This is a genomic window from Pseudomonas fuscovaginae SE-1 (assembly GCF_000364705.1).
Lineage (GTDB): Bacteria > Pseudomonadota > Gammaproteobacteria > Pseudomonadales > Pseudomonadaceae > Aquipseudomonas > Aquipseudomonas fuscovaginae_A.
The window spans coordinates 1-56,581 of record NZ_AQOH01000008.1; the positions used below are offsets into that span (position 1 = coordinate 1).

Genomic DNA, 56,581 nt, shown 5'->3' on the forward strand with positions numbered 1-56,581 from the left:
CTGCGCGAACTGTGGCGGCTGGGCCTGCCGATTGGCGGGACCTATGCCGTGGAAGTCGGCCTGTTCGCCTTCGCCGCCCTGTGCATGGGCACGATGGGCAGCACGCAATTGGCCGCGCACCAGATCGCCCTGCAGATCGTTTCGGTGGCGTTCATGATTCCTGCAGGGATTTCCTATGCCATCACCCTGCGCATCGGCCAGCACTACGGGGCCGGCCAACTGCTGGACGCGCGGCGCGCCGGACGGGTGGGGATCGCCTTCGGCGCGGCGACCATGCTGGCCTTCGCCATGCTGTTCTGGCTGGCGCCGAATCAACTGATCGGGCTGTTCCTGGACCACAACGACCCGGCGTTCCGGCCGGTGATCGAGTTGGCGGTCAGCCTGCTGGCGGTGGCGGCCTGGTTCGAGCTGTTCGATGGCACCCAGACCATTGCGATGGGCGCGATTCGTGGGCTCAAGGATGCCAAGACCACCTTCCTGGTCGGGTTGGGTTGCTACTGGCTGATCGGCGCACCATCGGCCTGGCTGCTGGCGTTCAACCTTGGCTGGGGGCCGACCGGGGTCTGGTGGGGGCTGGCGTTGGGACTGGCGTGCGCGGCGACCGGGCTGACCCTGGCGTTCGAATGGCGGATGAAGCGGATGCTGGGGAAAGGCGAGAAGCATGCATCGACTCAAGCGGCCATGAACGCCTCCCCTTAGGCGCAGGCTCTTGTGGGAGACGGCCGGGCGGCGCTCCGCTTGCTGGCGATTGCGCTCGATCGATCGCCACCTTGGCTGGCTGACACACCGCTATCGCCAGCAAACCGGCCCCCACAGCAAGATTGTTGCATCCATGCGCTCAGCAGACAGCCTGGATCGCCGGCTGGCTGGCGCAGGAGCTCAGGTACCGGGCCAGTTCCTCCATCGGCAGCGGCTTGCTGATCAGATAACCCTGCACCTGATCGCAGCCAAAGCCGTGCAACAGGGCCAGTTGTTCCGGCGTCTCGACGCCCTCGGCCACCACCTCCAGGTTGAGGTTGTGGGCCAGGTTGATCATGGCGTGGACCAGCTTGCGGTTCTCTTCACGCTGCTCCATCCCGCCGACGAAACTCTTGTCAACCTTGAGCAGGGCGATCGGCAGGCTGTTGAGGTGCACGAACGACGAGAAACCGGTGCCGAAATCATCCAGGGAAAAACGCACGCCCAAGTGCCCCAGGGCATCCATGGTCTGCTTGACCAGATCGCTGCGGCGCATCACCGCCGTCTCGGTCAACTCGAACTCCAGCCACTGCGCCTCGACCCCACGCTCGGCAATCAGCCGGCTCAGGGTCGGCAGCAACTGGCTGTCCTGGAACTGCCGGAACGACAGGTTGACCGCCATGTGCAACGGCCCCAGGCCACGCTCGCGCAGGTCCTGCATGTCCCGCAGGGCCCGGGAGATCACCCAGTAGCCCAGCGGCACGATCAGCCCGCTCTGCTCGGCCAACGGCACGAACTCGCTCGGTGGCAACAGCCCGCGTTCGCCGTGGCGCCAGCGCACCAGGGCTTCGAGGCCGACGATCCGGCCGCTGCCCAGGTCCAGGCGCGGCTGGTAGTGCAGTTCCAGCTCGTCGCGGCGCAACGCCCGGCGCAGTTCGCTTTCCAGGTCGGCGAGGCTGCGGGCATTGCGGTTGATGCGTTCGTTGAAGATGTTGAAGGTGCAGCCCTGGGTGCTCTTGGCCTGTTGCATGGCGATGTGCGCATGCCACATCAGCGGGTCGGCGCCGGCCTTGGCCCGGGCATGGGCGATGCCCAGGCTGCAGCCGATCAGCAGGCTTTCGCCGTCGACCCAATAGGGTTCGGCCATGACCTCGACGATCCGCTCGGCCATCCACTCGGCACGCTGCGGCGCCCGGCGCGTGTCGATCAGCAGGGCGAACTCGTCGCTGCCCAGCCGCGCCAGCTGGTCGCCGGCTTCCAACTGGCTCTTGAGGCGTGCGACCACTTGCAGGATCAGCCGGTCACCGGCCTGGTGGCCCAGCGCATCGTTGGCATGGCGGAAGTTGTCCAGATCGAGATGGCCGAGGGCCAGGCCGCAGCCGTCGTTCTCGGCCAGGCGCGCGGTCAGCAGGGTCTGGAAACCCTGGCGGTTGGCGATGCCGGTCAGCGGGTCCTGCTCGGCCAGGCGTTGCAGGGTGTTTTCCAGCACGCCACGTTCGTACACGTGGCGCAGGCAGCGACGCAGGGTCGCGGTATCCAGGGTGTCGCGCACCAGCCAGTCGCTGACGCCCAACGGCGCGACCTCGGGTTCATCATCGAGCAGCAGCACGGTCGGCAGGCTGCAACGCCCCGGCGCCGGCTGCAATCGAGGAACGGTCAGCAAGACCGCCGCGCGCTCATTATCGAAGAGGCCGCGGACCAACTCCCACGAAGTCGCACTGACCAGCATGGCCGTGCCCCCCAGCGGAGCGAGACACTCGCGCAACAACGCCGCCCAGGCCGGATCATCGGCCAGCAGCAGCAAACGCAAGGGTTCGACAGGCGTAGACAAGCTAGCTCCCTAGACTCTGCAAAAACATTGGCGAAAGGCATCATGACTCGCCGAGGAGCGATTACAATGCGAATGGTTCTCAGCCGCTACCTTATACCGCATAGGGTTGAACAATAGCCCGAAATTCCTTGCGCATCCTGCGGGAAAGTAACAAAACCGGCAAATTTAGATCGCCTATTGCATCACAATGTCGGAGAGTCGCGGCAGAATCCGTCCAGCCTGTTAAAATGCCCGCCCTTTTTTCGTAACAGACCTCTTACTCCGTCATGTCCCGACTCAATCCCCGGCAGCAAGAAGCCGTGAACTACGTCGGCGGCCCGCTTTTGGTGCTCGCCGGTGCAGGCTCCGGCAAGACCAGCGTGATCACCCGCAAGATCGCGCACCTGATCCAGAACTGCGGCATCCGGGCCCAGTACATCGTCGCCATGACCTTCACCAACAAGGCCGCGCGCGAGATGAAGGAGCGGGTCGGCACCCTGCTGCGTCCGGGCGAGGGCCGCGGCCTGACGGTGTCGACGTTCCACAACCTGGGCCTGAACATCATCCGCAAGGAGCACGTGCGGCTGGGCTACAAGCCGGGTTTCTCGATCTTCGACGAGACCGACGTCAAGGCCCTGATGACCGACATCATGCAGAAGGAGTACTCGGGCGACGACGGCGTCGACGAGATCAAGAACATGATCGGCGGCTGGAAGAACGACCTGATCCTGCCGGCCCAGGCCCTGGAAAACGCGCGCAACCCCAAGGAACAGACCGCCGCCATCGTCTACACCCACTACCAGCGCACGCTCAAGGCGTTCAACGCGGTGGACTTCGACGACCTGATCCTGCTGCCGGTGAAGCTGTTCGAGGACAACGCCGACATCCTGGAAAAGTGGCAGAACCGCGTGCGTTACCTGCTGGTGGACGAATACCAGGACACCAACGCCAGCCAGTACCTGCTGGTGAAGATGCTGATCGGCAAACGCAACCAGTTCACCGTGGTGGGCGACGACGACCAGTCGATCTACGCCTGGCGCGGCGCCCGCCCGGAAAACCTGATGCTGCTCAAGGAAGACTACCCGTCCCTGAAGGTGGTCATGCTGGAGCAGAACTACCGCTCCACCAGCCGCATCCTGCGCTGCGCCAACGTGCTGATCTCGAACAACCCGCACGAGTTCGAGAAGCAGTTGTGGAGCGAGATGGGCCACGGCGACGAGATCCGCGTGATCCGCTGCCGCAACGAGGACGCCGAGGCCGAGCGGGTGGCCATGGAAATCCTCACCCTGCACCTGCGCACCAACCGCCCCTACAGCGACTTCGCCATCCTCTACCGGGGCAACTACCAGGCCAAGCTGATCGAGCTCAAGCTGCAGCACCACCAGGTTCCCTATCGGCTGTCGGGCGGCAACAGCTTCTTCGGTCGACAGGAAGTGAAGGACCTGATGGCCTACTTCCGGCTGATCGTGAACCCCGACGACGACAACGCCTTCCTGCGGGTGATCAACGTGCCGCGTCGGGAGATCGGCTCGACCACCCTGGAAAAACTCGGCAACTACGCCACCGAGCGCAAGATCTCGATGTACGCCGCCACCGACGAGATCGGCCTCGGCGAGCACCTGGACAGTCGCTTCACCGAGCGCCTGTCGCGCTTCAAGCGTTTCATGGACCGGGTGCGCGAGCAGTGTGCCGGCGAAGACCCGATTTCCGCGCTGCGCAGCATGGTCATGGACATCGACTACGAGAACTGGCTGCGCACCAACAGCTCCAGCGACAAGGCCGCCGACTACCGGATGAGCAACGTCTGGTTCCTGATCGAGGCGCTGAAGAACACCCTGGAAAAAGACGAAGACGGCGAGATGACCGTCGAGGACGCCATCGGCAAGCTGGTCCTGCGCGACATGCTCGAACGCCAGCAGGAAGAGGAAGAAGGCGCCGAAGGCGTGCAGATGATGACCCTGCACGCGTCCAAGGGGCTGGAGTTCCCCTACGTGTTCATCATGGGCATGGAGGAGGAGATTCTCCCCCACCGTTCCAGCATCGAGGCCGACACCATCGAGGAAGAGCGGCGCCTGGCCTACGTGGGGATCACCCGCGCGCGCCAGACCCTGGCCTTCACCTTCGCCGCCAAGCGCAAGCAGTACGGCGAGGTGGTCGAGTGCGCGCCGAGTCGCTTCCTCGACGAGTTGCCGCCGGATGACCTGGCCTGGGAAGGCAACGACGACACGCCGACCGAAGTGAAAGCCGTGCGCGGCAACTCGGCACTGGCGGATATACGAGCGATGCTAAAGCGCTAGAATTGACCCTTTTACCCCCGCCCCACCCTGCCTGCAGGAGCGGGGCTTGCCCGCGAAGCTTTTCTCCTCAAGGGCCCTTTCGCGGGCAAGCCACGCTCCTACAGGTGGATCGGGTGATGGGACAACCACTATTATTTTTCAGCGCCAGAAGGCGCTATTCGAGGATGTTACGTGGAAGCACTGCATAAGAAAATTCGCGAAGAAGGCATCGTGCTTTCCGATCAGGTTCTGAAGGTCGACGCCTTCCTCAACCACCAGATCGACCCGCTACTGATGAAGCAGATCGGCGACGAGTTCGCCCGCCTGTTCGCCGACTCGGGCATCACCAAGATCGTCACCATCGAAGCCTCGGGCATCGCCCCGGCGGTGATGACCGGCCTGAATCTGGGCGTACCGGTGATCTTCGCACGCAAGCACCAGTCCCTGACCCTGACCGAAAACCTGCTGTCGGCGACCGTCTACTCCTTCACCAAGCAGGTGGAGAACACCGTGGCGATCTCCCCGCGCCACCTGACCAGCAGCGACCGGGTATTGGTCATCGACGACTTCCTGGCCAACGGCAAGGCGTCCCAGGCACTGATCTCGATCATCAAGCAGGCCGGTGCCACCGTGGCGGGCCTGGGCATCGTCATCGAGAAATCGTTCCAGGGCGGCCGCGCCGAACTGGACGCCCAGGGCTACCGGGTCGAATCGCTGGCCCGGGTCAAGTCACTGGCCGGCGGCGTCGTCACCTTCATCGAGTGAGTCACCCGGCTTCAGAAGCCCATCGCCCGTGAACCGTGCAGCGAACTGGACAACTTGAACAGTTCGCTGTCGTTCTTGATCCCCAGCTTGCGATAGGCCGATTGCTTCTGCGTGCTGATGGTATTGGCGCTGCGCGAGAACTTGGCGGCGATGCCATTGACCGACATGCCGTCGAGAAAGCAGCGCAACACCTCGCGCTCCCTGGGCGACAGCACCTCGCCGTGCCCTGCCGTGCAGACCGGCTCGGCCGCGCTCGCCACCTTGTGCACCTCCGTTTCCGAGACCGTCGCCACCTCGGCTGCCATCACCGGGTGCAGGTAGATCCTGCCGCGGGCCACCGTGCGGATCGCCGACGCCAGCCCCACCAGGCGCTCGCTCTTGCCGAAAAATCCCCAACTGCCCGCCCGTAGCGCCAACGAGACGGTGGCCGGTGTGTAGTGGGCCGACAGCACCAGCGGCCGGCAATCGGGATAACGCGCCCTCAGCGTACGGATCAGATTGATACCGTCGATCTCCCTGGGGCCGAGCATGAAGTCGATGACCAGGATATCGGGCTGACGGATGGCCAGCGCCGCCAGCAGCTCCCTGCTGGTGGAGTAGGAACCGATCACTTCCAGATCGGGCTCTTTCGACAACCACAGGACCGTACCGACCCGAATCAGTTCGTGATCGTCCAGCAGCATGACGGTATAGGAACCAGGGAGTGCACTTGTCATCTTTATTGTCCTCCTGAGAGAGAGTACGCGCCCACAGCCAAAGCCATGGCGAATGCCTACAGAACTTTCAGGCTTATAGCACCCGATATCGGAAGCGCATTTCGAGAAATATCGAAACTGCTGTGTTTCGAGTTATCTCGATGTTCCAAAGGTTTGCCTTGCGCGACAGTGGCGACCCGCCTCAGGCAGGCCAATCCCCTTCCCTGATGGTCTGCCGGCGGGAAAACAACTGAAACCATCTCAAGGTAACGCCATGAAAATCTCTCAAGTCTCCGCTGCCGTCTCCCTGGCCCTCGCCGCCCTGATCGCCTTGCCGGCCTCGGCCGCCAACGACGGCATCATCAATTTCAACGGGGTGGTACGGGACATCACCTGCACCATCGAGGGTGAGGCACCGGGCGGTGGTACCGTGGTCAAGAACGTCGACCTGGGGGGTGTCTCCGCAGCCCGCCTGGCCAACGCCGGCGATCGTGCCAACCTCACCGGCTTCAGCATCCGCGTCGGTGCCCCGGGCGAAACCACCTGCACCAATGGCCGTACGGCGATGGTCGCGTTCGACCCGACCAGCCCGGCGATCGACGTCGACACCGGCCGCCTGAACATCGATGACGGCGCGGACGCCGCCAGCAACGTGCAGGTTGAGGTGACCCAGCGCAATGGCACGCCAATCCACGTCTACACCGAAAAATCCGAGGGTGTGGTGATCGCCGACAACCAGGCGGTCATTCCGCTGGCCGCCCAGTACTACGCCACCGGCACCGCCGGCGAGGGCCTGGTCGCGACACGTGTCGGCTTCATGGTCGAGTACGCCGACTGACCTCCGCCAGGGGACCCGCAGCCGTCAGGCGGGTCCGTTCCTCCTCCCGAGAGTTGCCGCAATGAACAACATGGCTCGCCTGGGCAGGTGCCTCTGCGCCCTGCTGCTGACATCGCTGACCGCCGCCACTGTGCAGGCCGCCGTGGTCATCCACGGAGCCCGCGTGATCTACCCCGCCGAACAGCAGGAAGTGGTGGTGCGCCTGGAAAACAAGGGAGACCGTCCCTCACTGGTCCAGCTCTGGCTGGACAACGGCGACAAGTTCGCCACCCCGGCCACCGCCCGGGCACCGTTCACCGCCCTGCCGCCGGTGATGCGGATCGAACCCGGCCGGCAACAGGCTCCGCGCCTGCGCTACACCGGCGAACCCCTGCCGCGGGATCGCGAGAGCCTGTTCTGGCTGAATGTGCTGGAAGTGCAGCCGAACGCCATCAATGCCGGCGAGAGAAACCTGCTGGAGCTGTCGTTCCGCTCGCGCCTGCGGGTGTATTTCAGGCCGCAGGGGCTGCCCTATCCGAAAGGCGCCGCCGCCCCCAGGCTGAGCTGGAAACTGGTGCCCCATGCCGGCGGACACGCCCTGGAAGTACTCAACCCCACGCCGTATCACGTCTCTCTGGCCTCGGTCGAACTGGTCGGCAGGAACGGGCGTTACCCGAAGGCGCCCAACCAGCAGGCCGACGACAGCCTGCTGCTGCCCGCCGGCGACATCAAGCGCTTTGCACTGCCGACCCTGCGCACGCTGCCCGCCGGCGCCTTGAAGGTGGAATTCACCGCTGTCAGCGATCACGGCGCACGCATCAGCCACAGCGCCGATCTCACGTCCTGAAAAAGAGCCAGGGACCGCCCATGACTATCCTCAGATTTCAGCGCAAAACTGGCACTGGCCGGCTGTCGGCCCGGCTCGGCCTGCTCGCCCTGATGCTCACGGGCAGCCTCACCGCCCAGGCCAGCGTGGTCATCACCGGCACCCGGGTGGTGTACCCGGCGGACCAGAAGGAAGTGACGATCCGCTTCGAGAACAAGAACTCGAAACCGGCCCTGGTCCAGGTCTGGCTGGACAGTGGCGATGAAGAGGCGACACCGGAACAGGCCCGCGTGCCCTTTCTCGCCACGCCGCCGATCTTTCGCATGGAGCCGGGCCGGCAGCAGGTGCTGCGCCTGTCCTATACCGGCGAACCGCTGCCGAAGAACCAGGAGAGCCTGTTCTGGCTGAACATGCTGGAAGTGCCGCCCAAGATGCAGGCCAACGAAGAGGAGAGCCAGTTGCAGCTGGCCTTTCGAACCCGCATCAAGGTGTTCTTCCGACCGACGGATCTGCCTCTGGAAGTTTCCCAGGCGGCCGGGAAGCTGCGCTGGTCGCTGACCAGGGACGAACGGGGCCAGGCCCTGGAGGTGACCAACCCGACCCCCTACCACCTGAGTTTCGATTCGGTCGAATTGCTCACCGCGGGCCAGCGCCACACCAAGCCGACCGGCGAGAGCGCCGACGACAACATGGTCAACCCGCACGCCAGCAACCGTTTTCCCCTGCCGAGTCTGACCGCCGCGCCGGCCACCGACGCGCAGGTCGAATTCCAGACCATCGACGACTACGGGGCCCGGCACCTGCACAAGGTCCGACTCCGCCCCTGACCGACTGAATACCCGCCTGGCAGGGCCAGGACACCAGAACACGAGACATCCGTGCCCCATCCGCGATCCACAACGCGCGCTGGCCGGGCACGGCTTGCCCGAATTCGGCAACCCACACAGTTTGGAACCCTGACGATGAGCTCCAAGAGATCGCCCGAACCCATCGGGCCACGGACCCGCCCCTGTCGCCTGACCCGTGTGCTTCATGGCCTTTTACTGCTGGGCAGCGGCAGCGCACTGGCGGCGGACGAGGTCGAGCGGGTGGAATTCAACCCGGCGTTCTTTCCCGGGGGCGGCCAGATCGACATTTCGCGCTTCAACGAGGGCAACGTGGTCCTGCCGGGACAGTACCGGGCCGATGTCACGGTGAACGGCAACTGGCTCGGCCGCCAGGAGCTGACCTTCACCAGCGTCGAAGGCCAGAGCAGTGCCCAACTGTGCCTGGAACGCCCGCTGCTGCTGCGCCTGGGCATCGACATCGACCGAGTGCCGGCCAAGGCCGCCGAAGCCGGCGAGCCCGTGCCGCCGCCCCTGCCGGCAGAGCTGCACTGCGGTGCCATCGGCACCTACATACCAGGGGCCAGTACCCGTTTCGATGCCGGTGAAAGCCGCCTGGAGGTGCTGGTACCGCAGCTCTACCTGTCGCGCTCGGCTCGTGGCTACGTCAGCCCGGAGTACTGGGACCGGGGCGTCAACGCCGCCTTTGCCCGCTACAGCGCCAGCGGCTTTCGCAACAGCAACCAGGGGCGCTCGTCGTTCTCCAGCTACCTGGGCCTGCACACCGGCCTCAACCTGGAAGGCTGGCACCTGCGCCACAACGGCGCCTACAGCAGCAACCAGGCCGGCAGCAAGTACCAGAGCAGCGCCACCTACGTGCAACGGGAGCTGGCCGGGCTGCAATCACAATTGATGGCCGGCGAGATCTACACCAGCGGCGAGCTGTTCGACGGCATCCGCATGCGCGGCGCCACCCTGTCCACCGATGACCGCATGCTGCCCGACTCGCTCACCGGCTACGCGCCGATCATACGCGGGGTGGCCGAGACCAACGCACGGGTCAGCGTGCGCCAGCGCGGCATCCTGCTGGACGAAGTCACCGTGGCGCCCGGTCCGTTCGTGCTCAACGACCTGTTCCCCACCGGCTACGGCGGCGACCTGGAAGTCACCGTCACCGAGGCCGACGGCCGGCAGCGCCAGTTCATCGTGCCGTTCTCCTCCAACATCAACCTGCTGCGCCCCGGCTACAGCCGCTACTCCCTGAGCCTGGGCGAGATGGACGAACTGGGCATCGACAGCCAGCCCTGGCTGGCCCAGGGTACGTTCCAGTACGGCCTGAACAACCTGCTGACCGGCTACACCGGCGCGCTCGCTTCCGAGGGCTACCACTCCCAGCTGTTCGGCTCGGCGCTCAACACACCGGTGGGAGCGATCTCCCTCGACCTGACCACCTCCCAGGCCGAAATCCCCGGCCTGGGCAAGCGCCGCGGACAGAGCCTGCAGGCCCGCTACAACAAGATTTTCGCCAGCACCGGCACCGACTTCGCCCTGGGTGCCTTCCGCTACTCCACCGACGGCTTCCTCACAGCCCGCGACACCGCGCAACTGCGCGAGCTGGCACGCATGGGCGGCGACCTGGACCGCGTCGGTCGCCTGCGCGAGCGCCTGGACATCAGCCTCAACCAGAACCTGGAGCGCGGCTCGCTGTTCTTCACCGGTTCATCGCAGCACTACTGGAACCGCAAGGGCGGCGAGTTGAGCTTCACCGCCGGCTACAGCGGCGCCTGGCAGCGCATGAACTACACCGTCAGCGCCCAGCGCAGCCGCGACCTGCTGAGCAACCGCAGCAGCAACCAGATCGACTTCACCTTCCACCTGCCCCTGGGCCATTCCGACCGCGCGCCCAACCTGTCGAGCACGCTGATCCACGGCGACCGCCAGAACAGTGCCAGGGCCGGCCTGAGCGGCACCCTGGGCGAGCGCAACGAGTACAACTACGGCGCATCGCTCAGCCATGCCGACAACGGCATCGGCAGCAGTTTCAACGCCGACCTGCAATACCGCAGCCGCTACGCCCTGGCGTCCACCAGCCACAGCCAGGGCAAGGACTTCCACGCCCAGTCGCTGAGTCTGTCCGGTGGGCTGGTGGCCCACGCCGACGGCGTCACCCTGAGCCCGGAGCTGGGCGACACCATCGGCCTGGTCAACGCCCCCGGCGCGAAAGGCGCGTGGGTCGGCAGCAACACCCAGGTCGACGCCCAGGGCTACGCCGTGGTTGCGCATCTGACCCCCTATCGCCAGAACGTGGTCGAGCTCGATCCCCGGGACATGTCCCACGACGTGGAACTCAAGGCCGCTTCCCACAACGTCGCGCCCCGCGCCGGCTCGGTGGTGGTGATGAAGTACGAGACCAACAGTGGCCGCGCGGTCATGATCGATGCGGCGCGGGACGACCACTCCGCACTGCCGTTCGGCGCCGATGTGTTCGATGAGGAAAACGCCCATGTCGGCGTGGTCGGCCAGGGCGGCAAGGTCTTCGTGCGGGTTGCGCGAGATAGCGGCCAACTCACCGTCAAGTGGGGAGCGAACAGCACCAGCCACTGCCGGATCGACTACGACCTCGGCCCGCCGGACATCCGCGACGACTCACAGACCCTGCGTCAGATCGACGGCTTCTGCCAAGCCATCGACAGCCCGGAAAACCCGACTTCGCGAGACTCAGAATGAACGCTTCGATCAGCTCACTCGCCGTATTGGCCGTCAGCCTGTGCCTGCCCACGCTGGCCCAGGCCGCCTGCGACTACTACCCCAACAGTCGCAACGCCGCGACCTTTCCAGGCACCATCACCGTCCCGGCCAACCTGCCGGTGGGAGGGTTGATCGCCAGGGTCCCATTGAGCACGCCGTACCCTAGCGGCATCAGCCGTTGTACGGGCTCGATCCTGCAGCAGACGGTGGGACGCTACAGGGCGTCCGACTGGGTCAACCTGGGAGGAGGCATCGGTGTCTATCAAACCAACGTTCCGGGAGTCGGCATACGGATCCATTCGCTGATAGGCAACAATACTCCCTATACCTCGCCCCTCTTCAGCAGTACGACGACGCTCACGTATAGCAGCTTCGACCACTCCCTCTACTCGATGGAGGCGCAGTTCTACAAGACCGGCAACGTTTCGACGGGCACGGTCCCCGCCGGCAACCTCCAGCAGAACAACTGGGACGGACGGCTGATCGCCACGCTGCTGCTCAACAATTCGGTGCAGTTCGTCGCGCAAAACCCCACCTGCGACCTGGCCGCCGGCGACGTCAACCGTACCATCACCCTGAACAGGATCCAGCTCTCGAACTTCACCGGCAACTCGGCGGGCAAGTACAACTTCGAGATCAGCGCCAACTGCAGCAATGCCTCCAGCGTGACCTTCCGCTTCTCCGGCAGCCAGGCCAGTGGTGACAGCTATCGCTTCGCCAATACCGGCACCGCCCCCGGTGTCGGCATGTGGCTGTACTCACGCATCAACGGCGTCGAAGCCACCCTCCGCGCCAACGGCACCGACAGCGCCCGCACCGTTCCCACCAGCGCCAACCGGGCGGTCCTGCCGCTGGGCGCCGCCTACTGGAAGATCGGCACACCCGGCAAAGGCACCCTGGTCAGTTCCGTGACCGTCAACATCACCTACAACTGAACCCACAGAAGGACGTTCGCAATGAAAACCCCTCTCCTGGCACTCTCCCTGCTGATCGCCGGCGGCCTGACCACCGCCCAGGCCGCCACCACCGGCACCCTGACCGTGCGCGGTCAGATCGACGGCGGCACCTGCAACCTGGACACCATCGCCGCCGTCACGCTGCCGACCGTCAAGGTCAGCGATTTCGACTCCGTCACCTGGACCGGACTGAAGACGTTCAGCCTGAGCGCCACCTGCGACTCGGACATCAAGAATGTCACCTTCCTGTTCACCGGCACGCCGGCAACCGGCTCGCCTACCCACTGGGCCAGCACCGGCACCGCCGGCGGCATCGCCTCCGTGCTCCAGGCCCGCAACGGCTCGAACTACAACATTCCGGCCAACGGCACCGTTGCCCAACGCCAGCGCACCGTTGCGACCAGCGCCGGCAAGGCCACGCTGCCCATGGCGGCGCATTACATGAAGATCGGCGACGTCTCCAAAGGCACCCTGTTGACCACCGCGACCATAAGCATCACCTACCTCTGAAACACCGGCCACGCTGCGGCAGGACGCTGCAGCCAGCTCGTCACGCCAGAACGGAAAACACCTCATGAAAACCTACCTGCTACCCCTGGTGCTGATGGTCGCCGCCAGCGTCGAGAATTCATCGGCACAATCCCTGAATCCGGGCAACCTGCAGGTCGAGGGCCTGGTCGAAGGCGGCACCTGCGACCTGGTTCCCGGAGAATACGATCGGCCGGTGGTCCTGCCGCCAGCCAGGGTCAGCGACTTCGCCGGCAGCGAATCGACGGGCCACCGCAGTTTCGAGATCAGCGCCCATTGCGACTCGGACATCACCAGTGTGACCTTCACGTTCTCCGGCACCCAGGCGGACGACGGCGCCCGCTTCGCCAACACCGGCGATGCCCAGGGCATCGGGCTGTGGCTGTACTCACGGCTGGGCGGCGTCCAACGGACCATCCGCGCCGACGGCAGCGACAGCACCCGCACGCTGTCGCCCAGCGGCGGCCAGGCGGTCCTGCCGCTGGGGGCGGCGTACTGGAAGACCGGCAACGTGCGCGAAGGCACGCTGGTCAGCCAGGCCACCGTGGAAATCACCTACAACTGAAGAGGCCGGGCCGTCGCCTGCAATCCTGCCAACAGCAACCGCTGATACAGCTCTTCGCGCAGCCCCTGGGGCTCGGCCAGCCCCATGCGTTGCAGGTGCGCGGGAAATGCCAACGGCTCGGGAGCCTCCAGGGCCGCCTTGCCCAACTCGAGTATTTCGCTGAGCTTGAAGTGGCGCTTGAGCCAGTTCAGCGCCCGCAACAGGTCGCGCTCCTCGGCGGTGAAATCGCTGCCCAGCGGGTACTCCACGAACAGCTGCGAATGGCGGTCCCGGAGGGCCTCCAGGCGCTGTGGCGTGTTATCGGCAAAGCGCCGATCGAGGCGGAAATCCCGCGGCAGCTTGCCGGCCTTCTGCGCCTGCTCGATCAGCCCGGCCTGAAACCGCGAATCACTGATGTTGAGCAGCGCCTCGATCACCGCCGCGTCGCACTTGCCACGCAGGTCGGCGATGCCGTACTCGGTCACCACGATGTCGCGCAGGTGCCGGGGAATGGTGCAGTGGCCGTATTCCCAGACGATGTTGGAACTGACCTCGCCGCCGGACTCGCGCCAACTGCGCAGGATCAGCACCGAACGTGCGCCCTCCAGCGCGTGGCCCTGGGCGACGAAGTTGTACTGCCCACCCACCCCGCTGAGCACCCGGCCATCTTCGAGCTGGTCGGCCACCCCGGCGCCGAGCAGGGTCATGGTGAAGGCACTGTTGATGAACCGTGCATCCCGGCGCTGCAGGCGCTTGAGTTCCTCGTTGCCGTACAGCTCGTTGATGTAGCTGATGGCGGTCATGTTGAACTCGGCCAGCCGCTCCCGGGGCAGTTCCCGCAACCGCTGATAGAAACTGCGCGGCCCGAGGAAGAAGCCACCATGCACCACCTGGCCGCCCGCCTCGTCGAGCGACCCGGCAGCGGACCGGCGCTGCACCGAGATATCGGCATGCACCTTGCGCCGCACGATCCCCGCATCGGCCAGCACCAGCAGGCCGTTGACGAACATCTCGCTGCAACCGTAGAGGCCGCTGGCAAAGGGTTCGACCCCTCCTTCACGCTCGATCAGCGCCTGCCACGGCTCGATGTCGATATCGGCCAGCAGGGCGCGGTAGCCCTCGTTGTCGGCGTGGCGCGACAACAACGCGGCGGTCAGCGCATCGCCCATCGAACCGATGCCGATCTGCAGGGTGCCGCCATCGCGCACCAGCGTGCTGGCATGCAGGCCGATGAAGTGATCCTGGCAGCCGACCGGCATGTTCGGCGTGGAAAACAGCGTGCCGCGCTCAGGCTCGTCGATCAGCAGATCGAAGGCCTCGCGGTCGATTTCCGCATCACCCGGCATATACGGCAACTCGTCATGCACCTGGCCCAGCAGCAGGATGGTCTCGCCGGCAGCCCGGCGACGCTCGATCAGCGGCAACAGGTCGAGGGTGATGTCCGGGTTGCAACTGAGGCTCAGCCGCCCCGGCTGCTGCTCGTCGCCGGCGACCAACTGGGCCACCAGGTTCAGGCCGGCGGCGTTGATATCGCGGGCGGCATGGCTGTAGTTGCTGCTGACGTAGTCCTGCTGGGCCGCCGCGCTGTGCAGGAGGCTGCCGGGTTGCAGGAAGAACTGCTCGATGCGGATGTTGGCCGGCAGGTTGTCGCGGCGCAGAGCGTCGAGGAAATCCAGCTCCGGGTAGTCGCCGAACACCCGCTCGACGAAGGGTTCGAGAAAGCGCCGCTGCAGACCGTCACCGAGGGGCGGCCGGCCCAGGCTCAGCGCCGTGTAGATCGTCAGTCGTCGCTGCGGCAAGCGGGCAACCCGCCGGTACAGCGCATTGACGAAACGATTGGGCTTGCCCAGCCCCAACGGCAGGCCCATGTGGATATGCGCCGGCAACCGCGCCAACACTTCATCGACCGACTGCTCGATGGAACACATCAGTGTCATCCAACTGTCCTCGCCTGTACCTGAATGGAGGTTGGACCGAGCTCGCTGGGGCTTTACTGCACATGCCAATCGAAAAATCTGAAAAACAGGTACGAAAAAGCCGCTCGAAAGCGGCTTTTTGCAGAAGACCGGCGGGCTTACAAGCCGGACATCTTCTTGATCGCACCCTTGAGCTCGTCGTTCGAGCAATCGGCACAGGTGCCTTTGGGCGGCATCGCGTTGATACCGGTGATGGCCTTGGCGAGGATGCCATCGAGACCGCCCTGGTGATCGGCACGTTCCTTCCAGGCCGCGGTGTCACCGATTTTCGGCGCGCCCAGCAGGCCGGAGCCGTGGCAAGCGTTGCAATGCTTGGCGATCACTTCGTCCGGCGTCTTGGCGCCACCGCCACCGCCCGCCGAGGCCGCGACCTCCATCCCCTTGCATTCCTGACCTTGAACACAGACCTGGCCGACGGGCTCCAGGCGCTTGGCGATATCGTCGTTCGTCGTAGCTTGAGCGCTGACAGCCCATAGGGCCAATACGGTTGCTGGTGCAGCCAGCATTTTCATAATTAGGTTCACGCGTTCACCCTCAATGGTGGCTAATCACGCCGCGACCACGGTTTCGCGGGCGGGCGTGAGTATAGCGGTAAGACCGCTACTGCGAAACAACCCCTGGAGTTGCAAGGGTATTGCCCGCAACGCGGGTCCGTACTGCCGGGCGCCCTGAAATCCCTGAGCTAGCGCCCCTGGCCATCAGAAGTTGGCCGGTGTCGCTGCGCTGATTAGTCGCGCCGGGGTGTCGAACGGATTACGGAAGCGATGCGGCTTGGTACTTTCGAAATAGTAGCTGTCCCCCGCTTCGAGGACGAATGTTTCCAGGCCGACCACCAGTTCCAGCCGGCCTTCGAGCAGGATGCCGGTCTCTTCGCCTTCGTGGGTCAGCATTTCCTCGCCGGTGTCGGCGCCAGGCGGGTAGATTTCGTTGAGAAAGGCGATGGCGCGGCTCGGATGGGCGCGGCCGACCAGTTTCATGGTCACGGCGCCATCGGAGATATCGATCAGCTCATGGGCCTTGTAGACGATCTGCGTCGGCGTTTCCTGGAGGATCTCTTCGGAAAAGAACTCGACCATCGACATGGGAATGCCGCCAAGCACCTTGCGCAACGAACTGATCGAAGGGCTGACGCTGTTCTTCTCGATCATCGAAATGGTGCTATTGGTGACGCCCGCACGCTTGGCGAGTTCACGCTGAGACAGACCTTTCATTTTGCGGATGGATTGCAGTCGTTCACCGACGTCCAATGCGGCAGCCCCCCTGGGATTCAGGCGATGTTGTAATTGAGCGATATCATGGCATAGCGTTCAGTATTTACAACACTTGGCCCCGAATCCGCCTGGGCAAACGCCCCAACGGTCGTGCGTGCAATCCCGCTATTGCCCGGTGTAGAGCCTCGGGACCCGACGCAGGTTGCAGAAGATCTGATACGGAATGGTCTCGGCCCTGGCCGCAACCTCGCTGGCTGGCACGTTTGTGCCCCACAGCTCGACCGGCGCACCCAATCCGGCCTGGGGGATATCCGTGAGGTCGACGCAGAGCATGTCCATCGACACCCGCCCCAGCAACTGGCTGCGCTGGCCGGCCACCAGCACCGGCGTGCCGGTCGGCGCATGGCGTGGGTAGCCGTCGGCATAACCCATGGCGACCACGCCGACACGCATCGGCCGGGGCGTGACGAATCTGCCGCCATAGCCCACCGGCTCGCCGGCCGGCAGTTCGCGCACACTGATGATTTTCGATTCGAGGGTCATCACCGGCCGCATGCGCGACGCCACCGGGTGCTCGGCGTCGAACGGGGTGGCGCCATACAGCAGGATCCCCGGGCGCACCCAATCGCTGGGAATGCCTGGCCAGCCCAGCACCGCCGGCGAATTGCGCAGGCTGACTTCGGCCGCCAGGCCCTGACGGGCCGCCTCGAACACCGCGACCTGTTCCTCGCTGCGTTGGCAGCCCAGCTCGTCGGCACGGGCGAAGTGGCTCATCAGCACGATCTTGGCCACCTTGCCGGTCGCCAGCAGGCGCCGGTAGGCCGCCTGATACTCGTCCGGGTGCAGGCCGACCCGGTGCATCCCGGTGTCGAGCTTCAGCCAGACGGTGATCGGCGCGCCGATTGTCGCCTGTTCGATCGCTTCCAACTGCCAAAGCGAGTGCACCACGCACCACAGGTCGTGCTCGACGATCAGCGCCAACTCCTCAGCTTCGAAAAAGCCTTCGAGCAGCAGGATCGGCCCGCGAATGCCAGCGGCGCGCAGCTCCAGCGCTTCCTCGATGCAGGCCACGGCGAAGCCGTCGGCCTCGGCCTCCAACGCCTGGGCGCAACGCACCGCGCCATGACCATAGGCGTCGGCCTTGATCACGGCGAGGGCACGGGCCCCCGCTACTTCGCGGGCCAGCCGATAGTTGTGGCGCAGGGCTTGGAGGTCGATCAGGGCACGGGCAGGACGCATGGCGGCAAACTTCTAGGCAGTCGGTGAATAATAAAAAACCGGCATGACAAATGGGTGGCCACGGGTCATGCCGGGAGAGGGATCTTGCTTAAGGCAGGGCAGCGACGACGGACAGTTCCACCAGGATTTCCGGTTCGCACAGCTTGGCTTCGACCGTGGCGCGGGCCGGGGCGACGCCCTTGGGCAGCCACGTGTCCCAGACCGCGTTCATGCCGGCGAAGTCGGCATCGATGTCCTTCAGGTAGATGGTCACCGACAGCAGGCGGGTCTTGTCGGTACCGGCCAGGTCCAGCAAACGCTCGATGTTGGCGAGGGTTTCGCGGGTCTGTTGGCCGATGTCGCCGCTCAGGTCGTCACCGACTTGCCCGGCCAGGTATACGGTACCGCCGTGAACGACGATCTGGCTCATGCGCTCATTGGTGAGCTGGCGCTGGATTGCCATGTCTTGCAGTCTCCTGGTGGTTGCCATAACGGGAAATATCGAGGCCTTCGGCACTGATCTGCGGTTTCTTCTTCGCCATCAGGTCGGCCAGCAGGCGCCCGGAACCACAGGCCATGGTCCAGCCGAGCGTACCGTGACCGGTGTTCAGGAACAGGTTGCGCAGCGGCGTGGCGCCCACGATCGGGGTGCCGTCGGGGGTGGTCGGCCGCAGGCCGGTCCAGAAGCTGGCCGACGGCAGGTCACCGCCCTGAGGATAAAGATCGTTGACGATCATCTCCAGTGTTTCACGCCGACGTGGGTTCAGCGACAGGTCAAAACCGGCGATTTCCGCCATGCCGCCGACACGGATGCGGTTGTCGAACCGGGTGATCGCGACCTTGTAGGTCTCGTCGAGAATGGTCGAGGTTGGCGCCATCGCCGGGTTGGTGATCGGCACGGTCAGCGAATACCCCTTGAGTGGGTAGACCGGCGCCCTGATCCCCAGCGGCTTGAGCAGTTGCGGCGAGTAGCTGCCCAGGGCCAGCACGTAGCGGTCGGCGGTTTCCAGCTTGCCGTCGATCCACACGCCGTTGACGCGATCGCCGGCGTGATCCAGGCGCTGGATGTCCTGGCCGAAGCGGAATTCCACCCCCAGCTTGATCGCCATTTCGGCCAGGCGGGTGGTGAACATCTGGCAGTCGCCGGTCTGGTCGTTCGGCAGGCGCAGGGCACCGGCGAGGATGTCGGTGACGTTGGCCAGGGCCGGTTCCACCCGGGCAATCCCGGCGCGATCGAGCAGTTCGAACGGCACCCCGGACTCCTTGAGCACGGCGATATCCTTGGCCGCACCGTCGAGTTGCGCCTGGGTGCGGAACAACTGGGTGGTACCCAGGCTGCGCCCCTCGTAGGCGATGCCGGTTTCGGCGCGCAGTTCATCCAGGCAGTCGCGGCTGTACTCGGACAGGCGGACCATGCGCTCCTTGTTCACCGCGTAGCGGCTGGCGGTGCAGTTGCGCAGCATCTGCGCCATCCACAGGTACTGATCGATATCGGCAGTGGCCTTGATCGCCAGCGGCGCATGACGCTGCAGCAGCCACTTGATGGCCTTGAGCGGCACGCCCGGGGCGGCCCACGGCGAGGCATAACCCGGCGAGACCTGGCCGGCGTTGGCGAAGCTGGTTTCCATGGCGACGGCCGGCTGACGGTCGACCACCACCACTTCGAAACCGGCCCGGGCCAGATAATAAGCGCTGGCGGTTCCGATGACGCCACTACCCAAGACCAGAACTCGCATGTTGATGCCCCTCAATGGCGGCCAGCCGCCGACGTTTATTGTTCAAAGCGAAGATGCGCGCAGTGTAAAAAACAATAGCCAGTGCTTTTCACTATATAAGTGCCTATATTTGGCGAGAATTCTCGGCAATATGGCTTTTTACGGAGGCGCATCCCCTATGCGGACCAACCACCAGAGCAAACGCGAACTGGACAAGATCGATCGCAACATCCTGCGGATCCTTCAGGCAGACGCACGCATTTCCTTCACCGAACTGGGCGAGAAAGTCGGCCTGTCGACCACGCCCTGCACGGAGCGGGTGCGCCGGCTGGAGCGCGAAGGGATCATCATGAGCTACAACGCCCGGCTCAATCCGCAGCATCTGAAGGGCAGCCTGCTGGTGTTCGTCGAGATCAGCCTCGACTACAAGTCCGGCGACACCTTCGAGGAGTTCCGCCGCGCGGTGCTCAAGCTGCCCCACGTGCTGGAGTGCCACTTGGTGTCGGGCGACTTCGACTACCTGGTCAAGGCGCGGATTTCCGAGATGGCGTCCTACCGCAAGCTTTTGGGCGACATCCTGCTCAAGCTGCCCCACGTGCGCGAGTCGAAGAGCTATATCGTGATGGAGGAAGTGAAGGAGAGCCTGAACCTGCCGGTTCCCGACTGATCGTACATCCCATGGTTCTGCGCAAGACTTGAAGGCCTATTCGCTGGCAAGCCAGGCTCCTGCAGATTTGGGACGAACTCTGGTTTTGCGTTCGACGCGTTCATCGTAGGAGCCGGCTTGCTGGCGATTGCGCTTGGGCAGTCGACATCCTTGTTGAATGACACACCGCTATCGCCAGCAAGCCGGCTCCCGCAAGAGCGGGGCGTGCGCTCGGGAAGGACTAGACCAGCACCTGGCGGGTGCTGGCGATGTAGTCGTGAACCTGCTGCTCGATCCGCGGATGAATCATCTCCACCGGCCGCCGGCCATTCGGGCATGGCAGGCTCGGCGTGGTGCCGAACAGCCGGCAGATCAGCGGCCGCTCGTCATACACCGTGCAGCCATTCGGCCCCAGGTGCACGCAATTGAGTTCGTTCAGCGCCGCTTCCTGCTCGGCGGCGGTCTTGCGTGGCAGGCGGGCCATTTCTTCCGATGAGGTGGTCACCGGCCCGCAACAGTCGTGACAGCCCGGCACGCATTCGAAGGACGGGATCCGCTGCCGGAGAAAGCGGATTTTCTGGCTGTTGCAGCTCATCGAGGCGTCCCCCCATACCGGGAAAAGCCTGGATTCTGCCTGAAAAGCCCACGGCCAGTCAGCACCGCCCTTAGCCATCCAGGCCATCAAGTTGCCCGTGCGGGGGGCCGCGGCTTATCCTCCGTCAAATTTTCCAAACACGACCCTCAGGACCACGCCCATGAACGCCCCTGCCCGGCATACCGCTTCCTACTACGCCGCCAGCAGCCACCCGCAACCGGAATATCCACCGTTGCAGGGCGAGGTGCAGGCCGACGTCTGTGTGGTGGGCGGCGGTTTCTCCGGGCTCAATACCGCCATCGAACTGGCCGAACGCGGCCTCGCCGTGGTCCTGCTGGAAGCCCGCAAGATCGGCTGGGGCGCCAGCGGGCGCAACGGAGGGCAACTGATCCGCGGCGTCGGCCATGGCCTGGAGCAGTTCACCGACATCATCGGCCAGGACGGTGTGCACCGCCTGAAACTGCTGGGACTGGAAGCGGTGGAAATCGTCCGCCAGCGCATCGAGCGGTTCCAGATCGACTGCGACCTGACCTGGGGCTACTGCGACCTGGCGAACAAACCCCGCGAGCTGGAAGGCTTCGCCGAGGATGCCGAGGAACTCCGGCAACTGGGCTATCGTCACGAGACCCGCCTGCTGCAGGCCCACGAGATGCACAGCGTGGTCGGTTCCGACCGCTATGTCGGCGGCCTGATCGACATGGGCTCGGGACACCTGCACCCGCTGAACCTGGCCCTCGGCGAAGCGGCCGCGGCCGAGCGACTGGGCGTGCAGTTGTTCGAGCAGTCTGCCGTCACCCGCATCGACTACGGCCCGCGGGTGCGGATCCATACGGCCCGGGGCACGGTCAGTGCCAAGACCCTGGTGCTGGCCTGCAACGCCTACATCAACGGGCTCAACGACGAGCTGAGCGGCAAGGTGCTGCCGGCCGGCAGCTACATCATCGCCACCGAGCCGCTGAGCGAGGAGCAGGCCCGCTCGGTGCTGCCGCAAAACATGGCGGTCTGCGACCAGCGGGTGGCGCTGGACTACTACCGGCTATCGGCCGACCGGCGTCTGCTGTTCGGCGGTGCCTGCCACTATTCCGGCCGCGACCCACAGGATATCGCCGCCTACATGCGGCCCAAGATGCTCAAGGTGTTCCCGCAACTGGCCGGGGTGAAGATCGACTACCAATGGGGCGGAATGATCGGCATCGGCGCCAACCGCCTGCCGCAGATCGGCCGCCTGCAAGGGCAGCCCAATGTCTACTACGCCCAGGCTTATGCCGGCCATGGCCTCAACGCCACCCACCTGGCCGGCCGCCTGCTGGCCGAGGCCATCAGCGGCCAGCACGGCGGCGATTTCGACCTGTTCGCCCGGGTGCCGCACATCACCTTCCCGGGCGGCAAATACCTGCGCTCGCCGCTGCTGGCGCTGGGCATGCTCTGGCATCGTCTCAAGGAACTGGGTTAACCCCGCCAGAAGGGCTTGAGGCCCTCGGCCAGCGCCTCGGCACGGGTCAGGCCAATATCGCGCAGCTCGTCAGGCGTGAGTTCAAGCAATGCCCGACGGGTACGCAGACGATGCCAGAACAGTCTCATCCGGCCCCCAACGGGGGCCGATGACACCCTGCCGGCCCGCTCCTGCCCGACCAACAGTTCCTGACTGCGCAAAGTCAGACGCACATCGCTCAAGCCGTTCATTGCCATTGCTCCTTCGGTACTCGGTTGCCATGAGCCACAAGAATGGCCTTTCGCGCAAAACCATTACAGATTCAAACAACCTGTATTATTTCCATACAGATTTACTGAAATCGTCACTGAATCCTGTATTTTCTGGCAATCTGTACTGATACCCGTTCGTTTCCTCGTCGAGCAGCCCACATGAGCCTCTACGTAAATCTTGCTGAACTGTTGGGAACCCGTATAGAACAAGGCTTCTATCGCCCAGGCGACCGCCTGCCTTCTGTACGGGCGTTGAGCGTGGAACATGGCGTCAGCCTGAGCACGGTGCAGCAGGCTTATCGGCTGCTGGAGGACAACGGGCTGGCCCTGCCCAAGCCCAAGTCCGGCTATTTCGTGCCGACCAGCCGGGAATTGCCGGCACTGCCGGTAGCCGGCCGCCCGGCCCAGCGACCGGTGGAAATATCCCAATGGGACCAGGTGCTGGATCTGATCCGCACGGTGCCACGCAAGGACACCGTACAGTTGGGTCGCGGCATCCCCGACATCGGCAGCCCGACCATGAAGCCGCTGTTGCGCAGCCTGGCGCAGATCAGCCGCCGCCAGGACCTGCCCGGCCTGGCCTACGACAATATCTACGGCAACCTCGGCCTGCGCGAGCAGATCGCCCGGCTGCTGCTCGACTCCGGCTGCCACCTCGGGGCCCAGGACCTGGTGGTCACCACCGGCTGCCACGAGGCGCTGTCGGCCAGTATCCGCGCCACCTGCGACCATGGCGACATCGTCGCGGTGGACTCGCCCAGCTTTCATGGCGCCATGCAGACCCTCAAGGGCCTGGGCATGAAGGCCCTGGAAATCCCCACCGACCCGCTCACCGGCATCAGCCTCGATGCCCTCGAACTGGCGCTGGAACAGTGGCCGATCAAGGCCATACAGTTGACCCCCAACTGCAACAACCCGCTGGGCTACATCATGCCGGAGTCGCGCAAGCGCGCCTTGTTGCAACTGGCGCAGCGCTTCGACGTGGCGATCATCGAGGACGATGTGTATGGCGAACTGTCCTACACCTACCCGCGGCCACGGACCATCAAGTCGTTCGACGACGATGGCCGGGTGCTGCTCTGCAGTTCGTTCTCCAAGACCCTGGCCCCGGGCCTGCGGGTCGGCTGGGTCGCCCCCGGACGCTACCTGGAGCGCGTGCTGCACATGAAGTACATCAGCACCGGCGCCAGCGCCCCACAGCCGCAACTGGCGGTCGCCGACTTCCTGCGCAACGGCCATTTCGAACCGCACCTGCGGCGGATGCGTACGCAATATCAGCGCAACCGCGACCTGATGCTCGACTGGGTCAGCCGCTATTTCCCGGCCGGCACCCGCGCCAGCCGGCCCCAGGGCAGCTTCATGCTGTGGGTCGAGCTGCCGGAGGGCTTCGACACCCTGCGGCTCAATCGCGCCCTGGTCGACCAGGGTGTCCAGGTCGCGGTGGGCAGCATCTTCTCGGCCTCGGGCAAGTACCGCAATTGCCTGCGGATGAACTACTCTGCCAAGCCAACGGCGCAGATCGAGGAAGCGGTGCGCAAGGTCGGGGCCACAGCAACCCGCCTGCTCGAAGAAGATTCGTGCAGCAACGATTGACCTTTATCCGCCGGACAGCGTCCATATCCCGACACTGACCAGACTCGACTTGGGGCGACCGCTTGAAATCCTGCTTCCTGTTGCTCGCCCTGCTATTGGGCGGATGCGCCTCGATCGACGCGCCCCGAGTCCCCAGCCAGGCCCTGCCGGCCGTCGACTCGGCCTTCGGTCGCGACCTCCAGGCCCAGGCCGCGGCCTACCAGGGACGCTCGGGATTTCGCCTGCTGCCCAACGGCGGCGAGGCCTTCAGGGCCCGTGCCGAACTGATCCGCAACGCCCAGAGCAGCCTCGACCTGCAGTACTACATCGTCCATGACGGCCTGAGCACCCGCCTGCTGGTGGATGAACTGCTCAAGGCCGCCGACCGCGGCGTACGGGTGCGTATCCTGCTGGACGACACCACCAGCGACGGCCTCGACGACCTCATCGCCACCCTGGCCGCCCATCCGCATATCCAGATCCGCCTGTTCAACCCGCTGGACCTGGGCCGCAGCACCCTGGCCACACGCACCCTCGGCCGGCTGTTCAACCTCAACCTGCAGCACCGACGCATGCACAACAAGCTGTGGCTGGCCGACAACAGCGCGGCCATCGTCGGCGGGCGCAACCTGGGCGACGAGTACTTCGGCGCGCAGCAGGACCTGAACTTCACCGACATCGACATGCTCAGCGTCGGGCCGGTCGCCGAACAGCTCGGCCACAGCTTCGATCAGTACTGGAACAGCGCCCTGAGCAAGCCCATCGGCGAGTTCCTCTCGCGCCAACCCACCGCCAGCGACCTGGCCGAAACCCGCGAACGCCTGGAGCGCTCCCTGGCCGACTGGCGCCAGCGCAATGCCACGCTGTACCAGCGCCTGGCCGACTACCAGTACCATCCCAAAATGGACACCTGGCGCCGCGAACTGATCTGGGCCTGGAACCAGGCACTGTGGGACGCGCCCAGCAAGGTGCTGGCCCGCGGCGAGCCCGACCCGCGCCTGCTGCTGACTACCCAGCTGTCGCCGGTGCTGACCAGCGTGCACAGCGAACTGATGATGATTTCCGCATACTTCGTCCCCGGCCAGCCAGGGCTGGTATACCTGACGGGACGGGCCGACGCCGGGGTTTCGGTAAGCCTGCTGACCAACTCCCTGGAGGCCACCGACGTGCCGGCGGTGCACGGCGGCTACGCCCCCTATCGCAAGGCGTTGCTGGAGCACGGGGTGAAACTCTTCGAACTGCGCCGTCAGCCCGGCGCCCCGGGCGGCAGCGGCCCGCGCCTGTTCCACGGCGGCTCGTCCAAGGGCTCGGACTCCAGCCTGCACAGCAAGGCGATGATCTTCGACCGGCAGAAGGCCTTTATCGGCTCGTTCAATTTCGACCCGCGCTCGGTGCTGTGGAACACCGAGGTCGGGGTATTGGTGGACAGCCCGGAACTGGCCGAACACGTGCGCGCCCTGGCACTGCAGGGCATGGCCCCGGCGCTGAGCTACGAGCCGCGCCTGGAGGCCGGGGAACTGGTGTGGGTCACCGAAGACAACGGCCAGGTCCATGCCCTGCATCGCGAACCCGGTAGCTGGTGGCGCCGGATCAATGCCTGGCTGACCAACCGCGTCGGGCTGGAACGGATGCTCTAGGCGGACACCGGCTCAACCCGACCGAATGCCCCCTGGCGCGATACCAGGATCACCAGGCCAAACGCCCCGACCGCCATGAACAGCGGCAAGGCATGCCCGCTGATCCATTGGCTGCCCGCCCCGGCCGCCAGCGGTCCGACCAGGCAGCCGATACCCCATAGCTGGGCCACGTGGGCATTGGCGCGGACCAGGGCGTCATCGCGATAACGCTCGCCGATGAGAATCAGCGACAGCGTGAACAAGCCGCCCGCACTCGCGCCGAACAGCACCCACAGCGGCCAGATCAGCAGGGTGTCGATCAACAGCGGCACCGCCAGGCTCGACAGCATCAGCGCCACCGCACAGCCGATGAACATCGCCCGCCGGGACAGGCGGTCGGCCAACGCACCGATGGGCAATTGCAGCACAGCATCGCCAACCACCACGGTACTGACCATCGCCAGGGCGATATCCGCCGTAAAGCCCTGGCGCAGGCAGTACACCGGCAGCAGGGTCAGGATCATCGCCTCGAAGGCGGCGAACAGCGAGATGGCCCAGGCGATCGCCGGCAGGTTGCGACAGAAGCCCAGCAGGTCCGTCAGGGTCACCCGCCCGGACTCCGCGCTCGGTGCCCCGCTACGTCCCAGCAGCAGGAACGGCGAGGTCACCAGCAACGCCACGCCGACCCAGAAGCCATAGTCATGCTCGGTCCCCACCGCCGCCAACAGCAGCGGCCCGGCCAGTTGGCTCAACGCGTAGCTGCTGCCGTAGAGCGCCACCAGGCGACCACGCCATTGCTCGACCACCAGTTGGTTGATCCAACTTTCACCGAGGATGAACACGATGGTCAGGATCACCCCGATCATCAGGCGCAGTACCAGCCATACCGGATAGCTCGGCAACAGCGCCAGCAGCCCGATGGAAAACGCCCCACCCCACAAGCACGCCGCCATCAGCCGGGCCGTACCCAGACGCGCCGCCAGCCGGCTGGACAGGCTGGCGCCCACCAGCACACCGATGGCCGGCATCGCCGCCATGACACCGATGGCGAACGAGCCATAACCCCAGCTTTCCAGGCGCAGCGATACCAGCGGCATGCTCACCCCCAGTGCCAGGCCGACACTGAGGACCGAAGCCAGGACGGCGAAATAGGTCGCCCAACGCATTTCCACGCTCCTGTGGATAATTCTGCTAGAGACAACACAACCGGACCTTCTTGCGAAGAGTCCGGCTGTGTCTTCTGATAGACCGATGCCCAGTGTGGCAACGGCTTGTGGTGGCGAGCGGGCTTGCCCGCGCTCGACTGCGAAGCAGTCGCACAACAGGTCAGCACGATCTGCCTCGCACACCGTCAACACTCGTTTCAGGGCCGCTATGCGGCCCGGCGCGGGCAAGCCCGCTCGCCACAGGGCCGTTTGCGACTTACAGCTTGATCCAGGTCGCCTTCAGCTCGGTGTACTTGTCGAATGCATGCAGCGACTTGTCGCGGCCGTTACCCGACTGCTTGAAGCCACCGAACGGCGCGGTCATGTCGCCGCCATCGTACTGGTTGACCCACACGCTGCCGGCCCGCAGGGCCTTGGCGGTCAGGTGCGCCTTGGAGATATTCGAGGTCCAGAGCGCGGCGGCCAGGCCGTATGGCGTGTCGTTGGCAATCTGGATGGCCTGCTCGACGGTGTCGAAGGTCAGCACCGACAGCACCGGGCCGAAGATCTCTTCCTGGGCGATCTTCATCGCGTTGGTCACACCGTCGAAAATCGTCGGCTCGACGTAGGTCCCGCCGGTTTCCTGCAGGGTCCGCTTGCCGCCGACCACCAGCTTGGCGCCATCGGCATGCCCGGCGTCGATGTAGGACAGCACGGTATTCATCTGCTGGGTGTCCACCAGCGCGCCGACATTGGTCTGCGGGTCCAGCGGGTTGCCCGGTTTCCAGGCCTTGAGAGCCTCGACCACCAGCGGCAGGAAGGTATCCTTGATCGAACGCTCGACCAGCAGGCGCGAACCGGCGGTGCACACCTCGCCCTGATTGAAGGCGATCGCGCTGGCCGCGGCCTCGGCGGCGGCCTGCAGGTCCGGAGCATCGGCAAAAACGATGTTCGGGCTCTTGCCGCCAGCCTCGAGCCAGACACGTTTCATGTTCGACTCACCGGAATAGACCAACAGTTGCTTGGCGATCCTGGTCGAACCGGTGAACACCAGGGTGTCGACATCCATGTGCAGGGCCAGGGCCTTGCCGACGGTGTGGCCATAACCTGGCAGCACGTTCAGCACGCCAGCCGGGATACCGGCCTCGACGGCCAGGGCGGCAATGCGGATGGCGGTCAGCGGGGATTTTTCCGAAGGCTTGAGGATCACCGAGTTACCGGTGGCCAGGGCCGGGCCGAGTTTCCAGCAGGCCATCAGCAGCGGGAAGTTCCACGGCACGATGGCACCGACCACACCCACCGGCTCACGGGTCACCAGGCCCAGTTGGTCATGGGGCGTCGCGGCGACTTCATCGTAGAGCTTGTCGATGGCTTCGCCACTCCAGCTCAGCGCCTGGGCCGCGCCCGGCACGTCGATGAACAGCGAGTCGGTGATCGGCTTGCCCATGTCGAGGGTTTCGAGCAGGGCCAGTTCTTCGGCATTGGTTTTCAGCAGCGCGGCGAAACGGATCATGGTCGCCTTGCGTTTGGCCGGGGCCAGACGCGACCAGATCCCGGAATCGAAAGTGGCACGGGCATTTTCCACCGCACGCTGGGCGTCGGCGCTGTCGCAACTGGCAACCTGGGCCAGCAGCCGGCCATCGACCGGGCTGATGCATTCGAAAGTCTGGTTCGAAACGGCGGCGGTGTATTCGCCGTTGATATAGGCGCGGCCTTCAATCTTCAGCTCACGGGCGCGTTGTTCCCAGTCGGCACGAGTCAGGGTGGTCATGCGAGTGTCCTCCTCTTATTGAAATAGAAGCGCCACGCGCTCTCGCGCCAGCACCGTCGAGAATCCTGTTCGATAGCCCGTTTTTCGGGCCCACGACACCCATCACCCTAAACCAGCGGCCCCTGAACTTTCAATATATTTGACAGCAGCTGGCCAAACGCCGTTGCCATGTTCATTTTAATAAACATAGACTCGGAGCTTTCGAGCATCCGACCTGCCACTGCCGAGGAACAGCAGCATGAACATCCAGAACATCGTCGACTTCAGTGAAGCCAACACCGCGCCCGAGCGCTTCCGCCCGGCACAGGAGAAGATCCTCAAGGGCGATCCGGAGCAGACGGTCTTCAACCACTACGACAGCCCCTGCGGGCAGATGAATGCCGGCGTCTGGGAAGGCGCGGTCGGCCAATGGACCGTGAACTACACCGAGCATGAATACTGCGAGATCGTCCAGGGTGTCTCGGTATTGCGCGACAACGACGGCAATGCCAAGACCTTGCGCGCCGGCGACCGCTTCGTGATCCCGGCCGGTTTCAAGGGCACCTGGGAAGTGCTGGAGCACTGCCGCAAGATCTACGTGGTGTTCGAACAGAAGGCCTGATCAGGCCCCCGCGCACCAGCTGCGCGGCTCGTCGACAGCGCGCCGCGGGTAGGCGATGTCGAGCTTGAGGTCGGCGCGCTCGATGCGTAGCCGACCCTCCGTGGTTTTCTGCAACTCGCCCGGCGCCAGTGGCAGGATCCAATAGAGGTCCTCACCGCCGCAGATCGATTTCAGCTGAGTGGCGACCGTGGCCGCCTGGAGATCGATACGTCCGTCGGCCAGGACGAACCCGGCATGCACGTCGACCTCGATGGTTTCCGGTTGCGCGGCCAGGCGGTAGGAGTTGCCAGCCTCGAAGCTGCCCGGCAAGGCCCGGCTCGGCACCAGCAGGCGCCCACTCTCCGGGTCGTTGAAACGTTGCAGGAAAGACTCCAGGACCGGCGCCACCTTGCGATTGGCAACGGCGACCGCCCTGCGGATTCGTCGCTCCAAAGCCCTGTCGACCGGCGCGGCAACTGGCGCCACCGAATCCAGCAGGATTGCCAGCGGCGTTTCGCCCAGAGCCACGCGTGGCAACCAGTCCGTCCCCTGGCGCTCGAGCAGATAACCGGCAAGGTCACCCAGCACATAACTCTCCACATCTGCGGCCAGGTCGGCGACAAGGTCGTGCTCCTGCCCCTGGCGGATCAGCGCCTCGAACCTCAGTCTCGACCATTCGCCCGAACCCGGACGCACTCCTTGCCCCAGCAGGCCGGCAACCGACTCCACATACCGTGCCGTGCCCTCGGAGCGGTCGACCTGGCGAAGACGCCCCACCTCGTCGGCATGCTCGTCCTTCCAGCGGCGATACCAATGGCTGGCCCGCGCCAGTGCCTCGGGCTGCCCCCGGGCCGCCGCCAGCAACTGGCGAATGAGCTGGTTGCGATACACCCTCGGCTCGGCCCTGGCGGGATAGACGATACTGCGCTCCGCACCCGGCAGGCGCGGCCACTCGGCTTCGACATGAAAATGAAAGGCTTCGTGGGTCGCCAGGCCGAACAGTTCAGGCAACGCCCATGGGTCCTGCAACCGCTGCCGCTCCCGCGCCGGCAGTGACACCCCCAGGCCGATGAAGATCGCCGGCAGCCCCTGCCAGACGATTCGGCGATAGCGCTGGTATTCGTAGCTGACGCCCAACTCATGGACTTTCGCCATCGCCACTTCGTCACCGCCCCGTGAACCCATCGCCCAGGCCCGTCGCCCATCGCTGACCACCAGTTGGACATCGGCAAACACCCGGGTGACAGGACTGAGCCCGGCCAGCACCGGCCAGGCTGCGCGGGTTGCCTGGGCCAGCCGCTGCGCATAGACCTCGGTGGACATCTCGACGGCGGCCAGGGGGGCCGCCGAGACCGCGACACTGGCTGCCGCCAGGAACACCAGCAGCAACAATAAAAACATCCTTGCGATAACCATGAACGTCCTCCCTGACTGCGTTTTCTGGCTGCCCAGGCAGTCTAGGAAAGGCAAAACGGAAAAAACGCAGGAAATGGCGGCACGTTACGCAGGAAAACGCCGGAAAAAGGCGAAAAAAAACCCCGAACCAGTCGGGGCTTTTTTCGAAAAACAAAATCAATTACTTGATTTTGCCTTCCTTGTAGATCACGTGCTTGCGAACAACCGGATCATATTTCTTGATCTCGATCTTGTCCGGAGTGGTGCGCTTGTTCTTGTCAGTCGTGTAGAAATGACCAGTACCGGCGCTCGAGATCAGACGAATCAATTCACGCATGATTTAGCTCCTTATACCTTGCCATCACGGCGCAGTTCGGCCAGCACGGCATCGATGCCGCGCTTGTCGATGATACGCATGCCCTTGGCGGAAACGCGCAGGCGCACGAAACGCTTCTCCGACTCGACCCAGAAGCGGTGATGCTGCAGGTTCGGCAGGAAACGACGACGGGTTTTGTTGTTTGCGTGGGAAATGTTATTCCCAGTCACCGGACCCTTACCGGTAACTTGACAGACTCTAGACATGCCTCAGCCCTCTAAAACCACATGCCCAACCCGGCATGGGTTGGCCGCTTAATCTCTCAGTCATTTGGCGCCAGGCGCCGCGTTTCTTTAAGGGTCTTACCGGCTACACCTACAAGCGAAGGAACCGGGCCCCTAGAAAAGAGCGCTGCTTTATACCAGAAAGACTACGGTGCAACAACATCAAGTGCGATTAAAACCGTGTCGAGTGCCCGAAAACCTGGGTACGAGACCCCAATGCCGGGGCCCGGGACGAAAAATGCCGCTCGTCGCACAGAATTCGTGGCGCACGGTAAAAGTCCGGAAATATCGTACGAGCAAGAGCCGCGGATTCTACAACAACCCCGGCCCATCGAGTAAAAATGGGATAGTCAATTGCCGCCCGGGGCACTAGGGTAGAGGTTTTTCCAGACTGCACTCGCAGATGGGACAACGACCTGCAAAGGAAACTGAACATGCGCTTCGCTGCCCTGCCGCTATTGCTCGTCCCGTTTTTCGGCTCGCCGGCCCAGGCCGCGACCTCGTTGAGCGTCTGCACCGAGGCCAGCCCCGAAGGCTTCGACGTGGTGCAGTACAACTCGCTGACCACCACCAATGCCTCGGCGGACGTCCTGATGAACCGCCTGGTGGACTTCGATGCCGCCAGCGGCAAGCTGGTACCGAGCCTGGCCGACAGCTGGACCGTCTCCGATGACGGCCTGACCTACGATTTCAAGTTGCATCCAGGTGTGAAATTCCACCGCACGGACTACTTCAAGCCGACCCGCGACCTGAGCGCGGCCGACGTGCGCTTCACTTTCGAGCGCATGCTCGACCCGGCCAACCCCTGGCACAAGATTGCCCAGAGCGGTTTCCCCCACGCCCAGTCGTTGCAACTGCCGGCACTGATCAAACGCGTCGAGGCCACCGACCCGCTGACCGTGCGCTTTACCCTGGATCATCCGGATTCGACCTTCCTCGCGGCCCTGAGCATGGGCTTCGCCTCCATCTACTCGGCGGAATACGCCGACAAGCTGATGGCCGCCCACACCCCGGAGAAGCTCAACAGCCAGCCGATCGGCACCGGTCCGTTCGTGTTCGGCCGCTTCCAGAAGGACGCCGCGATCCGCTACAGCGCCAACCCGGACTACTTCGCCGGCAAGCCGGCGATCGACAGCCTGGTGTTCGCGATCACCCCGGACGCCAACGTGCGCCTGCAGAAACTCAAGCGCAACGAGTGCCAGATCGCCCTCTCGCCCAAGCCCCTGGACATCGGCTCGGCGAGCAAGGATCCGGCGCTCAAGGTGGAAAGGACCGCGGCCTTCATGACCGCGTTCCTCGCCATCAACAGCCAGCATCCGCCACTGGACAAGCCTGAAGTGCGCCAGGCGATCAACCTGGCCTTCGACAAGACCAGCTACCTCAAGGCCGTCTTCGAGGACACCGCCGAAGCCGCCAACGGCCCGTACCCGCCCAACACCTGGAGCTACGCCAGGGATCTGCCCGGCTATGCCCACGACCCGGAGAAAGCCAAGGCGCTGCTGGCCAAGGCCGGACTGAAGAACGGCTTCCAGACCACCCTCTGGACCCGTCCATCCGGCAGCCTGCTCAACCCGAACCCGAGCCTCGGCGCGCAGTTGCTGCAGGCCGACCTCGCCGAGGTGGGCATCCAGGCGGAAATCCGCGTGATCGAATGGGGCGAACTGATCCGCCGCGCCAAGGCCGGCGAGCACGACCTGCTGTTCATGGGCTGGGCCGGTGACAACGGCGACCCGGACAATTTCCTGACCCCGCAATTCTCCTGCGCCGCGGTGAAGTCCGGGACCAACTTCGCCCGCTACTGCGACGCCAACCTGGACAAGCTGATCAGCGCCGGCAAGACCACCAGCGAGCAGGGCGTGCGCAGCAAGCTCTACCAGCAGGCCCAGGCGCAGATCCAGCAGCAGGCACTCTGGCTGCCGCTGGCCCATCCGACCGCCTTCGCCCTGGTGCGCAAGGACGTCCAGGGTTATCAGGTGAGCCCGTTCGGCCGCCAGGACTTCGCCAAGGTCAGCGTCAAGCCCTGACCTGCCGCGCGGCCCCGGAAACGGGGCTGCGCGCTACATCATCCCATGCTCCATCATCGAGAACGGCTCGCCATCGCCGATGATGAAGTGATCGAGCACCCGCACATCCACCAGTTCCAGCGAATCGCGCAGGCGGCCGGTCAGCAGCCGGTCGGAGTGACTGGGCTCGGCCACCCCCGACGGGTGGTTGTGACACAGGATCAAGGCGGCCGCATTGTGCGCCAGCGCCCGCTTGACCACCTGCCGCGGATACACGCTGGCATTGTCGATGGTGCCGCGGAACAGCGCCTCGAAGGCCAGCACCCGGTGCTTGGCATCCAGGAACAGGCAGCCGAACACCTCGTGGGCCTCATGGCGCAGCATCGCCTTCAGGTAGTCGCGAACCGCCCGTGGGCTCTCCAGTACCGACTCGCGCCGCAGGCGCTCGGCCAGATGTCGGCGGGCCATCTCCAGCACCGCCTGCAGCTGGGCGAACTTCGCCGGCCCCAGGCCCAACTCCCGACTGAATTCCCGCTGCCCGGCCTCCAGAAGACTACGCAAACTACCGAATTGCCCTAATAGATGCCGCGCCAGATCCACCGCACTCTTGCCGCACACACCGGTACGCAGGAAGATCGCCAGCAACTCGGCATCGGACAGACTGGCCGCCCCCAACTCCAGCAACTTCTCCCGCGGCCGTTCCGCCGTCGGCCAATCACGAATACTCATCACACCTCCCTGTCCCCTGGAGGCCCGCTGTTCCATGGCGGGCGCTGTGTTATCGTAGTCCATCTTTTTTACCCCCGAATCGGCCTGGGGAGGCGTCCTCGGGGGTGGTAATCACTGGACATTAAAAGGCAGGCCTATGCAGCGGCTGTATCGGAAACGCATCGTTCTCGGCGTCGGCGGCGGCATCGCCGCCTACAAAAGCGCCGAGCTGGTTCGCCGACTTCTCGACCAGGGTGCCGAGGTCCGCGTGGTCATGACCCGTGGCGGCAGCGAATTCATCACCCCGCTGACCCTGCAGGCGTTGTCCGGACACCCGGTGCACCTGGACCTGCTCGATCCGGCGGCCGAAGCCGCCATGGGCCACATCGAACTGGCGAAATGGGCCGACCTGGTGCTGATCGCACCGGCGACCGCCGACCTGATCGCCCGCCTGGCCCAAGGCATCGCCGATGACCTGCTGACCACGCTGGTACTCGCCACCGACGCCACCGTCGCCATCGCCCCGGCCATGAACCAGGCCATGTGGCGCGACCCGGCGACCCAGGCCAATACCCAACTGCTGCAAAGCCGCGGCTTCAAGGTCTTCGGCCCGGCGGCCGGCAGCCAGGCCTGTGGCGACGTCGGCCTGGGCCGCATGCTCGAAGCCACCGAGCTGGCCCAGCACGCCGCCGACTGTTTCCAGCACCTGGCCCTGACCGGCCGGCACGTGCTGATCACCGCCGGCCCGACCCAGGAAAACATCGACCCGGTGCGCTACATCACCAACCACAGCTCCGGCAAGATGGGTTTCGCCCTGGCCGAAGCCGCCGTCGAAGCCGGCGCCCGGGTCACGCTGATCACCGGCCCGGTGCACCTGCCGACGCCGGACCGGGTCACCCGTATCGACGTCGTCAGTGCCCGTGACATGCTCGCCGCTTGCGAGGCCGCGATCCCCTGCGACCTGTTCATCGCCTCCGCTGCGGTAGCGGACTACCGCCCGGAAGTCGTTGCCCCGCAAAAACTCAAGAAAGACCCTACAACCGGCGATGGCCTGCTGCTGCAGATGGTGCGCAACCCGGACATCCTGGCAACCATCGCCGGCCGCCCCGACCGCCCCTTCAGCGTCGGCTTCGCCGCCGAGACCGAACACCTGCTCGACTACGCCGCGCGCAAGCTCAAGGACAAGAACCTCGATCTGATCGTCGCCAATGACGTGGCCAACCCCAGCATCGGCTTCAACAGCGAAGAGAACGCCTGCAGCGTGATCGACCGCAACCTGCAGGCCACCGTTTTCACCCAGACCAGCAAGGGCAAGATTGCCCGCCAGCTGATCTCTTTCATCGCTTCACGACTGAACCAGGTTTAATCCCCATGCACGCTTTGCAAGCCAAGATCCTCGACCCGCGCATCGGCAGCGAATTCCCCCTGCCGCAGTACGCCACGCCCGGCTCCGCCGGCCTCGACCTGCGCGCCATGCTGCGGCAGGACACCGTACTGGAACCGGGCCAGACCTTGCTGATCCCCACCGGCCTGTCGGTCTACATCGGCGATCCGGGCCTGGCCGCACTGATCCTGCCGCGCTCGGGCCTGGGCCACAAACACGGTATCGTCCTCGGCAACCTGGTGGGCCTGATCGACTCGGACTACCAGGGCGAACTGATGGTCTCCTGCTGGAACCGCGGCCAGAGCGCCTTCACCATCGCCGTCGGCGAGCGCATCGCCCAACTGGTACTGGTACCGGTGGTCCAGGCGCACTTCGAACTGGTCCAGGACTTCGACGAAACCCAACGCGGTGCGGGCGGCTTCGGGCATTCGGGCAGCCATTGACCTACGCTGATCCTGGCCGGTGCCGAGAAACCGGCCAGGACGATTCGCGCGGCAGTTCAGGATGAGTTTCGCGGAGGCGGTATTTGAGAGGCATCAAGCGCAGTGCAAAGACCGGCAACGGACCCGGACACCATGACCAGCCGTCTTCGAACGAGGCCGCCAATCCACTGCTGCCAGGCCTGAAAATCGCCCTCGGCGGTGTGCTTCTGGCGATGGCGCTGCTCTGGTTTGGCGTGCTGGCGCCCTGGAACGACACCTTTCGCTCGCAGTTGGCGCAAGCAGCCGGCGCCACCGCTGCCTCGGGGCTGAGCCAGGCCACGACCGACCTGATCGCCCAGACCGCGGCCGCTGCGCTCGATCCAGCCCTGCTCAAGGTCCTGCAAAGCACGGACGGCAATGCCGTAAAGGCGGCGGAAAACAACCTGCGCCATCTGCCCGGCCTGGTGGATGCGCAACTGAACCTGCGCGACGCCGCCCAACCGCTCACCGATCGTGCCGCACCACTCAACTTCTCGGCCCTGGACCTGATCCACCGTGCCGAGCGTGGCGCCCGGCCCGCGCCGGAAGCCTACAGGATCGGCCAGCGCTGGCTGGTCTACAGCGTCGCGACATTGCACGAGAGACCCGACTCACCGGTCGCCGGTACCCTGCTGCTGGTCTTCGACCTGCAACGGCTGCTTCAGTCCCTGAGCCACTGGCAACCAGGTAGCGGTTCGCTGCAACTGACCCAAAGCATTCTCGGCAGCCCGGAGCAGGTGCTCGACCAGCGCGGCACCGCCGCATCGGCCGACAGTTACCCCTTCGGCACCGGCAACGGCAACTGGACGCTCAAATACAGTCCGGGGCCAGCCTACCAATTCGGCTACCCGCTCAGTGCCTACGGCTTCCTGCTGCTGGCCACCGTACTGGTGCTCGGCAGCACCGCACTGGCGATCCGGCTGACCCACCGACGCCTGCAACGCCGCCTCGACGACGATGCCCGACAGTTGGAACAGCTGTTTCACGAACTCTCCAGCGGAAAAGCCGTCAAAGCCTTCAGTTTGAGCCTGCCGGCCCTGAATGGACTGGCGCAGGAACTGGCGCGTTTCTCCCAACGCAACGGCCAGCCTACCGCCGCCACGGACCCCGCCGGCATCAACCCGGGCCAGACGACCAGCAATGCCCCGGAGCCGATCCAGCCCGACACCCACGGTGCCAACTGGACCGATCCGCCATTCCAAGGTGTCGACATCCTTGATATCGACATTCTCGACGAACACCAGGACTTCCTGAGAACGGAGCACCCTCAACCCATGAACAGCACCGTACCGACTTTCCCAGACAGCATTTTCCGCGCCTACGACATCCGCGGCACCGTCCCGGAAACCCTGAACGGCGAGACCGCCTACTGGATCGGCCGTGCCATCGGCTCGCAGAGCCTGGCCCAGGGCGAACCCCATGTCTCGGTCGGCCGCGACGGCCGCCTGTCCGGTCCGGAACTGGTCCAGCAACTGATCCAGGGCCTGCACGACAGCGGCTGCCACGTCAGCGACGTCGGCCTGGTGCCGACCCCGGCCCTGTACTATGCGGCCAACGTGCTGGCGGGCAAGTCCGGGGTGATGCTGACCGGCAGCCACAACCCGTCGAACTACAACGGTTTCAAGATCATCATCGCCGGCGACACCCTGGCCAACGAACAGATCCAGGCCCTGCACACGCGCCTGAAGACCAACGACCTGAGCAGCGGCAAGGGCAGCATCGAGAAGGTCGAGATCCTCGATCGCTACTTCCGGCAGATCCGCGAGGACATCGTGCTGGCGAAGAAGCTCAAGGTGGTGGTCGACTGCGGCAACGGCGCCGCCGGCGTGATCGCGCCGCAACTGATCGAGGCACTGGGCTGCGAAGTGATTCCGCTGTTCTGCGAGGTCGACGGCAACTTCCCCAACCATCACCCGGATCCGGGCAAGCCGGAAAACCTCGAAGACCTGATCGCCAAGGTCAAGGAAACCAACGCCGATCTCGGCCTGGCCTTCGACGGTGACGGCGACCGCGTCGGCGTGGTGACCAACACCGGCAGCATCGTCTACCCCGACCGCCTGCTGATGCTGTTCGCCAAGGACGTGGTGTCGCGCAACCCCGGCGCGGATATCATCTTCGACGTCAAGTGCACCCGGCGCCTGATCCCGCTTATCCAGGAATATGGCGGTCGCCCGGTCATGTGGAAGACCGGTCATTCGTTGATCAAGAAGAAAATGAAACAGAGCGGCGCCCTGCTCGCCGGCGAAATGAGCGGCCACGTATTCTTCAAGGAGCGCTGGTTCGGTTTCGACGACGGCATCTACAGCGCCGCGCGCCTGCTGGAGATCCTCAGCCAGGAGAAATCCACGGCAGAGGAGCTGTTCGCGACCTTCCCGAACGATATTTCCACGCCGGAAATCAACATTAATGTGACCGACGAGGGCAAATTCAGCATCATTGAAGCGCTGCACGACGCACAATGGGGCGACGCCAACCTGACCACCATCGACGGTGTCCGGGTCGACTACCCCAAAGGCTGGGGCCTGGTGCGCGCATCCAACACCACGCCGGTGCTGGTCCTGCGCTTCGAGGCCGATACCGAGGATGAGCTGCAGCGTATCAAGGACGTGTTCCACGCCCAGCTCAAACGTGTTGCACCCGATCTCCAACTACCGTTCTGACATCCGGGCGGTGTAGAACACCGCCTGACCACCTGTTTCACCGGAGCCCTGAATGACCCTCGAACGCGAAGCCGCTGCCAACACCGCCAAGGTCCTTTCCGAAGCGTTGCCCTACATCCGCCGATACGTCGGCAAGACGCTGGTGATCAAGTACGGCGGCAACGCTATGGAAAGCGAAGAGCTCAAGACCGGCTTCGCCCGCGATATCGTGCTGATGAAGGCCGTGGGCATCAACCCGGTGGTCGTGCACGGCGGCGGCCCGCAGATCGGCGACCTGCTCAAGCGGTTGTCCATCGAGAGCCATTTCGTCGACGGGATGCGCGTCACCGACGCCCAGACCATGGACGTGGTGGAAATGGTCCTCGGCGGCCAGGTGAACAAGAGCATCGTCAACCTGATCAACCGCCACGGCGGCAGCGCCATCGGCCTGACCGGCAAGGACGCGGAACTGATTCGCGCGAAGAAGCTCACCGTCACCCGCCAGACCCCGGAGATGACCGCACCGGAAATCATCGACTACGGCCAGGTGGGCGAAGTGGTCGGGATCAACACCGACCTGCTGAACCTGCTGGTCAAGGGCGATTTCATTCCGGTGATCGCGCCGATCGGCGTCGGTGCCAATGGCGAGTCCTACAACATCAACGCCGACTTGGTGGCCGGCAAGATCGCCGAGGCCCTGAAGGCCGAGAAGCTGATGCTGCTGACCAACATCGCCGGCCTGCTGGACAAGGAAGGCAAGGTCCTGACCGGCCTGAGCACCGACCAGGTCAACGCACTGATCGCCGACGGCACCATCTACGGTGGCATGCTGCCGAAGATCCAGTGCGCCCTGGAAGCGGTACAGGGTGGCGTCGGCAGTTCGCTGATCATCGACGGCCGGGTACCGAACGCGGTCCTGCTGGAGATCTTCACCGACACCGGCATGGGCACCCTGATCAGCAACCGCAAGCGTCACTGATCCGCCCATCATGAAAAAGCCCCGCACCGGGAAACCGGGCGGGGCTTTTTCATGGCTGCCAGTTCAGCGCAACAACTGCTCGACTCGTGCCCGGTCTGCGGCGAAGTCCCGCTGGGCCTCGGCCCGTGCGGCCTGATAGCGGGCAATATCGGCCTTCATTCGCACCTGCTCATCCCGCAGACCGCCGAGTTGCGCCAGCAGCTCCGGCGAAACCTCCTTGCCGGCACGTTCCTGCTCCGCCGCCTGGCCCTGCAGGCCTGTCTGCTGGGCCAGCAGCGCCTGGAGGTTGTTCCGCACGTTGGCAATCAGCGCATCCAGCTCGGCCAGCTTGCGGGCCTGGGCCTTGTCGACTTCCTCGACACTGGAATAGCGCTGCAGCAATTGGGCATTGGCATCCGCCTGGGCCTTCTCGGCCTGCTTGCGCTGCTGTTGCTCGGGCGTCAGCGCCGGGGCCACGGTCTGCACCACCCGGCCCTGCTGGTTCAGTACCTGGTAGCCCTTACCGATGTACTCCGGCGGCACGCCCTGGCGGTCCAGCACGGTGACGCCCTTGTTATCGACATAGCGATAGAATAGGACCTCGTCAGCCCATGCGGCGAACGAGGCCCCGAGCGCCAGGGCCAGAAACAGGCAGGCCGGGCGCAAGAGGGATCAGATCCCGTACTGCGCGCGGTAGGCCTCCACCGCGGGCAGGTGCTGCTTGAGTTGCTCGTCGCCGGCGAGGAATTCCAGCACCTGGTTCAGCGAGACGATGCTCACCACCGGAATGCCAAAGTCGCGCTCGACCTCCTGGATCGCCGACAATTCGCCATTGCCACGCTCCTGGCGGTTCAGGGCGATCAGCACGCCTGCGGCCTTGGCGCCGTCCTGGGATCCGATGATCTGCATCACTTCACGGATGGCGGTGCCGGCAGTGATCACGTCGTCGATGATCAGCACATTGCCGGCCAGTGGCGCGCCGACCAGGCTACCGCCTTCGCCGTGGGCCTTGGCTTCCTTGCGGTTGAAGCACCAGGGCAGGTCGCGCTGGTGATGTTCGGCCAGGGCCACGGCGGTCGCGGCCGCCAGCGGGATACCCTTGTAGGCGGGACCGAAGAGCACATCGAAAGGAATGCCGCTGTCGACGATGGCGGCTGCATAGAAACGCCCCAGCTGGGCCAGCGCGGAACCGGAGTTGAACAGGCCGGCATTGAAGAAGTAGGGGCTGGTACGACCCGACTTCAGGGTGAACTCACCGAAGCGCAAAACGCCGCGATCGATGGCAAAACGGATGAAATCGCGCTGATACGCCTGCATGCAGAAACCCCAAATACCACGAATTTAGCTAATTAGGTAGACCTCGGGTATCATACACGCACGTGATTTTTGGGGCCATTTATGCGGATCATCAGTGTGAACGTCAATGGTATTCAGGCGGCAGTCGAGCGTGGTTTGCTCAGTTGGCTGCAAGCCCAGAATGCCGACGTCATCTGCCTGCAGGACACCCGCGCCTCCGCCTTTGAACTGGATGACCCAGCCTTCCAACTGGATGGCTACTTCCTTTATGCCTGCGATGCCGAAGTCCCCGCCCAAGGTGGCGTGGCTCTGTACTCGCGGTTGCAACCGAAGGCTGTCATCAGCGGTCTCGGTTTCGAGACGGCGGACCGCTACGGGCGCTACCTGCAAGCCGATTTCGACAAGGTCAGCATCGCGACCTTGCTGCTTCCATCAGGGCAGAACGGCGATGAAGACTTGAACCAGAAGTTCAAGCTCATGGACGACTTCGCCCGCTACCTGGACAAGCAGCGGCGCAAACGTCGTGAGTACATCTATTGCGGCTCGCTCTACGTGGCGCAACAGAAGCTCGACATCAAGAATTGGCGCGACAGCCAGCAGTCCCCGGGCTTCCTGGCGCCGGAACGGGCCTGGATGGACGAGATTCTCGGCAACATGGGTTATGTCGACGCGCTGCGCGAAGTCAGCCGCGAGGGCGACCAGTACAGCTGGTGGCCGGATAACGAACAGGCCGAGATGCTCAACCTCGGCTGGCGTTTCGACTACCAGATCCTGACGCCGGGTCTGCGCCGTTCCGTGCGCAGCGCCCGCCTGCCACGCCAGCCGCGCTTCTCGCAGCACGCGCCGCTGATCGTGGACTACGACTGGACGCTGACCATCTGAGTGGGACAGCAGCCACAAAAAAGCCGACGTCATGTCGGCTTTTTTGCATCTGCCCAACCTACTTGATCGGCCGCCAGGTGAACGGGTAACGGTAGGCAATCCCCTGGTTGGCCTTGATCCCGGCAATGAGGGTCAGCACCACCGCACCAATGGCCAGCAGGCCGAAGAGCAGGAAACCGACCACCACGAACATCAGCGCAAAACAGATCATCGCCGCCACCGCCACGGTGATCTGGAAATTCAACGCTTCCTTGCCCTGGGTATCGATGAAAGGGTCCTGCTCACGCTTCATCTGCCACAGGATCAACGGCCCGATCAGGCTACCGAAGGGAAACCAGTAGCCGAGAAACGCCGACAAATGGCAGAACATCGCCCATTGCCGGATTTCCGGACCCGGCGTTGGCACCGGTACCTGCTCATTCATCGCGCTCTCCTTTCCCACGACCTTCAACGGGGTCGGACGATCAGTCGGCCAGGGCGGCGTTCTGCAATTCGAAAATCTCGCCCATGCCTTTCTTCGCCAGCTCCAGCATGGCATTCAGCTCTTCAGGCTGGAACGGCGCACCCTCGGCGGTGCCCTGCACTTCAATGAAGCCACCGGTGCCGGTCATCACCACGTTCAGGTCGGTTTCGGCGGCGGAGTCCTCCAGGTAGTCCAGGTCCAGCACCGGCTCGCCCTGATACATACCCACCGACACCGCGGCGATCATCTGCTTGAGCGGGTTGCCGGCCTTGAGGCCACCGCGCTTCTTGATCACCTTCAACGCATCGGCCAGCGCCACCATGGAACCGGTGATCGACGCCGTGCGGGTGCCGCCATCGGCCTGGATCACATCGCAGTCGACATACAGGGTGATGTCGCCGAGCTTGGACATGTCCAGCGCGGCGCGCAGCGAACGGCCGATCAGGCGCTGGATCTCCAGGGTCCGGCCGCCCTGCTTGCCACGGCTGGCCTCGCGCTGGGTACGCTCGCCGGTCGCCCGTGGCAGCATGCCGTACTCGGCGGTCAGCCAGCCCTGGCCCTGGCCCTTGAGGAAGCGTGGCACCCCATTCTCGACGCTGACCGTGCAGATCACTTTGGTGTCGCCGAACTCGACCAGTACAGACCCCTCGGCGTGTTTGGTGTAGTTGCGGGTGATGCGGATCGAGCGAAGCTGATCGGCGGCGCGACCACTTGGACGTTTCATCTGGGAATACCTGTACTGGGACGGAAATCTACCCGCCATTATAGAGGTCATGGCCGGCGCTGGGCAGTTCTAAAATCTCGACGGCATGTCACCGCCTCCTGCAGGAGCCGGCTTGCTGGCGATCCGCCGCAGGCGGCCATCCGCCAAATAGCAGCTTCACTGCCATCCCGACTGCGGATGGCCGCTTCGCGGATCGCCGGCAGGCCGGCTCCTACAAGCAACCACAAGACAGGAGACCTTCGTGCTGTCCGTCGCACTGCGCTACAATCCTGCGCCTTTGCTGCCAGTCGGCTCCAATCTACCCATCAGGCCTGCCCCGACAAAGCCGGCAGGCCCGAACAGCGAGGTACTTCCATGGTCCATAGCATGACCGCCTTCGCCCGCGTCGAAAGTGCCGGAACCCGGGGCACCCTGAGCTGGGAACTGCGCTCGGTCAACAGCCGCTACCTGGAACCGCACCTGCGCCTGCCGGAATCGTTCCGCGACCTCGAGGGCGCAGTGCGTGAAGCCCTGCGCCAGGGCCTGTCGCGCGGCAAACTGGAATGCACCCTGCGCTACACCGAGGAAACCAGCGGCCAGCCGCTGCAGATCGACCGCGAACGCGCCACGCAACTGATCGCCGCCGCCGAGACCGTCGCCAGCCTGATCAAGCAGCCGGCCGCCCTGAACCCGCTGGAAGTCCTGGCCTGGCCCGGCGTGCTGGTGGCCGACGCCAGTGACCCGCAGACCTTGAACAACCAGGCCCTGGCGCTGTTCGCCGATGGCCTGAAGGAGCTCAAGAAGGGTCGCGAGCGCGAAGGCGCGGAACTGGCCCGCCTGATCGACGAGCGCCTGGCCACGATCGAGGAAGATGTCGCCACCCTGCGTGAACAGGTACCGCAGATGCTCGCCACCCAGCGCCAGAAGATTCTCGACCGCTTCGCCGACATGCAGACCGAACTGGACCCGCTGCGCCTGGAACAGGAAATGGTCCTGCTGGCGCAGAAGAGCGACGTCGCCGAGGAACTCGACCGCCTGAGCACCCACATCATCGAAGTGCGCCGGGTGCTCAAGTCCGGCGGCGCCGCCGGCCGACGCCTGGACTTCCTGATGCAGGAACTCAACCGCGAAGCCAACACCCTCGGCTCCAAGGCCTTCGATCCACGCAGCACCGCCGCCGCGGTCAACCTCAAGGTGTTGATCGAACAGATGCGCGAACAAGTACAGAATATCGAGTAAGGCTCCCCGACATGACCCAAAGCACTGGCACCCTCTACATCATTTCCGCACCGTCGGGCGCAGGCAAGACCAGCCTGGTCAAGGCCCTGATCGACGCCCAGCCGCAGATCCGCGTATCGGTCTCGCACACCACCCGCGCGATGCGCCCGGGCGAGACCAACGGGGTCAACTACCACTTCGTCGACCGCGGCGAGTTCCTGCGTCTGAGCGAACAAGGCGACTTCCTCGAACAGGCCGAAGTCTTCGGCAACCTCTACGGCACCTCCCAGAGCAGCCTGCAGCAGACCCTGGACGCCGGCCATGACCTGATCCTGGAGATCGACTGGCAAGGCGCCCAGCAGGTCCGCCGGCAGATGCCCCAGGCCCGTTCGATCTTCATCCTGCCACCGAGCCAGCAGGCCCTGCGCCAGCGCCTGAACAACCGTGGCCAGGACAGCGACGAGATCATCGAAGGGCGGATGCGCGAAGCGGTCAGCGAAATGAGCCACTACGTCGAGTACGATTTCCTGATCATCAACGACGATTTCGCCCACGCCCTGGACGACCTCAAGGCGATCTTCCGCGCCAACCGCCTGCAACAGCAGCCGCAGCAACAGCAACACGCCGCCCTGTTGAGCGAATTGCTGGCATAGCAACAAAGACTTTCCAAAACCGCCGCAAGGGCTTTACATTGCACCTTGCGGCGCATCGGAAACTCTGCTGGAAAAATCAGCGCTTCCCTAATCGCTGGTGATTTTTTAAACTGTCGAGTCCGCTCGCCCATCCGGGCAGCCCGCCTACCGCATTTGCTACGAGGAACACCATGGCCCGCGTAACCGTTGAAGACTGCCTAGAACACGTGGATAACCGTTTCGAGCTGGTCATGCTCTCCACCAAGCGTGCTCGTCAACTGGCGACCGGCGGCAAAGAGCCGAAAGTGGCCTGGGAAAACGACAAGCCCACCGTCGTTGCCCTGCGTGAAATCGCCGAAGGCCTGGTGAACTACGAAATGATCGCCAACGAGGAGATCGTCGAAGACGAACCTCTGTTCGCGGCTTTCGAGGACGAGTCCAACGAGGCCGTCTAAGCCTATGCCTGGTCGACGTAGCACGGCGCAGGGGACAAGGCTTCGGCCGGGGGAAACCTCATGCCGAGCATAGACGCCCTCGCCGATCGCTTATCGACCTACCTCGGTGCCGACCAGGTCAACCTGGTCCGCCGGGCGTACTTCTACGCCGAACAGGCCCACGACGGCCAGCGCCGTCGCAGCGGCGAAGCCTACGTCACGCACCCGCTGGCGGTGGCAAGCATTCTCGCCGACATGCACATGGACCATCAGAGCCTGATGGCCGCGATGCTGCATGACGTGATCGAAGACACCGGAATCGCCAAGGAAGCGCTGCAGGCGCAGTTTGGCGAAACCGTGGCCGAACTGGTCGACGGGGTCAGCAAGCTGACCCAGATGAACTTCGAGACCAAGGCCGAGGCCCAGGCGGAAAACTTCCAGAAGATGGCCATGGCCATGGCCCGCGACATCCGCGTGATCCTGGTCAAGCTCGCCGATCGCCTGCACAACATGCGCACCCTGGAAGTGCTGTCCGGGGAAAAACGCCGGCGCATCGCCAAGGAAACCCTCGAGATCTATGCGCCCATCGCCAACCGCCTGGGCATGCACGCGGTACGCATCGAGTTCGAGGACCTCGGCTTCAAGGCGATGCACCCGATGCGCTCGGCGCGCATCTACCAGGCGGTCAAGCGCGCCCGCGGCAACCGCAAGGAAATCGTCAACAAGATCGAGGAATCCCTCAGCCACTGCCTGGCGGTAGACGGCATCCAGGGCGAAGTCAGCGGCCGCCAGAAGCATCTCTACGGCATCTACAAGAAGATGCGCGGCAAGCGCCGGGCCTTCAACGAGATCATGGACGTCTACGCGTTCCGGGTCATCGTCGACAAGGTCGACACCTGTTACCGCGTGCTCGGCGCCGTGCACAACCTGTACAAGCCGCTGCCCGGCCGCTTCAAGGACTACATCGCGATTCCCAAGGCCAACGGCTACCAGTCGCTGCATACCACGCTGTTCGGCATGCACGGCGTACCGATCGAGATCCAGATCCGCACCCGCGAAATGGAAGAGATGGCCAACAACGGCATCGCCGCCCACTGGCTGTACAAGTCCAGCGGCGACGAGCAGCCCAAGGGCACCCACGCCCGCGCCCGCCAGTGGGTCAAGGGCGTGCTGGAAATGCAGCAACGCGCGGGCAACTCCCTGGAATTCATCGAGAGCGTGAAGATCGACCTGTTCCCGGACGAGGTCTACGTGTTCACGCCCAAGGGCCGGATCATGGAGCTGCCCAAGGGCTCCACGGCGGTCGACTTCGCCTACGCGGTGCACACCGACGTGGGCAACAGCTGTATTGCCTGTCGGATCAATCGCCGTCTCGCCCCGCTGTCCGAACCGCTGCAAAGCGGCTCCACGGTCGAGATCGTCAGCGCCCCCGGCGCCCGGCCCAACCCGGCATGGCTCAACTTCGTGGTCACCGGCAAGGCCCGTACCCATATCCGCCACGCCCTCAAGCTGCAACGCCGCTCCGAATCCATCGCCCTCGGCGAGCGCCTGCTGAACAAGGTGCTCAACGGTTTCGACAGCGCCCTGGACAGGATTCCGGCCGAGCGCGTGCAATCGATCCTCCAGGAATACCGCCTGGAGTTGATCGAGGACCTGCTCGAGGACATCGGCCTGGGCAACCGCATGGCCTACGTGGTGGCCCGGCGCATGATGGGCGAAGGCGAACAGTTGCCGAACCCCGAGGGCCCGCTGGCGATCCGCGGCACCGAAGGCCTGGTGCTCAGCTATGCCAAGTGCTGTACGCCGATTCCGGGCGACCCGATCGTCGGTCACCTGTCGGCGGGCAAGGGCATGGTGGTGCACCTGGAAAACTGCCGCAATATCAGCGAGATCCGCCACAACCCGGAAAAATGCATCCAGCTCTCCTGGGCCAAGGATGTCACCGGCGAATTCAACGTCGAGCTGCGCGTCGAACTGGAACACCAGCGTGGTCTGATCGCCCTGCTGGCCAGCAGCGTCAACGCGGCCGACGGCAATATCGAGAAAATCAGCATGGACGAGCGCGATGGCCGCATCAGCGTGGTCCAACTGGTGGTCAGCGTGCACGACCGCGTGCACCTGGCCCGGGTGATCAAGAAGCTGCGCGCCCTGGCCGGGGTGATCCGCATCACCCGCATGCGGGCGTAGCCTCCCGGCGCCGGATATTACAAGGAGTCATTCATGACCAAGAGCGTTATCAGCACCGACAAGGCCCCTGCCGCCATCGGTACCTACTCCCAGGCGATCAAGGCCGGCAACACGGTGTACATGTCCGGCCAGATCCCCCTGGACCCCAGGACCATGGAGCTGGTGGAAGGCTTCGAAGCCCAGACCGTTCAGGTCTTCGAGAACCTCAAGGCCGTGGCCGAAGCTGCCGGCGGCTCGTTCAGGGACATCGTCAAGCTGAACATCTTCCTCACCGACCTGGGCCACTTCGCCAAGGTCAACGAGATCATGGGCAAGTACTTCGAACAACCGTACCCGGCCCGCGCCGCCATTGGCGTCGCCTCGCTGCCACGCGGCGCGCAGGTCGAGATGGACGCCGTCCTGGTCCTCGAATAAGCCTCTCCGGAACCACCGCACTGCCTGGCGCGACCATCGACAGCGCGCCAGCCTCGCCTGCAAGGACTTCACCATGCGCAACGCGCTAGCCCTCCCGCTGTTCGCCCTCCTGCTTGGCGGTTGCGCCAGCGATCCCGCCAAATATGACGTCAGCGGTACCTGGATCAACCAGGCGGCCATCGATGCGGCCGTGAAACAGGGCAGCCTGCGCGAAGCCCTGGCGGCCTATGGGCCGAACCTGGAGTGGAGCGTCGACACACGCACCGGCCAGGCCAAGTACAGCAATGGTTTCGAGCGCCCCGAAGGGCACGTGCGGGCAGACGGCAAGCAATGGCACGTCGACTTCTACGGCAGCGCCGGTACCTCCCTGGCCCGCGACGGCAAGACATTGATCCAGGGCGCCAGCGATTCCGAGCCCGAGCAGCCGTTCGTTCGTGCCCAGACCGAACTGCCGGCCAACGCGCCGGTCGGGGCCAGCTTCGAGCAGGCGCTGTATTCGGCGTTCATGGGTGGCGACTGGAAAATCGTCAGCGGCCCGGGCGAAGGCGGCACGGTGAAATTCCTCCCGGACGGACGCCTCGAAGGCCTGCCGGGCGTCGACCGCTATGCACTGTGCCTGGCGGGTGACTGCGCCTCGATGAGCGGTGAGAACGACAGCATCTGGCTGCAACAGGGCGAACGTGGCAATGCCTGGATCTTCGTCCGCAAGGGCAAGCAACTGGAGATTTTCCAGGCGCTGAACTCGGCACAGGCCGACGAACAGCCGCAGCTTTATCCCGGCAATCGCCAGTGGCTACTGGAGAAGTAACCACACCAATCCTGTAGGAGAGTCCATGGCATGGGGCAAGACTTGCTGCCCCATTCGCGGGCAAGCCTCGCTCCTACAGGGCACGCCCCGTATGTGGGAGCCGACTTGCTGGCGATCCGCCGGAGGCGGCCTTCCAGCAGAATCCCGACCGCTCCCACAGCTCGCCTCTCAGCAGCGCCCTTCGAGAATCGCCGCATACCCCTCGCGGTAACTGGGATAGCGCGGCACCCAGCCCAGCGCCCGGGCCCGGGCGTTGCTGCAGCGCTTGCTGCCGGTGCGCCGCACGCTGGCCTCGGCATCCCACTCGGTGACCCCGAGGTACTCACGCAACCAGGTCACCACCTCGGCCAGCGGAGCCGGCGCATCATCGACGCCGATATAGCAGTCGTCCAGCACCCTGCCCGCCCGATCAGCCTCCAGCAGAAATGCCAGCAACCCGGCTGCATCGTCGGCATGAATGCGATTGCCGTACAGCGGCGGCTCGACCGCCACCCGATAACCCCGGCGCACCTGGGTCAACAGCCACTCGCGACCCGGCCCGTAGATCCCGGTCAGGCGCACCCGGGTCGCCGCAATGCCACTGTCGAGCGCCAGTCGCTCGGCCTCAAGCATCAACCGCCCGGAATAGCCCTCGGCTTCGGTCGCCGACGCTTCATCCACCCACTCGCCCTGCTGCTGCACGTAGACGCTGCTGCTGGAGACAAACAACAGTCGCCGCGGCCGCTGCCCGGATTCCCCGAGCCAGCCCAGCACATGCCGCAGACCGTCGACATAGGCCGCCCGATAACCGGCCTCGTCATGGTCGGTCGCCGCCGCGCAATACACCACATAGTCCAGCGGCCCCGTCGGCCAGCCCGCCGGGCGCTGCGCGCTGAACAGATCGCCCGCCACCCCCCGCACGCCCTCCGGCAGACGGGAAATCGAGCGACGCAGACCGTAGGCCTGCCAACCCTGGCCCAGCAATTGGCTGGCCAGGCGAGAACCGACATCGCCGCAGCCGGCAATCAGAACAGAAGGAGCGGACATCGGAAACCTCCACGCAAAGGGGCACAGCCTAGCGTCAGGAATGGACGAACGGCCAGCAATCGAAGAAAAAAAGATACTCTATTACTTTTGTTAACAAGAATTACTTGCAATAATGATCAACCATTTGTTCTCGGCCCAACGAGGCCTGGAAGGACAAGACCCACTTCTACTTCGCTCAGGTCCGGCCAGCATGACAAGCATTCACTCCTCCGCCTCGCCAACCCAGTTCCACAGCCCGTCGCGCGCCTGGCGCTCGGTGGCAGCGGTGCTGTTCAGCCTGTTGCTGGCCCCGACCGCCGCATTCGCCGATGAGCCGGCCAACCATACCGCGCCGGCTGCCACCGCCGCCGCGCCAACTGCCCCGGCCGCGACCTCGCCTGCCGTGACGCCGGTCGCCACCGAACAGGCTCCGGTAGAAAACGCCGCGCCAGCCGACACCTCCGCAGCCGACGCACCGCCAGCCGAAGGCAACAGCCTGGGCATGTCCCACGACCTGTCCCCGTGGGGCATGTACCAGAACGCCGACATCATCGTGAAGCTGGTGATGATCGGCCTGGCCATCGCCTCGATCATCACCTGGACCATCTGGATCGCCAAGGGCTTCGAACTGCTGGGCGCCAAGCGTCGCCTGCGTGGTGAAATCGCCAACCTGAAGAAAGCCGTCACCCTCAAGGACGCCAGCGCCACCGCCGGCAAGGAAGGCACCCTGGCCAACCTGCTGGTGCACGACGCCCTCGAGGAAATGCGTCTGTCGGCCAACAGCCGCGAGAAGGAAGGCATCAAGGAACGCGTCAGCTTCCGCCTGGAGCGTCTGGTGGCCGCCTGTGGCCGCAACATGAGCAGTGGTACCGGCGTACTGGCCACTATCGGCTCCACCGCACCGTTCGTCGGTCTGTTCGGTACCGTCTGGGGCATCATGAACAGCTTCATCGGCATCGCCAAGACCCAGACCACCAATCTCGCCGTGGTAGCCCCGGGTATCGCCGAAGCCCTGCTGGCGACCGCCCTCGGCCTGGTTGCCGCGATTCCGGCGGTGGTGATCTACAACGTGTTCGCCCGCTCCATCGCCGGCTACAAGGCCCAGGTCTCCGACGCTTCGGCCCAGGTCCTGCTGCTGGTCAGCCGCGACCTCGACCACCAGCCGGCCGAGCGCGGTACCCAACCGCACATGGTCAAGGTAGGTTAATCCGCCATGGGTCTGCATTTGAAGGAAGGCACGGACGACGATCTGTCCGAGAACCACGAAATCAACGTCACACCGTTCATCGACGTGATGCTGGTGCTGCTGATCATCTTCATGGTCGCGGCGCCCCTGGCCACCGTGGACATCAAGGTCGACCTGCCCGCCTCGACGGCCAAGCCGTCGCCGCGTCCGGAGAAACCGGTGTTCCTCAGCGTCAAGGCCGACCAGAAGCTGTTCCTCGGCGAGGAAGAGGTCAAGGCCGAGTCGCTGGGCCCGGCGCTGGATGCCAAGACTCACGGCAAGAAAGACACCACCATCTTCTTCCAGGCCGACAAGGGTGTGGACTACGGTGACCTGATGCACGTCATGGACGCGCTGCGTGCTGCCGGTTACCTGAAGGTCGGCCTGGTCGGACTTGAGACGGCAGCCAAGAAATGATCACGACGCGCCACAAACTGACGCGTTACGGCGGTAGCCTGGCCCTGGTGCTGGGTGTGCATGCGGTGGCGATTCTCGCCGCCCTGAACTGGTCGGTGTCCAAGCCGGTCGAACTGCCGCCGCAGGCGATGATGATCGAGCTGGCCCCGCTGCCGCCGGCGCCACCACCACCGGCTCCGCCCAAGGTGGTGACCCCGCCGAAGCCGCCGGAGCCAGAGGAAGAACTGCCGCTGCCGAAGCTCGCCGAAGCGCCGAAACCGGCGATTTCGGTACCCAAGCCGGTCAAGCCCAAACCCAAGCCACAGCCGCCCAAGCCGGAAGTGAAGAAGGAACCGGAGAAGGAAAAGCCCAAGGAAGAGGAAAAACCTTCCGAGGAACCGCCGACCACCCGCCCACCGGAGAAATCCGCGGCGCCGGCACCCGGCCCATCGCCCCAGCAGCTCGCCGCCAAGGCCAGTTGGGAAGGCACCCTGCTGGCGCACCTGGGCAAGTACAAGAAGTACCCGCCTGCCGCCCAGTCGCGCGGCAAGGAGGGCCTGAACCGTCTGCGCTTCGTCGTCGACGCCGAAGGCAAGGTGCTTTCGTACGAACTGGTGGGTCGCTCGGGTAACGCCGATCTCGACCGGGCCACCCTGGAAATGATCCGTCGAGCCCAGCCGCTACCCAAGCCGCCGGCCGACATGCTGACCAACGGCAGCATCGAGATCGTTGCGCCCTTCGTCTACTCGATCGACAAGCGCAACCGCTAGCCCTACCCGAATCCCACGCCATGCGTGGGATTCTTTCTTTCACAACGAGAGAAATGGCCGTTACTTTTCCAGAAGCCTATCTGACCACCGGAGAAGTCTAATTGGCCCTTGTGGGAGCACCGCCCGGCCGTCTCCCACAACATCGCGTCGAGATTGACAACGATCTTCACCAAACCTTCACCTGATAACGTGCGTCTATCGATTGCAGCCGTTATGCTTGGTTGGCAACTTCATGGACGCCCGCTATGACCCTGACAGAACTACGCTACATCGTTACCCTCGCCCAAGAGCAACACTTCGGCCACGCGGCCGAGCGCTGCCATGTCAGCCAGCCGACCCTGTCAGTGGGTGTGAAGAAACTGGAAGACGAACTGGGCGTGCTGATTTTCGAGCGCAGCAAGAGCGCCGTGCGCCTGACCCCGGTTGGCGAAAGCATCGTCGCCCAGGCGCAGAAGGTCCTGGAGCAGGCCCAGGGCATCCGTGAACTGGCCCAGGCCGGCAAGAACCAACTGACCGCGCCGCTGAAAGTCGGTGCGATCTATACCGTCGGCCCGTATCTGTTCCCGCACCTGATCCCGCAACTGCACCGGGTCGCGCCGCAGATGCCGTTGTATATCGAGGAAAACTTCACCCACGTGCTGCGCGACAAGCTGCGCAACGGCGAGCTGGACGCGGTGATCATCGCACTGCCGTTCAACGAGGCCGACGTGCTGACCCTGCCGCTGTACGACGAACCGTTCTACGTGCTCATGCCGGCCTCGCACCCCTGGACCCGCAAGGAAACCATCGACAGCGCCCTGCTCAACGACAAGAGCCTGCTGCTGCTGGGCGAAGGCCACTGCTTCCGTGACCAGGTCCTCGAAGCCTGCCCAACCCTGGGCAAGGGCGCCGAGGCCTCCAAGCACACCACGGTCGAGTCCAGCTCGCTGGAGACCATCCGCCACATGGTCGCCTCGGGCCTTGGCGTGTCGGTACTGCCGTTGTCGGCCGTGGACAGCCACCACTATGCGCCCGGTGTCATCGAGGTGCGTCCACTGACGCCACCGACTCCGTTCCGCACCGTGGCCATCGCCTGGCGCGCCAGTTTCCCGCGGCCCAAGGCGATCGAGATCCTCGCCGATTCGATCCGCCTGTGCTCGGTGGCCAAGCCACCCGTTGCGAGCTGAATGCCGTGACCGAGCTGTCGCAGGTGTCCGTCACGGCCCTCAAGGGGGTCGGCGAAGCCATGGCCGAGAAGCTGGCCAGGGTCGGCCTGGAGACCATCCAGGACGTCCTGTTCCACCTGCCACTGCGCTACCAGGACCGCACCCGCGTGGTTCCCATCGGTGCCCTGCGCCCCGGCCAGGACGCGGTGATCGAGGGTGTGGTCAGCGGCGCCGACGTGGTCATGGGCAAGCGCCGCAGCCTGCTGGTGCGCCTCAACGACGGCACCGGCAGCCTGAGCCTGCGTTTCTACCACTTCAGCAATGCCCAGAAGGAAGGCCTCAAGCGCGGCACCCATGTGCGCTGCTACGGTGAAGCCCGCCCCGGTGCCTCGGGGCTGGAAATCTACCACCCGGAATACCGCGCACTGACCGGCGATGAACCGCCGCCGGTGGACCAGACCCTGACGCCGATCTACCCGCTGACCGAAGGCCTGACCCAGCAACGCCTGCGCCTGCTGAGCCAGCAGAGCCTGGCCATGCTCGGCCCGCGCAGCCTGCCGGACTGGCTGCCGCGCGAACTGGCCAGCGACTATCAACTGGCACCGCTGGACGATGCGATCCGCTACCTGCACCAGCCGCCGGCCGATGCCGACGTCGAGGAGTTGGCCCTCGGTCATCACTGGGCCCAGCATCGTCTGGCCTTTGAAGAGCTGCTCACCCACCAGCTGTCCCAGCAGCGCCTGCGCGAAAGCCTGCGGGCCCTGCGCGCCCCGGCGCTGCCGAAAGCGCGCAAGCTGCCCGCGCAGTTTCTCGCCAACCTTGGCTTCCCGCCGACCGGTGCCCAGCAGCGGGTCGGCAACGAGGTCGCCTACGACCTCAGCCAGCCCGAGCCGATGCTGCGACTGATCCAGGGTGATGTCGGCGCGGGCAAGACCGTGGTCGCCGCCCTGGCAGCCCTGCAGGCCCTGGAAGCCGGCTACCAGGTGGCGCTGATGGCGCCGACCGAGATTCTCGCCGAGCAGCATTTCATCAACTTCCAGCGCTGGCTGACTCCGCTGGGTATCGAAACCGCCTGGCTGGCCGGCAAACTCAAGGGCAAGGCCCGCACCAACGCCCTGGAACAGATCGCGGGCGGCACGCCGATGGTGGTCGGCACCCACGCACTGTTCCAGGACGAAGTGCGGTTCAAGAACCTGGCCCTGGTGATCATCGACGAGCAGCACCGTTTCGGCGTGCAGCAGCGCCTGGCCCTGCGCCAGAAAGGCGTTGGCGGGCAGATGTGCCCGCACCAGTTGATCATGACCGCCACACCGATCCCACGCACCCTGGCGATGAGCGCCTACGCCGATCTCGACACCTCGATCCTCGACGAACTGCCACCCGGCCGGACCCCGGTGAACACCGTGCTGGTCGCCGACAGCCGGCGCTTCGAGGTGGTCGAACGGGTCCGCGCCGCCTGTGCCGAAGGCCGCCAGGCCTACTGGGTGTGCACGCTGATCGAGGAGTCAGAGGAACTGACCTGCCAGGCGGCCGAAACCACCTTCGAGGAACTGACCGCCGCCCTCGGCGAGCTGCGGGTCGGGCTGATCCACGGGCGCATGAAAGCGGCGGAAAAAGCCGCGGTGATGGCCGAGTTCAAGGTCGGCAACCTGCAGCTGCTGGTCGCCACCACGGTGATCGAAGTCGGCGTCGACGTACCGAATGCCAGCCTGATGATCATCGAGAACCCCGAACGCCTGGGCCTGGCGCAATTGCACCAGTTGCGCGGCCGGGTCGGTCGCGGCAGCGCCGTCAGCCATTGCGTGATGCTCTATCACCCACCGCTGTCGCAGATCGGTCGCCAGCGCCTGGGCATCATGCGCGAGACCAACGACGGCTTCATCATCGCCGAAAAGGACCTGGAACTGCGCGGTCCCGGCGAAATGCTCGGCACCCGCCAGACCGGCCTGCTGCAATTCAAGGTCGCCGACCTGATGCGCGACGCCGACCTGCTCCCGGCCGTGCGCGATGCGGCCCAGGCCTTGCTGGCACGCTGGCCGCAACACGTCAGCCCGCTGCTGGAACGCTGGCTGCGTCACGGCCAGCAATACGGCCAAGTGTGATAGACCTCACAATTCGTGGACCTATGACCGGGACAAGCTGGTTATACTGCTGAAATTGTAGGAAGCCGGATACAGGCCATGACTGAAGTTGCCCTCATCGATGCAACCCCGCACACCCCGTCCGTGGTTCGCATGCTGCTCGACAAGCTCGCCATCAACTACCGCGAAGTCACCGACTCTCCAAGTCTGCCCGCGGCGCGCAAGGTTCAGGCGGTGCTGCTCGATGACGCAGTTGGTGCGCTCATGGTCCTGTTCCCGCAGAACCAGCTGCTCGACCTCAACCGCCTGGCCGAACTCACCGGTCGGCGCCTGACGGCCGTCTCGACCGAACGCCTGGAGCGCATGCTCGGCAAGCACAGCCTGCACCTGTTGCCCGGCCTGCCGGCACTGACCAGTTCGCCCTGCCTGTACGAAGAGCAGCTGCTGCGCGAGCCGAGCCTGCTGATCAACTCCGGCGAGACCGGCCTGCTGCTGGAAATCGCCACCGAAGACTTCAAGAGCATGCTCACCAAGGCCAGCGCCGCCAGCTTCGGCGAAGGCGTGGGCAACATCCGTCCGAACCTCGATCGTCCGGACGACGACCGCAAGGAAATCACCCAGGCGGTCCAGGTGTTCACCGCCCGGCGCATCCAGCAGCGCCTGGAAGCGACCATCGAGATTCCCCCGCTGGCGGAAACCGCGCAGAAGATCATCAAGCTGCGGGTCGATCCCGACGCGACCATCGACGACATCACCGGCGTGGTCGAGACCGACCCGGCCCTGGCCGCACAGGTGGTGAGCTGGGCGGCCTCGCCGTATTACGCCTCGCCGGGCAAGATCCGTTCAGTGGAAGACGCCATCGTGCGGGTGCTGGGTTTCGACCTGGTGATCAACCTGGCCCTGGGCCTCGCCCTGGGCAAGACCCTGAGCCTGCCCAAGGACCAGCCACAGCACAGCACCCCCTACTGGCAGCAATCGATCTACACCGCCGCGGTGATCGAGGGCCTGACCCGCGCCATGCCGCGCGCCCAGCGCCCGGAAGCCGGCCTGACCTACCTGGCCGGCCTGCTGCACAATTTCGGCTACCTGCTGCTGGCCCACGTGTTCCCGCCGCATTTCTCGCTGATCTGCCGGCACCTGGAGGTCAACCCGCACCTGTGCCACAGCTATGTCGAGCAGCACCTGCTGGGCATCAGCCGCGAGCAGATCGGTGCCTGGCTGATGCGCTACTGGGACATGCCGGATGAGCTGGCCACCGCGCTGCGTTTCCAGCACGACCCGCACTATGACGGCATCTATGCCGAGTACCCGAACCTGGTGTGCCTGGCGGTACGCCTGCTACGCAGCCGTAACATCGGTTCCGGGCCGGACGAAGAGATCCCCGACGCCCTGCTCGACCGCCTGGGCCTGAGCCGCGACAAGGCCGAGGACGTGGTGAACAAGGTGCTCGAGGCTGAAGTGCTGCTGCGCGAGCTGGCTTCGCAGTTCAGCCAACACTGAGCTTCCGACGACTGTAGGACCCGGATACCGATCGTTCCCACGCTCCGCGTGGGAACGC

Annotated in this window: 54 protein-coding genes; 33 read left to right on the top strand and 21 right to left on the bottom strand. The window is 64.7% G+C overall.

The genetic code is table 11. From position 1 onward, the window contains the following. Positions 1 to 699: MATE family efflux transporter (locus K675_RS30260; protein WP_017901649.1), on the top strand; the 699-nt coding region annotated here is incomplete at its 5' end. 139 nt (positions 700 to 838) lie between these two features. On the opposite strand, the gene K675_RS0101040 is transcribed toward K675_RS30260, so the two are convergent. After that, positions 839 to 2,509, bottom strand: a complete 1,671-nt coding sequence (locus K675_RS0101040) for a putative bifunctional diguanylate cyclase/phosphodiesterase (RefSeq protein ID WP_026144806.1) — start codon at positions 2,507 to 2,509, stop codon at positions 839 to 841. A 266-nt stretch (positions 2,510 to 2,775) separates the two neighbouring features. On the opposite strand from K675_RS0101040, the gene rep reads away from it, so the two are divergent. Then, positions 2,776 to 4,785, top strand: coding sequence for a DNA helicase Rep (rep, locus tag K675_RS0101045; RefSeq protein WP_026144807.1), 2,010 nt, complete (start codon positions 2,776 to 2,778; stop codon positions 4,783 to 4,785). A gap of 171 nt (positions 4,786 to 4,956) precedes the next feature. Further along, on the top strand, positions 4,957 to 5,529 hold the full coding sequence (locus K675_RS0101050) for a xanthine phosphoribosyltransferase (protein ID WP_017901652.1): 573 nt from the start codon (positions 4,957 to 4,959) through the stop codon (positions 5,527 to 5,529). Between the two features lie 11 nt (positions 5,530 to 5,540). Here K675_RS0101050 and K675_RS0101055 read toward each other — a convergent pair whose 3' ends face one another. Next, entirely contained in the window at positions 5,541 to 6,212 is a 672-nt protein-coding gene (locus K675_RS0101055; RefSeq protein ID WP_017901653.1) for a LuxR C-terminal-related transcriptional regulator, read from the bottom strand. 286 nt (positions 6,213 to 6,498) lie between these two features. On the opposite strand from K675_RS0101055, the gene K675_RS0101060 reads away from it, so the two are divergent. From K675_RS0101060 to K675_RS0101090, 7 genes are all read left to right on the top strand, one after another. Beyond that, positions 6,499 to 7,062 (top strand): fimbrial protein, encoded by a 564-nt coding sequence (locus K675_RS0101060; RefSeq protein WP_017901654.1) that lies wholly within the window; start codon positions 6,499 to 6,501, stop codon positions 7,060 to 7,062. A 61-nt stretch (positions 7,063 to 7,123) separates the two neighbouring features. Then, on the top strand, positions 7,124 to 7,888 hold the full coding sequence (locus K675_RS0101065) for a fimbria/pilus periplasmic chaperone (protein WP_017901655.1): 765 nt from the start codon (positions 7,124 to 7,126) through the stop codon (positions 7,886 to 7,888). Positions 7,889 to 7,908: 20 nt separating this feature from the next. Further along, positions 7,909 to 8,694: a fimbria/pilus periplasmic chaperone gene (locus K675_RS0101070; protein WP_017901656.1), complete on the top strand. Its 786-nt coding sequence runs from the start codon at positions 7,909 to 7,911 to the stop codon at positions 8,692 to 8,694. A 135-nt stretch (positions 8,695 to 8,829) separates the two neighbouring features. Beyond that, complete coding sequence (locus K675_RS0101075; protein ID WP_017901657.1) at positions 8,830 to 11,418, top strand: fimbria/pilus outer membrane usher protein; 2,589 nt, start codon at positions 8,830 to 8,832, stop codon at positions 11,416 to 11,418. Continuing rightward, entirely contained in the window at positions 11,415 to 12,374 is a 960-nt protein-coding gene (locus K675_RS0101080; protein ID WP_017901658.1) for a fimbrial protein, read from the top strand. Before K675_RS0101075 ends, K675_RS0101080 begins: the two co-directional genes overlap by 4 nt. A 21-nt stretch (positions 12,375 to 12,395) precedes the next feature. Continuing rightward, positions 12,396 to 12,905: a fimbrial protein gene (locus K675_RS0101085; protein ID WP_017901659.1), complete on the top strand. Its 510-nt coding sequence runs from the start codon at positions 12,396 to 12,398 to the stop codon at positions 12,903 to 12,905. A gap of 64 nt (positions 12,906 to 12,969) precedes the next feature. Then, a complete protein-coding gene (locus tag K675_RS0101090; RefSeq protein ID WP_017901660.1) occupies positions 12,970 to 13,488 on the top strand; it encodes a fimbrial protein in 519 nt (172 codons plus the stop codon). Here K675_RS0101090 and K675_RS0101095 read toward each other — a convergent pair. The 6 genes from K675_RS0101095 to dadA all read right to left on the bottom strand — a co-directional run bounded on the left by K675_RS0101095 (position 13,479) and on the right by dadA (position 19,608). After that, positions 13,479 to 15,404 (bottom strand): acetyl-CoA hydrolase/transferase C-terminal domain-containing protein, encoded by a 1,926-nt coding sequence (locus K675_RS0101095; RefSeq protein ID WP_017901661.1) that lies wholly within the window; start codon positions 15,402 to 15,404, stop codon positions 13,479 to 13,481. The genes K675_RS0101090 and K675_RS0101095 overlap by 10 nt on opposite strands. Positions 15,405 to 15,541: 137 nt before the next feature. After that, positions 15,542 to 15,955, bottom strand: a complete 414-nt coding sequence (locus K675_RS0101100; RefSeq protein WP_080635290.1) for a c-type cytochrome — start codon at positions 15,953 to 15,955, stop codon at positions 15,542 to 15,544. A gap of 186 nt (positions 15,956 to 16,141) precedes the next feature. Further along, a complete protein-coding gene (locus K675_RS0101105; protein ID WP_017901663.1) occupies positions 16,142 to 16,690 on the bottom strand; it encodes a cupin domain-containing protein in 549 nt (182 codons plus the stop codon). A 129-nt stretch (positions 16,691 to 16,819) separates the two neighbouring features. Continuing rightward, positions 16,820 to 17,893 carry an alanine racemase gene (gene alr / locus K675_RS0101110; protein WP_017901664.1) on the bottom strand — a complete coding sequence of 358 codons (1,074 nt, stop codon included), beginning with the start codon at positions 17,891 to 17,893 and terminating at the stop codon, positions 16,820 to 16,822. Positions 17,894 to 17,981: 88 nt separating this feature from the next. Further along, positions 17,982 to 18,335, bottom strand: coding sequence for a RidA family protein (locus K675_RS0101115; protein ID WP_017901665.1), 354 nt, complete (start codon positions 18,333 to 18,335; stop codon positions 17,982 to 17,984). Beyond that, the gene (gene dadA / locus K675_RS0101120) at positions 18,307 to 19,608 is read right to left on the bottom strand and encodes a D-amino acid dehydrogenase (RefSeq protein ID WP_017901666.1); all 1,302 of its coding nucleotides are present in this window, start codon (positions 19,606 to 19,608) and stop codon (positions 18,307 to 18,309) included. Before dadA ends, K675_RS0101115 begins: the two co-directional genes overlap by 29 nt. 157 nt (positions 19,609 to 19,765) lie before the next feature. Between dadA and K675_RS0101125 the strand changes: the two genes are divergently transcribed. Further along, on the top strand, positions 19,766 to 20,254 hold the full coding sequence (locus tag K675_RS0101125; protein WP_017901667.1) for an Lrp/AsnC ligand binding domain-containing protein: 489 nt from the start codon (positions 19,766 to 19,768) through the stop codon (positions 20,252 to 20,254). A 220-nt stretch (positions 20,255 to 20,474) separates the two neighbouring features. Here K675_RS0101125 and K675_RS0101130 read toward each other — a convergent pair whose 3' ends face one another. Next, positions 20,475 to 20,828, bottom strand: coding sequence for a YkgJ family cysteine cluster protein (locus K675_RS0101130; RefSeq protein ID WP_017901668.1), 354 nt, complete (start codon positions 20,826 to 20,828; stop codon positions 20,475 to 20,477). 160 nt (positions 20,829 to 20,988) lie between these two features. On the opposite strand from K675_RS0101130, the gene K675_RS0101135 reads away from it, so the two are divergent. After that, entirely contained in the window at positions 20,989 to 22,281 is a 1,293-nt protein-coding gene (locus K675_RS0101135) for an NAD(P)/FAD-dependent oxidoreductase (protein ID WP_017901669.1), read from the top strand. Here the strand turns inward: K675_RS0101135 and K675_RS0101140 are convergent. Then, the gene (locus tag K675_RS0101140) at positions 22,278 to 22,511 is read right to left on the bottom strand and encodes a DUF1127 domain-containing protein (RefSeq protein ID WP_017901670.1); all 234 of its coding nucleotides are present in this window, start codon (positions 22,509 to 22,511) and stop codon (positions 22,278 to 22,280) included. The genes K675_RS0101135 and K675_RS0101140 overlap by 4 nt on opposite strands. A 180-nt stretch (positions 22,512 to 22,691) precedes the next feature. Here K675_RS0101140 and K675_RS0101145 point away from each other — a divergent pair, with 180 nt between their 5' ends. Together K675_RS0101145 and K675_RS0101150 are read left to right on the top strand one after the other, a co-directional pair. Then, the gene (locus K675_RS0101145) at positions 22,692 to 24,125 is read left to right on the top strand and encodes a PLP-dependent aminotransferase family protein (RefSeq protein ID WP_026144810.1); all 1,434 of its coding nucleotides are present in this window, start codon (positions 22,692 to 22,694) and stop codon (positions 24,123 to 24,125) included. A gap of 62 nt (positions 24,126 to 24,187) precedes the next feature. Further along, on the top strand, positions 24,188 to 25,741 hold the full coding sequence (locus tag K675_RS0101150; protein WP_198291598.1) for a phospholipase D family protein: 1,554 nt from the start codon (positions 24,188 to 24,190) through the stop codon (positions 25,739 to 25,741). Here K675_RS0101150 and K675_RS0101155 read toward each other — a convergent pair. Together K675_RS0101155 and K675_RS0101160 are read right to left on the bottom strand one after the other, a co-directional pair. Then, the gene (locus K675_RS0101155; RefSeq protein WP_017901673.1) at positions 25,738 to 26,886 is read right to left on the bottom strand and encodes an MFS transporter; all 1,149 of its coding nucleotides are present in this window, start codon (positions 26,884 to 26,886) and stop codon (positions 25,738 to 25,740) included. The two genes, K675_RS0101150 and K675_RS0101155, sit on opposite strands and share 4 nt — an antisense overlap. A 256-nt stretch (positions 26,887 to 27,142) precedes the next feature. Then, on the bottom strand, positions 27,143 to 28,636 hold the full coding sequence (locus tag K675_RS0101160; RefSeq protein ID WP_017901674.1) for an aldehyde dehydrogenase: 1,494 nt from the start codon (positions 28,634 to 28,636) through the stop codon (positions 27,143 to 27,145). Between the two features lie 238 nt (positions 28,637 to 28,874). Between K675_RS0101160 and K675_RS0101165 the strand changes: the two genes are divergently transcribed. Beyond that, positions 28,875 to 29,237 carry a cupin domain-containing protein gene (locus tag K675_RS0101165; RefSeq protein ID WP_017901675.1) on the top strand — a complete coding sequence of 121 codons (363 nt, stop codon included), beginning with the start codon at positions 28,875 to 28,877 and terminating at the stop codon, positions 29,235 to 29,237. Here the strand turns inward: K675_RS0101165 and K675_RS0101170 are convergent, their stop codons facing one another. From K675_RS0101170 to rpmB, 3 genes are all read right to left on the bottom strand, one after another. Beyond that, the gene (locus K675_RS0101170; RefSeq protein WP_026144811.1) at positions 29,238 to 30,632 is read right to left on the bottom strand and encodes a hypothetical protein; all 1,395 of its coding nucleotides are present in this window, start codon (positions 30,630 to 30,632) and stop codon (positions 29,238 to 29,240) included. A gap of 160 nt (positions 30,633 to 30,792) precedes the next feature. After that, positions 30,793 to 30,948, bottom strand: coding sequence for a 50S ribosomal protein L33 (gene rpmG / locus K675_RS0101175; protein WP_003177274.1), 156 nt, complete (start codon positions 30,946 to 30,948; stop codon positions 30,793 to 30,795). An 11-nt stretch (positions 30,949 to 30,959) separates the two neighbouring features. Next, complete coding sequence (gene rpmB, locus K675_RS0101180; protein ID WP_026144812.1) at positions 30,960 to 31,193, bottom strand: 50S ribosomal protein L28; 234 nt, start codon at positions 31,191 to 31,193, stop codon at positions 30,960 to 30,962. 452 nt (positions 31,194 to 31,645) lie between these two features. On the opposite strand from rpmB, the gene K675_RS0101185 reads away from it, so the two are divergent. Next, positions 31,646 to 33,235, top strand: a complete 1,590-nt coding sequence (locus K675_RS0101185) for an ABC transporter substrate-binding protein (RefSeq protein WP_017901678.1) — start codon at positions 31,646 to 31,648, stop codon at positions 33,233 to 33,235. Between the two features lie 33 nt (positions 33,236 to 33,268). Here K675_RS0101185 and radC read toward each other — a convergent pair whose 3' ends face one another. Continuing rightward, positions 33,269 to 33,943, bottom strand: a complete 675-nt coding sequence (radC, locus tag K675_RS0101190; protein ID WP_017901679.1) for a RadC family protein — start codon at positions 33,941 to 33,943, stop codon at positions 33,269 to 33,271. A 136-nt stretch (positions 33,944 to 34,079) separates the two neighbouring features. Here radC and coaBC point away from each other — a divergent pair, with 136 nt between their 5' ends. The 4 genes from coaBC (at position 34,080) to argB (ending at position 39,385) form a co-directional block, all read left to right on the top strand. Next, positions 34,080 to 35,288 carry a bifunctional phosphopantothenoylcysteine decarboxylase/phosphopantothenate--cysteine ligase CoaBC gene (gene coaBC / locus K675_RS0101195; RefSeq protein WP_017901680.1) on the top strand — a complete coding sequence of 403 codons (1,209 nt, stop codon included), beginning with the start codon at positions 34,080 to 34,082 and terminating at the stop codon, positions 35,286 to 35,288. 5 nt (positions 35,289 to 35,293) lie between these two features. After that, the gene (gene dut, locus K675_RS0101200) at positions 35,294 to 35,749 is read left to right on the top strand and encodes a dUTP diphosphatase (protein ID WP_017901681.1); all 456 of its coding nucleotides are present in this window, start codon (positions 35,294 to 35,296) and stop codon (positions 35,747 to 35,749) included. Between the two features lie 1,292 nt (positions 35,750 to 37,041). Then, positions 37,042 to 38,427, top strand: coding sequence for a phosphomannomutase/phosphoglucomutase (gene algC, locus K675_RS33300; protein WP_198291600.1), 1,386 nt, complete (start codon positions 37,042 to 37,044; stop codon positions 38,425 to 38,427). Positions 38,428 to 38,479: 52 nt separating this feature from the next. Continuing rightward, on the top strand, positions 38,480 to 39,385 hold the full coding sequence (argB, locus tag K675_RS0101210) for an acetylglutamate kinase (RefSeq protein ID WP_017901683.1): 906 nt from the start codon (positions 38,480 to 38,482) through the stop codon (positions 39,383 to 39,385). 63 nt (positions 39,386 to 39,448) lie between these two features. Here the strand turns inward: argB and K675_RS0101215 are convergent, their stop codons facing one another. Both K675_RS0101215 and pyrE read right to left on the bottom strand, forming a co-directional pair. Then, entirely contained in the window at positions 39,449 to 40,030 is a 582-nt protein-coding gene (locus tag K675_RS0101215; RefSeq protein ID WP_017901684.1) for a hypothetical protein, read from the bottom strand. Positions 40,031 to 40,036: 6 nt separating this feature from the next. Beyond that, complete coding sequence (gene pyrE / locus K675_RS0101220; protein WP_017901685.1) at positions 40,037 to 40,681, bottom strand: orotate phosphoribosyltransferase; 645 nt, start codon at positions 40,679 to 40,681, stop codon at positions 40,037 to 40,039. 81 nt (positions 40,682 to 40,762) lie between these two features. On the opposite strand from pyrE, the gene K675_RS0101225 reads away from it, so the two are divergent. Continuing rightward, entirely contained in the window at positions 40,763 to 41,542 is a 780-nt protein-coding gene (locus tag K675_RS0101225) for an exodeoxyribonuclease III (RefSeq protein ID WP_017901686.1), read from the top strand. Positions 41,543 to 41,600: 58 nt separating this feature from the next. On the opposite strand, the gene K675_RS0101230 is transcribed toward K675_RS0101225, so the two are convergent. After that, on the bottom strand, positions 41,601 to 41,966 hold the full coding sequence (locus tag K675_RS0101230) for a DUF4870 domain-containing protein (protein WP_017901687.1): 366 nt from the start codon (positions 41,964 to 41,966) through the stop codon (positions 41,601 to 41,603). Positions 41,967 to 42,006: 40 nt separating this feature from the next. Then, a complete protein-coding gene (gene rph / locus K675_RS0101235; protein ID WP_017901688.1) occupies positions 42,007 to 42,729 on the bottom strand; it encodes a ribonuclease PH in 723 nt (240 codons plus the stop codon). 354 nt (positions 42,730 to 43,083) lie between these two features. Between rph and K675_RS0101240 the strand changes: the two genes are divergently transcribed. The 6 genes from K675_RS0101240 (at position 43,084) to K675_RS0101265 (ending at position 48,401) form a co-directional block, all read left to right on the top strand. Next, positions 43,084 to 43,947 (top strand): YicC/YloC family endoribonuclease, encoded by an 864-nt coding sequence (locus tag K675_RS0101240; protein WP_026144813.1) that lies wholly within the window; start codon positions 43,084 to 43,086, stop codon positions 43,945 to 43,947. A gap of 11 nt (positions 43,948 to 43,958) precedes the next feature. Next, complete coding sequence (gmk, locus tag K675_RS0101245) at positions 43,959 to 44,579, top strand: guanylate kinase (RefSeq protein WP_017901690.1); 621 nt, start codon at positions 43,959 to 43,961, stop codon at positions 44,577 to 44,579. A 170-nt stretch (positions 44,580 to 44,749) separates the two neighbouring features. Beyond that, positions 44,750 to 45,013, top strand: a complete 264-nt coding sequence (gene rpoZ / locus K675_RS0101250; RefSeq protein ID WP_026144814.1) for a DNA-directed RNA polymerase subunit omega — start codon at positions 44,750 to 44,752, stop codon at positions 45,011 to 45,013. 60 nt (positions 45,014 to 45,073) lie between these two features. Continuing rightward, a complete protein-coding gene (spoT, locus tag K675_RS0101255; RefSeq protein WP_017901692.1) occupies positions 45,074 to 47,179 on the top strand; it encodes a bifunctional GTP diphosphokinase/guanosine-3',5'-bis pyrophosphate 3'-pyrophosphohydrolase in 2,106 nt (701 codons plus the stop codon). 33 nt (positions 47,180 to 47,212) lie between these two features. Continuing rightward, the gene (locus K675_RS0101260; protein WP_017901693.1) at positions 47,213 to 47,593 is read left to right on the top strand and encodes a RidA family protein; all 381 of its coding nucleotides are present in this window, start codon (positions 47,213 to 47,215) and stop codon (positions 47,591 to 47,593) included. A gap of 73 nt (positions 47,594 to 47,666) precedes the next feature. Continuing rightward, positions 47,667 to 48,401: a hypothetical protein gene (locus tag K675_RS0101265; RefSeq protein WP_017901694.1), complete on the top strand. Its 735-nt coding sequence runs from the start codon at positions 47,667 to 47,669 to the stop codon at positions 48,399 to 48,401. Between the two features lie 168 nt (positions 48,402 to 48,569). Here K675_RS0101265 and K675_RS0101270 read toward each other — a convergent pair whose 3' ends face one another. After that, a complete protein-coding gene (locus K675_RS0101270; RefSeq protein WP_017901695.1) occupies positions 48,570 to 49,427 on the bottom strand; it encodes an SDR family oxidoreductase in 858 nt (285 codons plus the stop codon). Positions 49,428 to 49,617: 190 nt separating this feature from the next. On the opposite strand from K675_RS0101270, the gene exbB reads away from it, so the two are divergent. From exbB to K675_RS0101300, 6 genes are all read left to right on the top strand, one after another. Next, on the top strand, positions 49,618 to 50,613 hold the full coding sequence (exbB, locus tag K675_RS0101275) for a tonB-system energizer ExbB (RefSeq protein WP_017901696.1): 996 nt from the start codon (positions 49,618 to 49,620) through the stop codon (positions 50,611 to 50,613). Positions 50,614 to 50,619: 6 nt separating this feature from the next. After that, positions 50,620 to 51,048, top strand: a complete 429-nt coding sequence (gene exbD, locus K675_RS0101280; protein ID WP_017901697.1) for a TonB system transport protein ExbD — start codon at positions 50,620 to 50,622, stop codon at positions 51,046 to 51,048. After that, on the top strand, positions 51,045 to 51,797 hold the full coding sequence (locus K675_RS0101285) for an energy transducer TonB family protein (protein WP_017901698.1): 753 nt from the start codon (positions 51,045 to 51,047) through the stop codon (positions 51,795 to 51,797). Before exbD ends, K675_RS0101285 begins: the two co-directional genes overlap by 4 nt. 245 nt (positions 51,798 to 52,042) lie before the next feature. After that, positions 52,043 to 52,963 (top strand): hydrogen peroxide-inducible genes activator, encoded by a 921-nt coding sequence (locus tag K675_RS0101290; RefSeq protein WP_017901699.1) that lies wholly within the window; start codon positions 52,043 to 52,045, stop codon positions 52,961 to 52,963. A gap of 5 nt (positions 52,964 to 52,968) precedes the next feature. Next, complete coding sequence (recG, locus tag K675_RS0101295) at positions 52,969 to 55,044, top strand: ATP-dependent DNA helicase RecG (RefSeq protein WP_026144815.1); 2,076 nt, start codon at positions 52,969 to 52,971, stop codon at positions 55,042 to 55,044. Positions 55,045 to 55,122: 78 nt separating this feature from the next. Next, positions 55,123 to 56,523 carry an aminoacyl-tRNA deacylase and HDOD domain-containing protein gene (locus tag K675_RS0101300; RefSeq protein WP_017901701.1) on the top strand — a complete coding sequence of 467 codons (1,401 nt, stop codon included), beginning with the start codon at positions 55,123 to 55,125 and terminating at the stop codon, positions 56,521 to 56,523. The last annotated feature ends 58 nt before the right edge of the window (positions 56,524 to 56,581 follow it).

Bases quoted from the DNA above. Each gene is read 5' to 3' on its own strand.
- K675_RS0101090 (WP_017901660.1), top strand. From the start codon at position 12,970: ATGAAAACCTACCTGCTACCCCTGGTGCTGATGGTCGCCGCCAGCGTC.
- rpoZ (WP_026144814.1), top strand. From the start codon at position 44,750: ATGGCCCGCGTAACCGTTGAAGACTGCCTAGAACACGTGGATAACCGT.
- K675_RS0101065 (WP_017901655.1), top strand. From the start codon at position 7,124: ATGAACAACATGGCTCGCCTGGGCAGGTGCCTCTGCGCCCTGCTGCTG.
- spoT (WP_017901692.1), top strand. From the start codon at position 45,074: ATGCCGAGCATAGACGCCCTCGCCGATCGCTTATCGACCTACCTCGGT.
- exbD (WP_017901697.1), top strand. From the start codon at position 50,620: ATGGGTCTGCATTTGAAGGAAGGCACGGACGACGATCTGTCCGAGAAC.
- K675_RS0101135 (WP_017901669.1), top strand. From the start codon at position 20,989: ATGAACGCCCCTGCCCGGCATACCGCTTCCTACTACGCCGCCAGCAGC.
- K675_RS0101170 (WP_026144811.1), bottom strand. From the start codon at position 30,632: ATGGTTATCGCAAGGATGTTTTTATTGTTGCTGCTGGTGTTCCTGGCG.
- algC (WP_198291600.1), top strand. From the start codon at position 37,042: ATGAACAGCACCGTACCGACTTTCCCAGACAGCATTTTCCGCGCCTAC.
- dut (WP_017901681.1), top strand. From the start codon at position 35,294: ATGCACGCTTTGCAAGCCAAGATCCTCGACCCGCGCATCGGCAGCGAA.
- K675_RS0101240 (WP_026144813.1), top strand. From the start codon at position 43,084: ATGGTCCATAGCATGACCGCCTTCGCCCGCGTCGAAAGTGCCGGAACC.
- K675_RS0101270 (WP_017901695.1), bottom strand. From the start codon at position 49,427: ATGTCCGCTCCTTCTGTTCTGATTGCCGGCTGCGGCGATGTCGGTTCT.
- rep (WP_026144807.1), top strand. From the start codon at position 2,776: ATGTCCCGACTCAATCCCCGGCAGCAAGAAGCCGTGAACTACGTCGGC.
- K675_RS0101160 (WP_017901674.1), bottom strand. From the start codon at position 28,636: ATGACCACCCTGACTCGTGCCGACTGGGAACAACGCGCCCGTGAGCTG.
- K675_RS0101070 (WP_017901656.1), top strand. From the start codon at position 7,909: ATGACTATCCTCAGATTTCAGCGCAAAACTGGCACTGGCCGGCTGTCG.
- K675_RS0101100 (WP_080635290.1), bottom strand. From the start codon at position 15,955: ATGAAAATGCTGGCTGCACCAGCAACCGTATTGGCCCTATGGGCTGTC.
- exbB (WP_017901696.1), top strand. From the start codon at position 49,618: ATGACAAGCATTCACTCCTCCGCCTCGCCAACCCAGTTCCACAGCCCG.
- K675_RS0101185 (WP_017901678.1), top strand. From the start codon at position 31,646: ATGCGCTTCGCTGCCCTGCCGCTATTGCTCGTCCCGTTTTTCGGCTCG.
- rph (WP_017901688.1), bottom strand. From the start codon at position 42,729: ATGAAACGTCCAAGTGGTCGCGCCGCCGATCAGCTTCGCTCGATCCGC.
- pyrE (WP_017901685.1), bottom strand. From the start codon at position 40,681: ATGCAGGCGTATCAGCGCGATTTCATCCGTTTTGCCATCGATCGCGGC.
- K675_RS0101265 (WP_017901694.1), top strand. From the start codon at position 47,667: ATGCGCAACGCGCTAGCCCTCCCGCTGTTCGCCCTCCTGCTTGGCGGT.
- K675_RS0101225 (WP_017901686.1), top strand. From the start codon at position 40,763: ATGCGGATCATCAGTGTGAACGTCAATGGTATTCAGGCGGCAGTCGAG.
- rpmB (WP_026144812.1), bottom strand. From the start codon at position 31,193: ATGTCTAGAGTCTGTCAAGTTACCGGTAAGGGTCCGGTGACTGGGAAT.
- rpmG (WP_003177274.1), bottom strand. From the start codon at position 30,948: ATGCGTGAATTGATTCGTCTGATCTCGAGCGCCGGTACTGGTCATTTC.
- radC (WP_017901679.1), bottom strand. From the start codon at position 33,943: ATGAGTATTCGTGATTGGCCGACGGCGGAACGGCCGCGGGAGAAGTTG.
- K675_RS0101115 (WP_017901665.1), bottom strand. From the start codon at position 18,335: ATGGCAATCCAGCGCCAGCTCACCAATGAGCGCATGAGCCAGATCGTC.
- dadA (WP_017901666.1), bottom strand. From the start codon at position 19,608: ATGCGAGTTCTGGTCTTGGGTAGTGGCGTCATCGGAACCGCCAGCGCT.
- K675_RS0101140 (WP_017901670.1), bottom strand. From the start codon at position 22,511: ATGAACGGCTTGAGCGATGTGCGTCTGACTTTGCGCAGTCAGGAACTG.
- K675_RS0101055 (WP_017901653.1), bottom strand. From the start codon at position 6,212: ATGCTGCTGGACGATCACGAACTGATTCGGGTCGGTACGGTCCTGTGG.
- K675_RS0101145 (WP_026144810.1), top strand. From the start codon at position 22,692: ATGAGCCTCTACGTAAATCTTGCTGAACTGTTGGGAACCCGTATAGAA.
- K675_RS0101060 (WP_017901654.1), top strand. From the start codon at position 6,499: ATGAAAATCTCTCAAGTCTCCGCTGCCGTCTCCCTGGCCCTCGCCGCC.
- gmk (WP_017901690.1), top strand. From the start codon at position 43,959: ATGACCCAAAGCACTGGCACCCTCTACATCATTTCCGCACCGTCGGGC.
- alr (WP_017901664.1), bottom strand. From the start codon at position 17,893: ATGCGTCCTGCCCGTGCCCTGATCGACCTCCAAGCCCTGCGCCACAAC.
- K675_RS0101290 (WP_017901699.1), top strand. From the start codon at position 52,043: ATGACCCTGACAGAACTACGCTACATCGTTACCCTCGCCCAAGAGCAA.
- K675_RS0101085 (WP_017901659.1), top strand. From the start codon at position 12,396: ATGAAAACCCCTCTCCTGGCACTCTCCCTGCTGATCGCCGGCGGCCTG.
- K675_RS0101155 (WP_017901673.1), bottom strand. From the start codon at position 26,886: ATGCGTTGGGCGACCTATTTCGCCGTCCTGGCTTCGGTCCTCAGTGTC.
- K675_RS0101080 (WP_017901658.1), top strand. From the start codon at position 11,415: ATGAACGCTTCGATCAGCTCACTCGCCGTATTGGCCGTCAGCCTGTGC.
- K675_RS0101260 (WP_017901693.1), top strand. From the start codon at position 47,213: ATGACCAAGAGCGTTATCAGCACCGACAAGGCCCCTGCCGCCATCGGT.
- K675_RS0101285 (WP_017901698.1), top strand. From the start codon at position 51,045: ATGATCACGACGCGCCACAAACTGACGCGTTACGGCGGTAGCCTGGCC.
- K675_RS0101125 (WP_017901667.1), top strand. From the start codon at position 19,766: ATGCGGACCAACCACCAGAGCAAACGCGAACTGGACAAGATCGATCGC.
- K675_RS0101165 (WP_017901675.1), top strand. From the start codon at position 28,875: ATGAACATCCAGAACATCGTCGACTTCAGTGAAGCCAACACCGCGCCC.
- K675_RS0101230 (WP_017901687.1), bottom strand. From the start codon at position 41,966: ATGAATGAGCAGGTACCGGTGCCAACGCCGGGTCCGGAAATCCGGCAA.
- K675_RS0101300 (WP_017901701.1), top strand. From the start codon at position 55,123: ATGACTGAAGTTGCCCTCATCGATGCAACCCCGCACACCCCGTCCGTG.
- K675_RS0101095 (WP_017901661.1), bottom strand. From the start codon at position 15,404: ATGACACTGATGTGTTCCATCGAGCAGTCGGTCGATGAAGTGTTGGCG.
- argB (WP_017901683.1), top strand. From the start codon at position 38,480: ATGACCCTCGAACGCGAAGCCGCTGCCAACACCGCCAAGGTCCTTTCC.
- K675_RS0101130 (WP_017901668.1), bottom strand. From the start codon at position 20,828: ATGAGCTGCAACAGCCAGAAAATCCGCTTTCTCCGGCAGCGGATCCCG.
- coaBC (WP_017901680.1), top strand. From the start codon at position 34,080: ATGCAGCGGCTGTATCGGAAACGCATCGTTCTCGGCGTCGGCGGCGGC.
- K675_RS0101075 (WP_017901657.1), top strand. From the start codon at position 8,830: ATGAGCTCCAAGAGATCGCCCGAACCCATCGGGCCACGGACCCGCCCC.